Source organism: Janthinobacterium pasteuri (assembly GCF_051380775.1).
GTDB lineage: Bacteria > Pseudomonadota > Gammaproteobacteria > Burkholderiales > Burkholderiaceae_D > Janthinobacterium.
In genome coordinates, this window is the sequence record NZ_JBNYXS010000003.1 from 167,039 (window position 1) to 223,546 (window position 56,508).

Here is a 56,508-nt window from a genome sequence, read left to right on the forward strand (position 1 = left end):
GCACAGTGGTGGCAACTGCGACGCCCCCGGCTGTGGCCGTGGCGCCGGCGGCGGCATTGCAGTCGGCGCAGCGGCCATACAGGGTCAGCTCGTGGCGCTCGACGACAAAACCTTGCGGCGCCATGCGCTTCAAGTCACCCGGGCAATCATGCACGTCGAACACGCGCTGGCACGTGGTGCACTGGAAATGGTGGTGGTGGTGATTGGCGGCCGTGTTCGATTCATAGCGTGGGTTTTCGCCCGGCAAGGTCACCACGTGCACCTTTTCTTCCAGCACCAGCGATTTCAGATTGCGGTAAACGGTGGCGATGCCCAGTTGCGTCACCTGCAAGCTGGCCTGTTCGAGGATTTCCTGCGCCGACAAGGGGCGCTGGGCCGACTCGATGGCGGCTTGAATAGCGGTTTTTTGACGTGTTGTGCGTTCCATAGCCGACAGAATACACCATCCGCCTTCTTCCACCGCCCGGAAAAACTGTCACACAGTAATGATAATGGGTTATCATTATCATCTTTGGGCAGTCCCCCATCCGGCAACAGCCTGCCCAAACCCCGCCAACACCGATAGCCGATAAGGAACGCTTGCCCATGTCCGTCCGTCCTCAACAACCAACTCCCCTCGCGCTGGCCATCATGCTGGCCTTTGCCGCCCCTGCCAGCGCCCTGGCGCAGCAGGCAGCCACCTTGCCTGCCGTCACCGTTTCGGCCAGCGCACTGGCCCTGGGCAGCGACGACATGAGCACGCCAGTTAGCGTACTGGAAGGCGAGGAACTGGTGCGCGCCCGCGAGGCGACCCTCGGTGAAACCCTGGCCGGCCAGCCCGGCATCACGTCCAGCCATTTCGGCGCCGGCGCCAGCCGTCCCATCATCCGCGGCATGGATGGCCCGCGCGTCAAAGTGCTGTCCGACGGCGCCGAAGTGCAGGATGCGTCGACCATCAGCCCCGACCATGCCGTGGCGGCCGAACCGATGCTGTCGGAACAGATTGAAGTCTTGCGCGGCCCGTCCGCGCTGGCCTACGGCGGCGGCGCCGTCGGTGGCGTGGTGAATGTGATCGACAAGAAAATCCCCACGCGCGTGCCGGCAAAAGGCTTTGAAGGCAGCGCGGAAGTGCGCGCCAACTCGGCTGCGCGCGAAAAGGCGGGCGCCTTTGAAGTCACTGGCGGCTCCGGCAACATCGCCTTCCACGCGGAAGGCGTCAAGCGCGACGCGAAAGAATACAAGGTCGGCAGCGGCTGGGAAGGCGGCTCCAACGTGGCCGGCAGCTACAACAAGACGGACACGGGCAGCGTGGGCGTGTCGTGGGTGGGATCTCGCGGTTTCCTGGGCCTGGCCTTCACCAGTCAGCATGCGCAATACGGCTTGCCGGGCCATAACCACGAATTCGAAAGCTGCCACCCGCACGGCGCGCAGCTGCATTGCGGTGGCCACGAAGGCCACGACCATGGGGATGAAGAGGAACATGATCACGAGCATGCACACGAAAGCGTGCCGTACGTGAAACTCAAAAGCGAACGCTGGGACGTGCGCGGCGAATTGCGCGATCCCGTACCCGGCTTCGCCAAGCTGCGCCTGCGCGCTGCGTTCACCGACTACAAGCACGATGAAATCGAAGGTTCGGAAATCGCCACCACGTTCAAGAACAAGGGCCATGACGCGCGCCTGGAAATGGAACACCATCCCGTCTACGGCTGGCGCGGCGTGGTGGGCCTGCAAACGTCGAAGCGCGATTTCTCCGCCCTGGGCGAGGAAGCCTACGTGGCACCGACGGTAACGAAGAAACACGCGGCTTTCCTGGTCGAGGAATACAAGATCGGTCAATGGCGCTTCGAGGCGGGCTTGCGCCACGAATGGCAAGACATCACGGTCGACAGCGCCACCTTGCAAGACCGCAGCGCCAAGGGCACTTCCATCTCGCTGGGCGCCGTGTGGAAATTCGCGCCCCAGTATTCGCTGGGTTCGACCATCTCGCGTACGCACCGTTTGCCCAGCGCCGAGGAACTGTATGCGCACGGCGTGCACATGGCCACGGCCACGTATGAACTGGGCAATCAAAACCTGGGCAAGGAAACGTCGAACAATATCGACTTGACCTTGCGCAAATATGCGGGCGCCACGACGTTCTCGGCCAGCGCCTACCGCAACAAGGTGGACAATTACATCTTTGGCAGCACGCTGGACAGCCACGAAGGCTTCCAGCTGATCCAGTACGCCCAGCGCGACGCCACGTTTACGGGCGTGGAAGGGCAAATCCGCCAGCAATTGAACTCCATGTTCGGCGCCAGCGTGTTCGGCGACTATGTGCGGGCCAAGCTGGCCGACGGCGGCGGCAACTTGCCCCGCATCCCCGCCCAGCGCGTCGGCGTGAAGTTTGACGCCAACTGGCAGGCGTGGAGCGGCGTGGCCGAGTTCTACCGCGTGGGCAAACAGGACAAGGTCGCCGCGTTTGAAACGGCAACCCCCGGCTACAACATGCTGAACCTCTCCGCCAACTACGACACGCGCATCGGCACGACGCCGACCCAGTTCTACGTCAAGGCGAACAACCTGACGAACGAACTGGCGTACAGCCATACTTCATTCATCAAGAACGCGGCGCCTTTGACGGGACGCAACTTGACTGTAGGCATGCGCGTGACGTTCTAGTAGCACCTGACATAAGCTACTGCGCGTCGTGATATACGGCCTGCGATGCTCACTGTGCTATAGCACAGCTGGGCTTCTCGGCCATATCTCACTTCCGCTCGCTACGCTTCTGTCAGGCGCCATTGAGCTTAAAGCTTATCAGCTTGCCTTAATTAGATCGATCCGGTCCGTGCAAAAGCCGTCCACGCCCCAGGCCAGCAACGCGCTGGCCCGTTCCGGGGTGTTGACGGTGTAGCAGAACAGACCGTATCCCGCCTCCTTTACCTCTCGCGCCAGCTCCGGCGTCAGCTGCTGGTGGTCACAATGGATCGCCACCACGCCCAGTTCCTTCGCCTTCTGCGCCCAATCGGATGGTATGGCTTCGACCAGCCAGCCGCGCGCCAGTTCCGGCGCCGCCTGGCGCGCCGCCTGCAGGGCTTCGATGCTGAACGACGAGAGCAGAGGCAATAATTCTCCTGCAGCAATTTCCTGTGCAAAGTGGCCCCGCGTGGCCCGCGCCACCGCCGCGCCCGTGGCCACGTCAAAGCCGGGCGCCGGCTTGATTTCGATATTCATCCAGATGCGCTGCGCCTTGCAATACGCCACCACGGCGTCAAACGTGGGCACGCCTTCGCCGGCGAATTCAGGGCCGAACCAGACGCCCGCCTCCATGGCCCCCAACTGCGCGGCCGTGTAATCATTGATATGGCCGCTGCCAGCGACAGTGCGCCCCAGCTCGGGGTCGTGCACGACGACGGGCACGCCGTCGGCCGCCAGCATGACGTCGAATTCCACGGCGCGGTAGCCGTAGGCCAGGCCGCAGCGCAGGGCAGCCAGGGTATTTTCAGGCGCCAGGGTGCCGCCGCCGCGGTGCGCCAGTGTGCGTGGGTAAGGCCACATGGTGTTCCTTTATCATGAGGAGGTTGTCGGTCAAGACATCTTGCCATCATCGCGTGCCAGCGCCACCATGTAAAGGACGCGATCAGGCGATTGGCGCCACGCCTGCCATGTTTCGTCGCAGCGGCGTTGCGCCCGCATGCAGAGCCGCCCATAATTGCCGCATTGCCAATCAGAACGCCCACCCGAAAGCGGTCCCGCATGCACACGACAAACACCGCCCCCCGCAAGAAGGGCTTCCCCTACCGACGCCTGTTGGGCGATGCGCGCTATGCGCTATTGCTCAATGTCCTGTGCGCCCTGTTCATCACCTACGTGCTGAGCGGCGGACAAAGCTTCTGGCTCAACCTGCTTGCGTCCATGTGCATCGGCAGCATCGCCTTCCTGCTCATCGACGGCATCCGCCTGGCGTGGTGGGGCGAACAGCGGCGTGCCCCAGTGCTCCCCTTCACTGCCCTCATCATCGTCAGCGCCGCCGTGGCGCAAGTAGGCGGCACCATGCTGTTCGGCTGGCTGGCCAATATCGACGTTCCCGCGCCCGTCTCCATGTCGCCACGCAATGTCGGCATGACGGTCTTCACCTTGGCGGCGGCGGGGGCGGCCATCCTGTTTTTTAGCAGCCGCGAAAAAATTGCCCGCCTGCAAATGGAAGCAGCCCAGGAAAAGGCACGCGCCGAATCCGTAGCGCGCCAGGCCATGCAAGCGCAACTGCAACTGCTGCAGGCGCAAATCGAACCGCACATGCTGTTCAATACCCTGGCCAACTTGCAGGGCCTGATCAGCTTTGACCCCGACCGTGCCCAGTTGCTGCTCGATCAATTGATCCAGTATCTGCGCGCCACCCTGAGTTCTTCGCGCGCCGACACGACCACCCTGGGCCAGGAATTTTCCCTGATGCAAGCCTACCTGGGCCTGATGTCCATCCGCATGGGCGCGCGCCTGAGCTTTACGCTGGACTTGCCCGAGGCCTTGCGCCAGATCAAGGTGCCGCCCATGCTGCTGCAGCCGCTGGTGGAAAACGCCATCCAGCACGGCCTGGAGCCGAAGATCAAAGGCGGCCATATCCACGTGCAGGCGTCCACGGACGCTGGCGTCCTCATCCTCACCGTCAGCGACGATGGCCTGGGCCTCGAGCATCCGGGCCAGAGCAAAGGCACGCACCTGGGCGTGGCGAATATCCGCGAACGCCTGCACGGCATGCATGCCGATGCCGCCAGCCTGTCGCTGACCGCCAACCATCCGGCAGGCGCGACTGCCCGCCTGACACTTCCCCTTCCACCCACCATCACGAGCCCCCTCGCATGAGCCAACACACCCTGCGCGCGCCACGCGCCCTGATCGCCGAAGATGAACCCATCCTCGCCGCAGCCCTCGCACACGCCTTGCAGCGGCTGTGGCCGGAGCTCGACATCGTCGCCACCTGCCCCAACGGCGTGGAAGCCTTGCAGCAAGGCCTGGCGCTGCAGCCCGACATACTATTTCTCGACATCAAGATGCCAGGTAAGACGGGCCTGGAAGCGGCCGAGGAGCTGGCAGAACAATGGCCCGACGGTGTGCCTTTCCCCCACATCGTGTTTGTCACGGCCTATGACGAATACGCGCTGGCCGCCTTCGAACATGCGGCCGCCGACTACGTTTTGAAACCCGTCAACGATGCACGCCTGGGCAAGACAGTGGAACGCCTGCAGCAGCGCTTGCGCGACAGCGCGGGCGGCAATGGTACAAGCGGTACGGCAACGACAACGCCAGCGACGGCGGCCACGCTGGCACCGGTGGCGGCGACGGAAACAGCGGCCGCCAGCGACGACAACCTGGCCCGCCTGCTGAGCCAGCTGCAAGCCATGCTGCCGCCCGCCCCACGCCTGCAAATGATACGGGCCGCCGTCGGCAACAGCGTGCGCATGATCGCCCTGGCCGACGTCGTGTATTTCGAAGCGCTGGACAAATACATCAACGTTGTCTGCCAGGACAGCGAAGCACTGATACGCACGAGCCTGAAGGAACTTTTGCCCCAGCTGGACCCGCAACAGTTCTGGCAAATCCACCGGGGCACCATCGTCAACGCCAGCGCCATCGCCACGGCCGTGCGCGACGACGCGGGCAAGCTGTCACTGACCTTGCGCCAGCATCCTGCGCAGCTGCGCGTCAGTCCTTTGTATGCCCATCTGTTCCGCCAGATGTAAGGCGTTCATGAACCAAGGCCTAGTGTAGCTGGTGCTTCAAGTCCGACAATTCATCGTGCACCTTGAGCACGGCGCTCTTCATTTCCGGCGTCACGCTGGACGCGGTGCCGCACGCCCGCTTGGCGCGGTCACCCAAGGACTCCATCTGGTCGACGGCTTGCCGGATGCGCGCATCGTCTTGCGTGTCGATGGCTTGCCGCACGGCGCTCTTTTGCTGGTCCAGCTGCTTGATGCAATCTTTCAAGTCCATGGGCATGCCCAGCAGCTTGCCGCACAGCTGGGCCGCCTGGCCGATCGCGTGTTCGATGGCGCCAAAGCGCCGTGCCACTTCCTTTGCCTGCATCATGATGATCTCCTGTTCGCGTGGTATCCGGATTGGATCGCCAAGCTGGCACAGAGTTCCCCGCTCACGGCCATGGCGTCGAAATTTCCGTGTGGCACTTTTTTGTAAGCAGGTGTGACATTTTAGATAATGATCAACTACCTCAGATACATTGGCCTACCTGAACTACCATGCCATCCATGACCTCGTCGCCCATCCTGCTCCGCCGCGCTCCCGGCCTGCTGCTGATCGTCCTGCTGCACGCGGGGCTGGCATATGTCATCGTGCAGTCACGGCCCCGCCCTGCCACTGACGAGAACCTGCCGCAGGGTCCTGCCATCACCTGGCTGCGCCACACGCTCCCCGCGCCGCCCAAGCCAGTGGCGTTGCCCAGAGCACAAGCAGCCGCCGCGCGCCTGCCACGTCTGCCGAGCTTGCCCATCCTGGCGCCCATCAGCCGTCCCTTGTCCCCTCCCACCGTCGAACCTGCGCCAGCGCCAGCAACGCCAGAAGCGATCACGCTCGTCACGCCACCCAGCGCCGCCGAGATCCTGGCGCAAGCCAAGCGCGACGTGGGCAAGATCGACAGGGATTTGCGCGAGGAATTCCCACAGCGGGGCGGGGAGAAATTCGACGACACAGGCTTCAAGCGCATGCAGCAAGGCTTTGCCGAAGCCTACGCGGCCGTGCCGCCGAAATGGTATGAGGCGTCAAAAATCGAGGAAGTGGGCGCGAATGCGGCCAGGGGCAGCCGTACCTACAAGATCACCAGCGCGCTGGGTAGCTTGTGCGTGACCACGCGCGCGGGCAAGAATGGGGAAACGATGATCGGCAACTGCCCAAAGTAGCCGCCTCAGCCCACCGCTTCACGCGCGCCCAGCGGCTGCAGATGACGCAGGCGCAGGGCGATCAGCACGCCGCCACCCAGGCAAAGGCCCAGCATGATGATGACGCCGGTCCAGCCGTCGAAGCCCCACATCATGCCCGAGGCGGAACCGATCAGGCTTGAACCCAGGTAATAGAACAGCAGGTAGAAGGCCGAGGCCAGGGCCTGCGGCGCGCGTGCCCGGCGGCTGACCCAACTGCTGGCGATCGAATGCGAGGCGAAAAAGCCGAAGGTGGCCAGCGCCATGCCGATGACGATCAGCGGCAGGGAATTGAACAGGGTCAGTAAAATGCCGGACAGCATCAGCGACAGCATGATCCACAGCACGCCCCGGCGCCCCAGGCGGTCCACCAGGCGGCCCGCCCAGACGGAGCTGAAGATGCCGATCAGGTACAAAAAGGCCAGCAAGCCAACCGTACTCTGGCGCAAGCCGAATGGCGCGGCCAGCAGGCGGTAGCCGATGTAGTTATACAGGCTGACAAAACAGCCCATCAGCACGAAAGCCAGGCAGAACAGCCACGGCAAACCCTGGTCGGAAAAATGCTGTTTGATGGCATGCGGCAAGGCGTTCCAACCCCGGGTACTGGGCACGAAGTTTTTCGATGCGGGCAGGCTGCGCCAGAATTCGGCTGCCGCCACCACGCCTGCCACACCCAGCACGCCCAGGGCCCAGCGCCACGAGAGGAAATCGCTGAGCATGGAGGCGATCAAGCGTCCCGACATGCCGCCAAACGCGCTGCCGGCGATGTACAAGCCCATCGAAAGGCCCAGCGACGGCCCCTCGATTTCCTCGCCCAGGTAAGCCATGGCGACGGCCGGCATGCCGCCCAGGGCCACGCCCAGTGCGGCGCGGATGGCCAGCAGTTGCGCATAATCCTGGGCAAACGCGGACAAAATGGACAAAATCGCGGCGGAAAACATCGACGCCACCATCAGCGGCTTGCGGCCGATGCGGTCCGAGACGGCACTGAGCAGTACCAGCGAGATGGCCAGCAAGCCGCTCGACACAGACAAGGACCAGCTGCTTTGCGCGGGCGTCAAATGAAACTGCTGCGACAGAAGGGGAAACAGGGGCTGGATACAGTACAGCAAGCTGAAGGTGGAAAAGCCGCCGAAGAACAGCGCGCGGTTGCTGCGTTTGAATTCAGCCGTCCCTTTGGCGATGGCCGAACGGGGAGCGGGAGCGGCAGGAGCAACTGGGGCAAGCGCCGGGGTGGCGGCGGAGGCAAAAGCGAGCGATGAATCAGACATGGCCGTGTTTCGGAAAGGAAGCGAGTCTCCATGTTAGGATTGCCAACTCATATCGTCCAATATATATTTAAGGCCCAACTCATACTTTATATATATTACTGAATATGGAATTGCGCCACCTGCGTTACTTCGTCGCCGTCGCCGAAGAGCTGCACTTCACGCGCGCGGCCGAACGGCTGCACATCGGCCAGCCACCGCTGAGCCAGCAGATACAGGCGCTGGAAGGGGAACTGGGTGCGCAGTTGTTCGAGCGCAACAAGCGCTCCGTGCGCCTGACGCAGGCGGGCGCGCTCTTCCTCGACGATGCGCGGCGCATCCTGGCCCTGTCGGAACAGGCGGCCGTCACGGCGCGGCGGGCGCAGCGGGGCGAAGCGGGCGAATTGCGCATCGGCTTTACGTTTTCCACGCCATTTACGCCGTATTTCGCCACCGTCATCAACCGCTACCGCCAGCAATTCCCGCATGTCACCCTGACCTTGCACGAAATGGCGACCTTGCATCAGCTTGAAGCGATCTCGGGCAGGACGATGGACCTGGGTTTCGTGCGTCCGCCGGAAACGACCTACCCATCCGATATCAAGCTGACGCCACTGCGGCAAGACCCGCTGTTCCTCGTGCTGCCTGTCGCCCATGCGCTGGCGGCCAAGGATGCCATCGCCATTGCCGACATGGCGGGCGAAGGCTTTGTCATGTACCCCAAGGATGCGGGCACGGGGATTTATCCGCAGATTTTCCGCCTGTGCAAGGCGGCCGGCTTCGTGCCCCAGGTGGCGCAGGAGGCGGGCGAAGCATCGACCATCATCGGCCTGGTGGCGGCCGGCTGCGGCATTTCCGTGCTGCCCGCCTCGTTCGACCGCATCCGCATGGATGGCGTGTGCTACCGCCCCATCGCCGACCCGCAGGCGAGCACCAGCCTGTTATTGGCACAAAGGGAAGAAGAAACGTCGCCGCTGGTGGCGGCGTTCGTGAAACTGGCCGAGGAAGCGGCGCGGGAAGAAAAAGAATAGGCCGGCAAGTGCCGGCCCACGTTGACATATATCAGGAATAATCCGCGTCCAGTTCGGAACCCGCATAATTTTCCAGGTCCTCGAACAGGCTCTTCATGCTGGCCCGCGTGAGGATTTTATGCACAACGGTGCAGCTGCGGCGATACGATTCTATGCGCTCAAGCAACACCGGGTGATGCTGCACGGGCACCTTGGCCACCAGGGCGGCCCAGCCTTCCTCGAAGTCGGGCTTGTTCTTGCGCACGGAACGCACAAAGCGTTCAAACTCCTTCTGCCCCGTGCGCGCAATGATGCGCCCGCCGCCTTCGATGGCGAAGATGATGGCCAAGGCAATCACACCCTCGGCATTCAAGTCGCTGTCGCTGACGGGGCCGTTGTCATGGTGGCGGCGCAGCCAGCTGGCCAGGCGCACCACGGCTTGCACTTCCTTGCGCTGTTGCAATTGCACCGCATACTTTTCATAGCCGGCCCAGTTCTGGTTCGGGTCAGCCTGGCAAATATCGATGAACAGCTCGCGCAGGCGGCGCGCAAGGTAGACGGGGTCCTGGTCGTATTCACCGACCAGGGCGTCTTCCGGCAACTGCGACAGCTCCTTGATCAGGCGAAAGCCCACCTGGAATGCGTGCTCGGCGCCGTGCTCGACGAGGAAATCGAGGGCGGCTTGGTCACCTTCATGCGTGACGGCCTGCTCCAGGCCCAGCGACACGCCGCCCACCGTCAGGTACAGCGCTTTCTGGATGCCGTCGGCCGTACGTTCATTCGTGAACTTCTCGGCCACCATGGCCGTGATGCCCGTCAATTCGTCGGCCAGGTCCAGCGCCGCGTCCTCGCGCGGGTCGTTCGGCAACAGCTTGATGGCGCGCACCAGGCGCGGAAGATTCTCTACAACAATTGCTGGCAGCATTAGACGTTCCCTGCTTTCATTACGAGAAAATACCGGTGCCCAGGCTGCGGCGCGTGCTGGAGCGCGGCGCACTGCGCGTGCTCGGCACTTGCTTGCGCAGGCGGTACAGCAATTCCTTGGTACTGCGCTGCAACATGGTCGGCTCTTCGTCCGGGTCGTCCGAATATTCGGCATCGGCCAGGTCGGCGCTGTGGCGGAAGTCAGGGAACAGTTCGAACAGCGAGCGGTCCCAGCCGTCTTCATTCGCTTGCGCCAGCTCGATGGCCAGCGGCACGATGTCGTTGTCGGACGAGGTCACGCCCGTCACGTACGGTCCCTTGATGACGATCTCACCCGCCACTTCGAGGATTTCCTTCGGCGCCATCGAGAACAAAATGGCGAACGCCGTGGCGCCCCAGTCGGTGGCGGACGCTTCCAGCAGCAGCTCGCGGCGGCGTTCGGCATCATCGGTAGAAAACACCACGCCGTGGATGTGCGCGAACAGCGACTCGGCGATACGTTCCGGATCATCTTCGATCTGGTCATCGCTCCAGGTGGCGGCGATGAAGGCCAGGCTGTCGGCCCAGGCTTTCGGCGGCACCAGCAAGGTGGCGAGCGACATCTTGCCGCCGTCAAAGCCGGCCAGGTGCAGGGCCGTCACTTGCGGCGGGATGGCGCTCAGCACTTCCACCACGGCAAGGTCGCCATACTGGTCGGCCGCGTCGGCAAACGCCTGCTCGGCGTGCCCCAGCGAACCGGACAGCACCAATTCCGTGACCTGCTTGGTCAGCGCGGGCAGGTTGCTTTTTTGTTCATCCTTGTTATCGGCCATGGTCATCTCCATCCTGGTCAAACATCTGGGCGAAATCGTCGGTGGCTTCGTCTTCGTCGTGCTCGTCGTCGCCGTCGTCATTGGCGGCCAGCTGGTCGAGCGACTGGTCGTCGTCGTCCCACAGGCGCGGATTCTTGTGCAAGAAGGCCGTGATGATGGCCTGGCGCGCCAGGTCGGGGAAGCTCTCTTCGATGGCGGCGTACATCTTCGCCGCTTCCGGCGCGGCGCAGGCAGCCATGGAAAACACGCGGGCCGGGTCGCCAAACTCGTAGTCTTCGCTTTCGGCCAGCAAGCCCTTCGGGTCGCTGAAGGTGATGTGGTCGACCAGCGCGAAGGCCAGCATGTTCACGTCTTCGATGCCGCCGCCGCTGGCGTACTCGCTCACCAGCGCATCGACCATGCTTTTGTAGTTCTTGCGGTTCGGCGGGTCGCCGAGGATGCCATCGATCTGGCCTTCCAGTTCGCGCGACTGGTACGCGAATTCAGGGTGTACTCTTCTCATGCTGTGCTTTCCAATGTGATGCGCGGCACTTTTACTTAAAAGCAAAAGCACCATTGTTGTTGTTTTTTCAAATCATTCAGGCTATACCGCGTCTCACAGAACCGTAGCGAGCGGCAGTGAATTGTGGCTAAGAAGCGCAACCGTACTTTAGTACGGTGAGCATCGCAGGCCGCAAGTCACGACGCGCAGTAGGTTATGTGAGGCGCTCTCAGTCGGCAGGTAATACGGTGCCGTGAAGGCGGAACACGCCGCACCACAAGGCATACGCTTCCGCTTCCGGATCGATGATGATGCGGTGGTTCACGCTCTGGTCGTATTCGGCGCGCTTGGCCGGGTCGGCCAGGATTTCATACGCCTTGGTGACGCTTTTGAAGCGCGCCTCGGCGCCGGGGGCCTGGTTGCGGTCGGGGTGGAAGCGCATGGCCAGCGAACGGTAAACCTTCTTGATTTCATCGTCGCTGGCATTGGGTGCGACACCGAGGACGTTATATAAATTTTCCATAAATGGCTCCGGGGTCACGATTTGTTTGCTAATTAAAGGCAGATTATCCTATAGAACGGCGCCCGCGTCGCTTGCATGCTGGGATATGGGGGCAAATACGTGCTTATAAAGCGCTTGCGGTACGGTAAAATGCTTTTTACTGTCACTCTTCCGCATTGATCAATGAGCAACGATAAACCGAATACCGCCGCGCCAGCGCTGGCGCCCAATTTCTTGCGTAACATCATCGAAGCCGACCTGGCTGCCGGCGCCCACGTGCGTCCCGGCCTGCCCCAGGTGATCACGCGTTTCCCGCCGGAGCCGAACGGCTACCTGCACGTGGGCCACGCCAAGTCGATCTGCGTCAACTTCGGCCTGGCGCGCGATTACGCCGGCCAGTGCAACCTGCGCTTCGACGACACCAATCCGGCCAAGGAAGAACAGGAATACGTCGACACCATCATGGACAGCGTGAAATGGCTGGGCTTTGACTGGGAACCGAAGCATGCCGATGGCCAGAGCCACCTGCACTACGCGAGCGATTACTTCGACCAGCTGTATGCGATGGCCGAATACCTGATCACGGCCGGCTTCGCCTATGTGGACAGCCAGAGCGCCGAAGACATGGCCGCCAACCGGGGCAATTTCGGCCAGGCCGGCAAGAATTCGCCGTTCCGCGAGCGTCCGCGCGACGAATCGCTGGCCCTGTTCCGCGCCATGAAGGCGGGCCAGTTCAAGGATGGCGAGCACATCCTGCGCGCGAAGATGAGCGAAGATGCCATGAGTTCGCCGAACATGAACTTGCGCGATCCGGCCATCTACCGCATCCGCCATGCGCATCATCACCGCACGGGCGACGCCTGGTGCATCTACCCGATGTACGATTACACGCACCCGATCTCGGACGCGCTGGAAAACATCACGCATTCGATCTGCACGCTGGAATTCCAGGACCACCGCCCGTTCTACGACTGGCTGCTGGAAACCCTGTCGGCTGGCGGCTTCTTCCAGCAGCCCGTGCCGCGCCAGTTCGAATTCTCGCGCCTGAACCTGACCTATATCGTCACCAGCAAACGCAAGCTGCGCCAGCTGGTGGAAGAAAAAATCGTCGACGGCTGGGACGACCCGCGCATGCCGACCCTGGTGGGCATGCGCCGCCGCGGCTACACGCCGGAAGCGATTCAACTGATGTGCGAACGCACGGGCGTGACCAAATCCGACGGCTGGATCGACTACAGCGTGCTCGAAGGCTGTTTGCGCGAAGACCTGGACCCGAAGGCGCCGCGCACGGTGGCCGTACTGCGTCCGTTGAAATTGATCATCGACAATTTCCCTGAAAACGACAGCGTGGAATGCACGGCGCCCGTGCATCCGCACTTCCCGGAACGGGGCTTGCGCACCTTCCCCATCTCGCGCGAGCTGTGGATCGAGGAAGATGACTTCATGGAAGTGCCAAATAAAGGCTATTTCCGTCTGTATCCACCGATCGACGACAAGCCGGGCAGCAAGGTTCGTCTGCGCTATGGTTATGTGATCGAATGCACGGGCTACGACAAGGATGCGGACGGCAAGGTCATCGCCGTGCATTGCACCTATTTCCCGGACAGCAAGTCGGGCACAGACGGCAGCGCCAACTACAAGGTCAAGGGCAATATGCACTGGGTCAGCGCGCCGACGGCGATTCCCGCCGAAGTGCGCCTGTACGACCGCCTGTTTACCGACCCGCAGCCGGACGCGGGCGGCAAGGACTTCAAGCTGGCCTTGAATCCGCTGGCCAAGGACGTGGTGCAAGCGTGGCTGGAACCGGGCGCGGAACTGGCCCAGCCGGAACAGCGCTTCCAGTTCGAGCGCCACGGCTATTTTGCGGCCGACCGGGTCGACAGCCAGCCCGGCAAGCCCGTCTTCAACCGCATCGTCACACTGAAAGACAGCTGGCAGCCGGCAAAATAAGGCGCCGCACGATCTACAAAAAAACCGCTGCGGCGGTTTTTTTTCGTTTCCAATAGAAATATTGCCTGTTGACTATATTCACGATAGTTTTGTATATTAAGCAGCTATTGAGCAATTTGCAATGTCGTTAGTGCTTGTGCAACTTGGTACAGCCTCCAGCACACAGGCGGCACCGATTCCTCTTCCTGATGCGGATGGCGATGTCTACTACTGCCGGCAAACACCCTTTATCTGCTGAAAAAAGACCGCTCTGGCTGCTCGGTTTCGTGATGTCGTTGGTGGTGGGCCTGCTGTTCTACACGGCCGCCTCGCTGTCGATCGAAAACGATGCTCGTGAGCTGTTCAACAATCTGGCGCGCAATACCCAGAAAAACATCGCATCGCGCCTCAAGTCGTATGCCAACCTGCTGCGCGGCACGGCCAGCCTGTTCCACGCCAACGAACACGTGAGCCGTGAGCAATTCCAGCGCTTCGTGGCCAACATCGCCTTGCAACAGAACTATCCGGGGGTGATGAATCTCAATTACAGCCGCGAACTCGACGAGTCGCAGCGCCCCGCCTTCGAAGCGACCATGCAGCGCGACCATCCGCCAGGGCGCGATGGCTATCCGGCGCTTGCCATCCATCCGCCCGGGCCGCGCCCCCATTATTCCGTGGTGGTATACCTCGAACCAATTGCCAGCGCCCCGGAGAAGTATGGCTATGACATCGCTTCGCGGCCCCTGATTGCCGAAATGCTGGCGCAGTCGCGCGATTCCGGGCACATCAGTAATTCCGGCGTGCCCGTGCCGATGGAAGGCCGGCCGCAGCTGACGAGCATGGCCATGCGCATGCCCGTGTACCGCTTTGGCATGCCCACCGGCACGGTGGGGCAAAGGCGCGCGGCCTACCAGGGTTCCGTCGGCATCGGCTACGACCTGGTGACGATGATGCGCAGCGCACTGGCCGACATGCCGATACGCAATGTCCGCCTGACCCTGTTCGATATCGGCCCGCAAGCGCGCGAACAGCTGGACTTGCCGCACGACATGCGCCCCATCTTCGACAGCACGACGGCGGGCATGCCTGCACCATGGTGGCTGCCCGGCAACTCGGGGCGGTATCTGAGCAGCACGATGCTGATCGACCACAATGGCCGCGCGTGGCAAGCGCTGTTCAGTGTGCGCAAGAGCGACCTGTACACGCGCTTCGGCGCCTTCTTGCCGTGGCTGGCCCTGCTGACCGGTTTTGCCAGCACCATGCTGCTGTACATGCTGTTTCACACCCTGGCGTCGTCGCGCCGGCGCGCCATCGAGCTGGCGACTGGCATGACGGAGGAATTGCGCGCCAGCCAGATCCGCCTGCAGTTGTCGCACCAGAAACTGCGCCGCCTGGCAGCCCACGCCGACCGGATCAAGGAAGAAGAACGCAAGCGCATCGCGCGCGAAATCCACGACGACCTGGGACAGAACCTGCTGGTGCTGCGCATCGATGCCGACATGCTGGCCTCGCGCACGCAGCGCCGTCACCCGCGCCTGAATGCCCGCGCCCGCTCGACCCTGGAGCAGATCGACGCCACGATTAAAAGCGTGCGGCAGATCATCAACGACTTGCGTCCAACCGTGCTGGACCTGGGCGTGAATGCAGCCGTCGAATGGCAAGTGGCGCAATTTCGCCAGCGCACGGGCATCGCCTGCGAAGTGAGCGAAAGCCATCACGATATTTATTTAAGCGACCAGTGCGCCACGGCCCTGTTCCGCATCCTGCAAGAGTCGCTCAGCAATATTTCCCAGCATGCCAATGCCAGCCGCGTTCGAGTCAAGCTGGAAAAGTGCCGCGATACCGTGTCGATGAGCGTCAGCGACAATGGGGTGGGCGCGGCCATCGACGGACGTAACAAGCTGGGATCATTTGGCCTGGTGGGGATCGAGGAGCGCATCAAGTTACTGGGTGGCACTTTCTACATCGAAAGCAGCCCCGGTGCGGGCATGAGCGTGCATGTCAGCGTACCGCTGGGTGCGGACGCCACCGCGTTTCCCTACCTGGAAGACAGCCGGACCAACACCTGACAGGCAGGCCGCACTGAAGCAAGCTCAGCTTGCATATTTTGTAATTAGATGCAATATTGATGTAGAACAACTCAGCACCTGCCCGCCATGGGTCAGGCATTCCTCGACTACTTGCAAGGAGTACACACCCACCACTCTCCCTTGTTCCACTGTATTTCCCACAACGCTCTTTACCAAAGGACCTTCATGGATACGAACGACAGTTTCAAGGCAATTGCCGATTTGAATTTGGACGCGATCAAAGTCAAGCTGATGCACCGGGAGTCAGGCGAAGGATGGAGCCTGGAGAAGGCCAATGCAGTGGAGTTCGAGTACCGGCGCTTCCTGATCCTGATGAAACAGTTTCCGGAAGAAGAAACGGCGCCACTGATGGACGTCGATACCTTCTGGCATTACCACATCCTCGACACCCTGAAATATGCAGCGGACTGTGAACAGGTCTTCGGCTACTTCCTGCATCACTTCCCGTACATCGGCTTGCGCGGCGAAGACGACGAAGCGGCGCACCAGCGCGTGGGCGAGCGCATGAAGCAGCTGTATGAGCAAACGTTCGGGGAAGATTATATCCGCGCAGAAACGGCGTATTCGGGGCGCGCCGTACAGGCGGCGTATTCAGGACGGGCCGTGCAAACAGCGTTTTCCAGTGCTGCAGTACAGGCGACAGCGTATTCAGGACGGGCTGTACAATCAGCGTTTTCCAGTGCAGCGGTACAGGCGACAGCGTATTCGGGCCGGGCTGTACAATCAGCGTTTTCCAGCGCAGCGGTGCAGGCGACAGCGTATTCGGGCCGCGCCACCGGGGCTGCCACCAGCGCATTTTCCAGCGCGCCCGCCACACTGGCTGCTGCAGTGGTCAAGTCGTCCACGACCGGCCTGGAAATGGGGCGTTTCTATGTCGATCGGCCGGTGCTGAACCGTGACCCGCAATAAAACAGCGGAAAACAGATGCGGCTGCCGCACGCGGCAAGCCTGACGTACACAGACGGCACCTCTCAGTTTGCCGTCTGTCAGGCGCTCTTAGGCAGCCATCAACTCGCGCAGTTCACGAATACTGAAATCGCTGATTTCATGCATGCGGATGAGGATCGTGGCGCCGATCGGCAAGGTGTTGTGACGAATCTTGCTGATGACAGGTGGCGCCACTTCCAGCGCGCGCGACAAGGCGGCATCGTTTTTCAGTTGCAGCTTGTCGATGATCGCATCGAGGACGCGATTCGGGTTGTAGGTAGGCAAAGAGGTAATTTGTTTGAGAGACATGATCAAAAATCCGTACTTGTTGTATTAGTGCACAAAGAAACCGAATGTCTCTTCTGCAATAATTCAGGGTAAACACACTAAAAAGCGCCATCACTTATGCGGCCTTTACGCCACAAACAATATAATACACGCTATTGTTGATTTTTGCGTAACTTAAAGCAAAATTGTGATAATTGAAGAGAATTGACGCACTTGGAATGTGCTAGAGGATAACTCAAATCGGAAAAATTTGCTGCAATTCATCAATTTTTACAATGAGGAACACCGCTGTGCATCAGCCAGACAATCGCCATGAGCACGCTCAGGCGAGCCATGTCTGCGGATAAATGCCAGCCGTGCGCGGCTACGCCGGCCGGGATGGCCAGCAAACAGGTGCCGGAAAAGGCGTCCATGCGGCACCAGGCCAGTTGCCGGCGAATTTCATCGGGCGGCGGCGGTGGCTGCAGCGTATGTTCACGGCCGCGCATGTAGGCGCGCACCTGTTCCTTGCTGGGGTGACTCGCAGTTCGCATGGCTCGCTCCTGCTGACGGGAAACAGCATCGTGCTATTTATACAGCCCGCCACAAATAGCCTGGACGCGTGACGACTTTGCTCAGCATATCGCCAGTTCGCCATGCTGCCCTTGCGTTGCATCAAATGGCCAGGCCCCGGCATTGCGCCGAAGCCCGCACTGCTCCATGCTCCAGCGACCTGGCGGCCGATGGCCAGCTCTTCCTGCTCTTATTTCTTTTGCTGGCGCACGCGCTGTTGCTGTTTTTCCTGCGTTTGCTGACGATTCTGCTTGCGCTCGAACAGGGTGACCGCATCTTTCTTGGCTTGCTCGGCGGTACGCATTTCCTCATGCGCATCGTGCGGAACAAAAAATTCGGCATCCTGCGCCGCCACGACCAGCTTGATGGCGGCATCGTCGTCGAGGTCGTACAGTTCCGTCAGGACGGTGGTGACCTCGTCCAGGTATTCTTCGTAAGTGAGGGTGCTCATGCTGTAGTCCTTAGGTGAATGGCGCACCGCCGCAACGGCGCGCTGCGCGCCGGCCCAGCAAAGTGCGCAGATAACCGACCATTTTACCCGATGCTGGGCGCATCGGCGGACAGCGACTGCAAGGCATCGGCCACACGCGCGTAACGCAGATGCACGCCCAGCTCGCGCTTGAGGCGCGTATTATGCAGGCGGCGCGATTCGGACATGAACGACAGCAGCATCGGCGTGACCACTTGCTGCAGTTCGGCACGCGGCAGGCGCGGCGGGTGCGGCAGGCCGAACGTATCGGCCACGGCATCGAAATAGTCCGCCATCTTGAGTTCACTGTCATCGCTGGCGTGATACACGCGTCCCGGCTTGCCCCGCCACAAGGCCCGTTCGATGATGCGCGCCAGGTCATCGGCATGGATATGGTTGGTATACACATCGTCGCCAGCGGCCAGGGCCGGCGTGCCTTCGCGCAGGCGCTTCAGGGGCAGGCGGTCGTGCGCATAAATGCCGGGCACGCGCAGGATGGCCACGCTGGCGCCGCGGCGCGCGCCCCAGCCACGCAAGACCTGTTCCGCATCGACGCGCCTCTTCGCCCGCGCATTCGCCGGGGCCGTCGGCCGCGTTTCATCGATCCAGGCGCCGGCGCAATCGCCATACACGCCGCTGGTACTCACATACACCATGCGTGCATGCTCGGGTAAAATGGCGACCAGATTGCGCGTGCGCAGGTCCAGCAAGCCAGACGACCGGGGCGGCGCCAGGTGCACGATCATCGGCGCCAGTCCCGCCAGCCGTTTCAGGCTGGCGCGGTCGTCGAGGTTGGCCACGATGGGCACGGCACCGGCCGCCCGCAGCTGCGCGCAGCGCGCCGGCTGGCTGGTGACGGCAAAGACGCGAAAGCGCGCACGCAGCAGGGGCAGCAGGCGCATGCCGACGTCGCCACAGCCCAGGATCAGCAGGCGCGGCAAGCCCACCGGTTTGCGCAAAGAGTGCATTAACATATTTTTCATCTCAAGGATTGTATGACTTTTCAAGTTACTGTTCAGCCCAGCGGCCACCAATTCAGCTGCGAAGCGGACGAAACCGTGCTGGCGGCGGCGATACGCGCCGGCGTGGGCTTGCCGTATGGCTGTAAAAATGGCGCCTGCGGTTCCTGCAAGGGCAAAGTGGTTTCCGGCACTGTCCAGCACAAGGCGCACCAGCAGCGCGCCCTGACGCCGGAAGAGGAAGCAGCGGGCTTTTCCCTGTTCTGCTGCGCCACCACGGACGCCGACCTCGTCATCGAAGCGCGCGAAGTGGCGGGCAGCAGCGACTACCCGATCAAGAAAATGCCGTCGCGCGTGACCACAATTGAAAAGGTCGCGCCCGATGTCGTCGTGCTGACCCTGCAATTGCCAGCCAGCGAGCGCCTCAACTACCGCGCCGGACAGTATATCGAAATCATGCTGCGCGACAACAAGCGCCGCAGCTACAGCATGGCCAGCGCGCCCGCCGATGGCGGCCCCGTGCCCCTGCACATTCGCCACCTGCCGGGCGGCCTGTTCACCGACCAGGTCTTTGGCAGCATGAAAGAGCGCGATATTCTGCGCTTCGAAGGCCCGATGGGCACCTTCTTCCTGCGCGAAGATTCCGACAAGCCGGTCGTGCTGCTGGCCTCGGGCACCGGCTTTGCCCCCTTGAAAGCCATCGTCGAACACATGATCAACGAGCAATCCCCGCGCCCGATCACCCTGTACTGGGGCGGCCGCCGCCCACACGACCTGTACATGGACGCATTGTGCCGCCAGTGGGCAGCCGACTTGCCACAGCTCACCTATGTGCCCGTCGTGTCGGACGCCTTGCCGGAAGACGCCTGGAGCGGCCGCACGGGCTTCGTGCACCAGGCCGTCATGGCCGACTTGCCAGATATGTCCGCTTATCAAGTGTATGCCTGCGGCGCGCCCGTAGTGGTCGATGCGGCCCACCGCGATTTCGTGCAATTGTGCCAGTTGCCAGCCGACGAGTTTTACGCCGACGCCTTCACTACGGAAGCCGACCTGGCCAAGTAAGTGTCACCGTCCAGACAGCGGGGCGCGGCTGGCGCGGCGCCCGCTGCGCCACCGCTCCACCCTGCTGTTTCCTGGAATATGCATGTCTCTCGCCATCCTGCGTCACCGCAACTTCGCCTTTTACCTTTCCGCCCGCGTGCTGGGCACGGTGGCCGTGCAGATGCAAAGCGTGGCCATCGGCTGGCAGGTGTACCAGCTTACGGGCAGCCTGTTCGACCTGGGCCTGATCGGGCTGGCACAGTTCGCCCCCTTCCTCGTGCTGATCCTGCCGGCCGGCCACGTCGCCGACCGCTATAACCGCCGCAACATCATCGCCTGGTGCCTGGCGGCGCAGCTCGCTTGCGCACTGGCCCTGCTGGCCTTTACGCTGAGTGGACTCTCCATCGTCTGGCCCGTGTTTGCCGTGCTGGTGCTGTTTGGCAGCGCGCGCGCCTTCATGATGCCAGCCACGCAAGCCGTGCTGGTGAACATGGTGCCCACGCAACACTTCAGCCGCGCCGTCGCGCTCAGCTCATCGAGCTCGCACGTGGCCATCATCCTGGGGCCTACCCTGGGCGGCCTGCTGTATTACTTCGGCCCCAAGGTGGTGTATTTGATCTCGTCCGCGCTGCTGGTGGTGTCCGTCTTGCTGATGCGCGCCACCACGCCGGCGCCGCAAGTGGTGAAACGCGAACCCGTCAGCTGGCATACCCTGCTCGAAGGCTTGCGCTTCGTCTGGTCGAAACCCATCGTGCTGGGCGCCATTTCGCTCGACCTGTTTGCCGTGCTGTTCGGCGGCGCCACGGCCCTGCTGCCGGCGCTTGCGCACGACGTGCTGCATATCGGCCCCAGCGGCCTGGGCCTGCTGCGCACGGCGCCCGGTGCCGGCGCCGCCCTGTGCTCGATCGCGCTGGCCATCTTTCCCATCACGCGCCGCGCGGGTGCCTGGATGTTCGGCGGCGTCGCCGTCTTCGGCCTGGGCACCCTGGTGCTGGGCAGCACCAGCTATTTCCCGCTGGCGCTGGCGGCGCTGTTCCTGATGGGCGCCGGCGACATGGTCAGCGTCTACATCCGCCACCTGCTGGTACAGTTCGAGACGCCTGACGAAATCCGCGGCCGGGTCAGCGCCGTGAATGCCGTCTTCATCGGCGCCTCGAACGAGCTGGGCGAATTTGAATCGGGCCTGACGGCCGGCTGGTTCGGCCTGGTGCGCGCCGTGCTCTTCGGCGGCGCCGCCACCCTGGCCGTGACGGGCATCTGGGCCGTGCTATTCCCCGTGCTGTCGCGCATGGATCGCTTCCCCCACCACGAAAAGGAAGCGGCCGCGAGAACGGCCACCGCGAGCGCAAACTAAGCGCTAAGATGCGCTATCGCTACCGACCAACTCGCACCATGAAAATCACGTTTCCCTTGCGCAGCTTCATCCGCAGCCGCCCCCACCTGAGCATGGCCACGGCCATCGGCGTGGCGGCCGGCCTGCTGCTGCCCTCGTCCTGGCAACAGATGACGCGTTTGCTGGCGGCGTGGAATGTCGCCGTCTGGTTCTACCTGGCGACGATGGCCTGGATGATGATGCGCGCCAACCATCACAAGGTGAAGGTGATGGCGGCACGCCAGGATGAGCGGGCCGCCACGGTCCTGTCGGCCCTGTCTGTCGCATCCGTGATGAGCCTGGTGGCCATCGTCTCGCAACTGTCCTCGATGAAAGACATGGCGCCGGACGAACGCGCACTGCATTACGGCTTGACGATCCTCACCCTGGTCGGCTCATGGTTCCTCGTCGGCACCCTGTTCTGCTTTCATTATGCCCACCTGTATTATCAGGCCGAGCCCGCGCTACGTCCCTTGAAATTTCCCGACGACGAGCAAAACCCCGATTACTGGGATTTTTTGTATTTCGCCTTCACCATCGCCGTGGCCGTGCAAACGTCGGACGTTTGCGTACAGACGCGATCGATGCGGCAGATCGTGCTGGGGCAATCCGTGCTGAGCTTTTTCTTCAACCTGGTCGTACTGGGACTGTCCATCAATATCGCCGCCGGCTTGATCAATGGGTAAGCAGCTGGGCAAAAGAATTCCACGGGGAAACTTGACCTGGCTGAAGGGTTAAGCTCATCTTAATCGTGTGCACCCTCTTAAAATACTGGAAAGAGGAGTAAGATAAGTTCCATGCACAGAGGTCATGTGCATGAGGCAACAACCAGGCCGCAGCACGCCTGAGATGGGTTTTTTTTGAATTGACAGGAGTAAGCATATGCAAATCAATATTCATACCGACAGCACCATCGCCAACACCGCTGGACTGAACGAACATGTGCAATCCGTACTTGAAAGCGCACTCAACCGCTTCCGCGACAACCTGACCCGCATCGAAGTCCACATCAGCGACACGAACGGCCCGAAAGGCGGCGCCGACGATATCCGCTGTGTCATGGAAGCACGCGTTGCTGGCTATCAGCCGATTGCCGTGACCGAACAGAACGCCACCGTGCATCAATCCGTAGCCGGCGCTACCGACAAACTCAAACGCGCCATCGATAGTGCCCTGGGCCGCCTGCAAGACAGCAAGCGCCACGCCACCGGCAAAAATGCCGTGATCGATACGGCCGAAGCGGAAGAAACCGCCGAGTAACTCCCCCACTGCAGCATTCTTCAGAGACCAAGGCAGCCGTTCAAGGCTGCCTTTGCACATCCGGCCGGCCTTTCGCGCGCGGCAACAACAATGCCAAAACCACCAATATTCCCGCTTATTGACGCGACAATGAAATAATTGTCGTATTTCACACAGTAAGTGACATCAAGCAAGCCTTTGCCGTTACAGCAAAGGCCGCTTTACGCTATCATGAAGCGACCGGCCCCCTGCTCGCGCGCGCCGGCTTTTTGAAAGTATGATTGTGGAACAGATCGGCAACTTTGGCGCTTCAGGCTGCAACATCGGCGATTTACAGCTATTTTGCGATGCTGCGGACAGCCAGACGGCCGCCATGCTGGCGCCCTGCCCCGTCATGCGCCTCGAAGCCGGCGAAGCCATTGCCGACAGCAAAGGCACCAGTCTGTACATCGTCCTGCGCGGCTCGCTAGCCGTGGCGGCAGACACCCACACGGGCATGGATGATGGCACCGTCAGCAAGGTCTTGCCCGGCGAAAGCGTGGGCGAACAATCGGTGCTCGATGAAGCAAGCAACCTGGCCGCCATTTCCGCGCTGGAAGAAACCGATTTGCTGGTGATCGACGCGGCCGTCGTCTGGGAATTGATCGAGCAATCGAACGGCCTGGCACGCAACCTGCTGCGCTTGCTGTCGTTCCGCATCCGCGCCGCCAATGCCCTGCTGCGCCGGCGCCAGAAATTGGGCGAATTCTACCGCCAGCTGTCGATGGTCGACAGCCTGACGGGCCTGTACAACCGCGCCTGGCTGACCGATTTACTGCCGAACATGATCATCACCGCTCACGCCAGCAGCTCGCCGCTGTCGCTGGTGATGATAGATCTCGACCATTTCAAGCGCTTCAACGACACGCACGGCCACCAGGCGGGCGACCAGGCGCTGCGCATTGCCGCGCAAGTGCTGGGCGCAGCCCTGCGGCCTACGGATTTTGCCGTGCGCTATGGTGGCGAGGAAATGATGGTGATCTTGCCCGACACCAGCGAACACGTGGCTCTGCGGGTCGCCGAGCGCTTGTGCGAGCGCATGCAGCACGCCGTCATCTTCGCCGACATGCGCAGCGCGCTGCCGCACATCACGGGCTCCTTCGGCGTCGCCATGCTGGCGGCGGATCAGGACGACGAAGCGTTGATCGCGGCGGCCGATGCGGCGCTGTATCGCGCCAAAGCATCGGGCCGTAACCGCGTAAGCACCTGATAAAACGCCCATGGCGTCGTTGCAATGCCTCGTCGTACATTCGTACTGCCTTCGGCACTGCGCCTAGCCCTGGACATTTTCTCAGGCGCTTCCGGCGTAATATTGATCAGGCAGCCTTGCTGTCGGCCGGCTTGGCCGCATCATCCTTCTTGCTGCTGTGTGCGGCGATGAAATCCGCATAGCCCTTCTGCACCAGTTCATACGTCTTGTCGATATTGCCGGCGATATCGCCATTCAGCACTTTCAAGCCACCCAAGATATCGCGCGCTTCCTTGAAGCCTTTCTCCATGCCGCCGCTGATGGTATCCATGAACTTGGTCAGGGCCGTATCGTCGTCCATGCCCGGGTTTTGTTTTTTGAACGCGTCAAAAAAACCCGTCGACAGCGATACGATGCGGCTTGCCGTCGCCTCGGCGCTATTGTCCTGCGAGGCCGCATTCTGGATTGCATCGTCGCCGTACTGGCCCTTCAGCGCTTCATTGATGTTGGTGATGGCCGTCTTGTACAGCAACGCCAGCGGCTCGTTTTCCGAACCGATCGACACATTCAGCGAGGCCTGCATGATGGAGGCGTTCAACTGCAGCTTGCTGCGGTCATTCACGCTCATTTCAGTCCTGGCGCCGTGCTGGACCTTATCGTCCTTGCCGGCAACACCCGTACTGACGGAAGTCACGGAAGGGGAGGAATTGCCGCTTGCGGCGATGGGAATTGACACGATAGACCTCCTTGAACGGGCAATGTATGCCACCATGCGGGAAACGCCATGATGACCATCCTCTCGTGTAGTATCGGCAGGTTTTCAGAAAACTGTAGCCGCGACGCTTTGAGCGGCCCAGATAACCAATTAAGCAACGACCATCAATGACTACCCAGACTTTCCTTTGGCACGACTACGAAACTTTTGGCGTCCAGCCGCGCCGCGACCGCCCGGCCCAGTTCGCCGCCATCCGCACGGATGCCGACCTCAACGAGATCGGCGACCCGATCATGCTGTATTGCCAGCCTGCCAATGATTTCCTGCCCGACCCGCAATCGTGCCTGATCACGGGCATCACACCGCAGCAATGCTTGCAGCTGGGCGTGCCCGAGCACCAGTTCGCCGCCACCATCGAAGCGGCCTTTTCGGAACCGGGCACCATCGGCGTGGGTTACAACACCATCCGTTTCGACGATGAAGTCACGCGTTTCCTGTTCTGGCGCAACCTGATCGACCCGTATGCGCGCGAATGGAAGAACCATTGCGGCCGCTGGGACATCCTCGACGTGGTGCGCATGACGCACGCGCTGCGCCCGGACGGCATTCAATGGCCGAAGCGCGACGATGGCCAGACCAGTTTCAAGCTGGAACACTTGAGCAAAGAAAACGGCCTGGCCCACGAAGCGGCGCACGATGCGCTGTCCGACGTGCGCGCCACCATCGCCCTGGCGCGCCTGATCAAGCAGAAACAGCCGAAACTGTTCGAATTTTGCCTGGCGCTACACAAGAAGGACAGGGTCGCCAGCGAGATGGGCATGCACCTGGCCGCCAGCGAGCGCCAGCCCTTCCTGCACGTGTCCGGCATGTTCCCCGCCGAACGGGGCTGCCTGGGCATCGTCTGGCCGCTGGCCACGCACCCGAGCAACAAGAATGAGATCCTGGTCTGGGATTGCGCCTACGACCCGCGCGAACTGTTCAGCCTGGACGCCGACACCATCCGCACGCGATTATTTACGCGCAAGGAGGCCATGCCGGAAGGCATGACGCGCCTGCCCGTGAAAAGCGTGCACCTGAACAAGTCGCCCATGCTGGTCGGCAATCTGAAAACCCTGTCGCCGGCCATGGCCGCGCAATGGGGCATCGACTTGGATGCCGCGAAAATCAACGCGCAGCTGGCTGCCACGGCGCCGAACATGGAGGCGATCTGGGCCGAAGTGTTCCAGCGCCCGGGCGCGCATGTCGCGCTGGATGTGGATGAGGATTTGTACAACGGTTTCGTCAGCAACGACGACCGCCGCCTGCTCGAATCGCTGCGCCGCGACACGCCGGCCAAGCTGGCCACGGCGCGCCCCTCGTTTGCCGACGAACGCTTGCAGGAATTGCTGTTCCGCTACCGCGCCCGCAATTTCCCGCAAACCCTGAGCGAAGCGGAAAACCTGCGCTGGGAACAGCACCGCGCCGCCCGCCTGTTCGACGGCGACGGCGGCGCCCGCACCATCGAGATGCTGTTTACGGAAATCGACGTGCTGTCGGAATCAGTCGATGAACGGGGAGAAGAGATATTGGGCGAGCTGTACGATTACGCAGAGATGGTGGCACCCATGCGCGACTGAAACCCTAATGCAGAGAGACTGGGGTCCGACCCTGAGGGACTCGGCGTCCCCGTCCGACCCCGGCATTTAAGGTGTTGGGTTGTTATACAGAACGATGCGCATTGATCGCGTCGCGCGTCTCGATCGCCACGCGGCGCGCCGCATCGGCGAAGTCTTCGCCCGCTTGCGGCGTGGCATAGATGATGGCGCGCGAAGAGCTGATCATCATGCCCATGCCGTTCGCCGTCTGGCCCGCGCCGACGGTGGCGGCGATGTCACCGCCCTGGGCGCCGATGCCGGGCACCAGCAGCGGCATGTCGCCCACGATGGCGCGTACTTGCGCCAGTTCTTCAGGGAAGGTGGCGCCGACGACGAGCGCGCACTGGCCGTTCTTGTTCCATTTCTCGGCCACCAGGCGCGCCACGCGCTGGTACAGGGGCACGCCGTCCGTGTCGAGGAATTGCAGGTCCGAGCCGCCCGGATTCGAGGTGCGGCACAGAATGATCACGCCACGGTCTTGCCACGCCAGGTAGGGGTCGAGCGAATCCTCGCCCATGTACGGGTTCACGGTGACGGCATCGGCGCCGTAGCGCTCGAACGCTTCGCGCGCGTATTGCGTGGCCGTGGCGCCGATGTCGCCCCGTTTCGCGTCGAGGATCAGGGGGATATGCGGGTAATTCTCGCGCACGTAGCGGCAGATGTCTTCCAGCTGTTTTTCCGCGCCCAGCGCGCCGAAATACGCGATCTGCGGCTTGAAGGCGCAGGCCAGGTCGGCCGTGGCGTCGATGATGCGCGTGCAAAAGGTGGTGATTCCATCGGGTAAGTCGCGCAATTCGGCCGGCAGTTTCGCCAGGTCGGGGTCCAGTCCCACGCACAGCAGGGAATTATTGGCCGTCCACGCGGCGGATAATTTATTGATGAAATTCACGGCACACCTTCTCTATATTCAGTTGCAAACCCCGTATTGTAACGCGGCGCAGGGTTGCCACGGCGCGCCAAAGCAGCCATGGGCGACGGCCTGCGCTTATTAAACCGACATTGCGGGCCGTTTCAGGTATATTTGCCTCATCCCTTTTACTCTGCACGGAACCTATCATGCAAATCACCAATCGATTCACCAAATGGCTGCGCCTGGCGCTGAGCGTCACCGTCCTGGCCGGCATCCTGACGGGCTGCGGCTACAACGACTTCCAGAGCAAGGACGAAGCCACCAAGGCCGCCTGGGGCGAAGTGGTCAACCAGTACCAGCGCCGCGCCGACCTGATCCCCAACCTGGTCAATACCGTCAAGGGCTATGCCACGCACGAGCGCGAAACGCTGGAAGCGGTGACCAAGGCGCGCGCCGCCGCCACCAGTTTCCAGATCACGCCCGAAGTGCTGAACGACCCGGCCGCCTTCGAGAAATTCCAGCAAGTGCAGGGGCAGCTGTCGTCCGCCCTGTCGCGTTTGATGGTGGTGTCCGAGAAATACCCGGACCTGAAAGCCGACACGAGTTTTCGCGACTTGCAGTCGCAGCTGGAAGGCACGGAAAACCGCATCACCGTGGCGCGCCAGCGTTACATCGTCGCCGTGCAGGATTACAACGTGCATGCGCGCAGCTTCCCGAACAATCTGACGGCCATGGTCTTCGGCTACAAGGTCAAGCCGTCGTTCACGGTGGAAAACGAAAAAGCCATTTCGACCGCGCCAACCGTCAACTTCGGCAAATAAGATGAAAGCCTGGTCTTCTCTGGCGGCGCTGGCGACGGCGCTGCTGCTGTGCACCAGCCTGCCCGCCGGCGCACAGGGCTTGCAAGCCGTGCCGCCCCTGGCCGCGCGCGTGACGGACAACGCCGGCATGCTCGACACCAAGCAGAAAGCGGCGCTGGAGGGCGTGCTGGCCGACTACGAAGCCAAGACGGGCAGCCAGATCGCCGTGCTGCTGGTCAAGAGCACGGAACCGGAAGCCATCGAGCAATACAGTATCCGCGTGACGGATGCCTGGAAGCTGGGCCGCAAGGGCGTCGATGACGGCGTGCTGCTGATGGTGGCGAAAGACAATCCGTCATCCTTGCGCCGCCTGCGCATCGAAGCGGGCCGCGGCGTGCAGGGCGTGTTGACGGATGCGCAATCGAAACGCATCCTGCAAGACGTGATCGCCCCGCATTTCAAGCAAAATGACTATTACGGCGGCCTGGTCGCTGGTATTGGCGCGATTGCCACCCTGCTGAACCAGGAGCAATTCCCCGCTCCCGCACAGCAAAAGGCCCCGGCCACCGTGGATGCGGGCGGCCTGACCTTTTGGCTGCCGCTGCTGTTCTTCGGCTTCCTGGTCGTGCTGACCGTGTTCCGCTCGCGCGGCGGACCGACCCGGCTGCAGCGCGGCAGCAACTGGTCCAGCGGCGCCACGGGCGTCGTGCTGGGCAGCATTTTGAGCCAGGCGCTGAACAACCGTGGTGGTGGCGGCTTTGGCGGTGGCGGTGGTTTTGGCGGTGGCGGTGGCGGCGGTGGTTTCGGTGGCGGCGGCGGCGGTTTTGACGGCGGCGGCGCCTCGGGAGATTGGTAATGACGAAACAACTGACATTTGGACAGCGCTGCGGACGCGCCTTGAAGCATTTGCGCGGCACGCCCGCGACGGCGCGCCAGGCCTTTCCCGAACGCACCCTGAAAGCCATCGAAACGACGATTGCCGACGGTGAAGCGATGCACCAGGCGGAAGTGCGCCTGATCGTCGAGGCGGCCCTGACACCGGGCATGGCTTACCAGGGCGTGAGCAACCGCGAGCGGGCGCGCGAACTGTTCGCCCAGTATGGCGTGTGGGATACGGAAGATAACGTTGGCGTGCTGATCTATATCAACCTGGCCGAACACCAGGTCGATATCGTGGCCGACCGCAATGTGGGCCGGCGCGTCACGCCGGAACAGTGGCAAGCAGTGTGCCGTACCATGACGGGAGGCTTCAAGGAGGGTAATTTCCACGACAGTACGCTCGATGCCTTGCTGCAACTGAATACCTTGTTGCAAAGCCACTTCCCCGCCGACGGTACGCGCGGCAACCAGTTGCCGAACGAACCCATCCTCCTCTGATTCCTGCCCAGGGATTAAAATCTGCCCATTGCCGCGCAGGCTGGCAGGCTGGGCAGCGCGGCCCCTATTACCGCCGAGGAGCACACATGAAACTGATCAATCAAACCGCCATCGTCACGGGCGCCACGCAAGGCATCGGGCTGGCCTGCGCCACGCGCCTGATCGCCGAAGGGGCGCAAGTGATGCTGGTCGACATCAAGGAAGAAGGTGCGCAGGCGGCTGCCGCCCTCGGCCCGCAGGCGCGCTTCTTTTGCGCCGACGTCAGCCAGAAGGCGGACGTGGATGCCATGCTGAAGGAAACGCTGGCCCAGTTCGGCCACATCGATATCCTCATCAACAATGCGGGCGTCACGCACGCAGCCGATTTCCTCGATGTCTGCGAAGACGATTTCGACCGCGTCATGCGCATCAACCTGAAATCGATGTTCCTGTGTGGCCAGGCCGTGGCGCGCGAAATGGTCAAGCGCAACAGCGGCTGCATCATCAACATGTCCAGCGTGAATGCAGAACTGGCGATCCCGAACCAGGTGCCGTATGTGGTGTCAAAAGGTGCGATCAACCAGCTGACCAAGGTCATGGCCTTGAATCTCGCCTCGCATGGCGTGCGCGTGAACGGCATCGGGCCGGGCACCATCCTGACGGAACTGGCCAAGCAAGCGGTGCTGTCGAGCCCGCAGGCGCGCCACACGATCCTGTCGCGCACCCCGTTGGGCCGCTGCGGCGAACCGGAAGAAGTGGCCGGCATCGCCGCCTTCCTGGCCAGCGACGACGCCTCCTACATGACGGGCCAGACCATCTATGTCGATGGCGGACGCATGGCGCTCAACTACACGGTGGCCGTGAAGGAGTGAAAGTGAAACAGCATAGTTATATCAAAAAAGAATAATGCATATTTAAAAAGATCATTAGACACATATCGTGCGACGCAGCATAATGCACCTGTCTCCACTATTCTCCTCCAAGAAAATAGTTTTAAGCCCGCTTTCACCAGCGGGCTTTTTTTTTGCTATCACTGCTGAAACATGGCTATTCTTGCCATATCCCACAATTTCCTCGGTCGTTCTGCCTGCTGCAAAAAAATGTTGCGCCGTGTCATCGGCCCGTCATGTTCGCCCCCTATACTTGCTTCATCTGCTGTACAGGCAACCGATATGCCTGACTACAGACAGGTGTGCTGCGATGGCACACCACTCCCCTTTCATGACTGTGGCGCGCGCCGGCAAGGCGGGCGACATGGTGAGTACCGAGCAACTCTCAACTCTTGGCCCATTTCATTTGGGTTTTTGGCCCGCGTCCCCGCGGGCCTTTTTTTTGCCTGTACGGCAGGCTCTTGTGCGAAAACATGGTGGCCCGCCATGCACATGATATTGTGACTGCCTTTCCATCTGTCCTGACGCATCATGCCTTCACCATTACTCGAACTCTGCTTTGCCGACCGCCACGCACGCCTGCGCTACCGTACCGCACTGCTGTTGTATGTCCTGGTGATCCTGGTCGGCGACATACCCGGCGTGCGCGCGGACGTGGGCCAATATGCCTCGGGCGGCGTACTGCATTCCTTCGGCTATGGCGTGCTGGCCCTGATCCTGTTCAGCGGCACGGGCGGCAGCATGGCGCGCCGGGCGCTGCTGTCGGTACTGATGGTGGCGGCCATGGGCGCGCTGGACGAATTCATCCAGAGTTTCCTGCCTTACCGCCATGGCGCCGTGAGCGACTGGGTGGTCGATATCACGGCCGCAGCGGCGGTCTGCCTGCCACTGTATTTTCTCTGGCCCAAAATGGTCGCCGCTGCCCTTGGCAAGAGCGCGCCGCTGCCCGAAGCCTGACCGGGGGCAATGCCCGCCCGTCAGGCGCGATCCGCTACGTTATCCTGCAATGCCAGCCGCAACTGTCCCTGGCCGCACGCACTGGGCTTGCCCAGACGCCGCATCAGGGCGCGCGTTTCGCGCCGGCTGCCTGCCCCGATGGCGCGTGCCGCGTCGCGCTGCATGTCGAGCAACTGTTCCGAGCGCGCCAGCCGCACCAGTCCATGCAAGGCCTGGGTCAGTACATGGCGTGCACGGGCATCACGTGCAGTGCCGACGACGGCCAGCACCAACGTATCGATCAGTTTTGCGGTAGGGCCAGATGACATTTTTTCTCCCGATTCAACATTGAGGAAACGTGCGTGCGCACGACCTAGTGATTACCAACATCGTTTATACCAAGCACAGCAATGAGACGCTTGATCTGGCTCAATCGACAATGACGGCTGCCGCTACAAAGGCGCAGGCGGTACGGCGGCTCGCGCTAGCAGACGGCTAGGCTCAAGCCAGCGCCAGGGTCAGCGGCCGGCTGCGCCCCTGCACCATGGCCGAAGGCCAGGCCGGGTCGTGCGTCAGGTTGTGCAATTGGCTGCCGTCGAGCAGAAACGTGTCTTCCACCGTGCTGCCGGGCAGGCTGGGGTGGAAGGCCAGCGCCATGCCACGCTTGAGGATGATTTCCGTGTGCGCGCCGGCCGCCACTTCGGGCGCCAGATAGCCATGGATGCCGCCCTGCCGGCTGGTGCGCACCGTGTCGGGCTGGCCTGCATACGCATAGGCGCTGTCGAGCGCGTGATACACCATGCTCAGCGCATGGCCCGTTTCGCAAGCGTCGAGCGCCACCGCTTCCAGCGCCAGCATGGCGGCATCGGCATCATCCATGGCCACCGCCGCGCCATCGGCGCGACGCTGCGCAGGGCCGAAGCGCCGTTGACGGCTCAGGCTGGCGCACAGGCCGAAGCGCCGCGCGCACAAGGCCAGTACGACTTGCGTTCCCAGCACCACCTGGGCCGGCGGCGCGCGCCGATACCGGTGCTGGCGCTCCTCGCCGCTGACCAGCACATGCACGGCCTGCAAGCCCCGCAGCCACAGCGCGCGCACGCACGCGGCAGCCAACTCCTGCTCGCTCCAGTCGGGGCGGGCCTGGCGCAGCGCATCGGCAGCCGCGCCGGCAGCCAGCCGTCCTACCTTGCGATAGCGCTGCTGCTCCGATTCCAGCAGCACCAGCCGCTCTTCGCGCAGGGCCACGGGCAGGCTGCGTTCGTGCAAGCCTGGCCGGTCGGACAAGACCGGCGCACCAGCGGCCGCATGCTGCACGAAATGCTCGCGCAACTCATACAACTGCGGCTGCATCCACGGCGACACTTGCCACGTCCATGGTCCGCGCACTTCTTCCTCGCGCATGCGCATGGCTTCGGCTTCGTCGATCAGGATGTAGGCGGCATCGCGCGTCACCAGCACTTCCGCGCAGCCGCACTCGGCCGTATGGCTATGGCTGTTCGACGCGCCCGCCGTGGCCCACGCAAACCAGTCCACGCCACGCAGGCGCACGGCACCGACACGTTCCTGCTCCAGCCAGCCCCGCATCTGCGCCAGCTTGTGTGCCACTTCCAGTTCCAGCGGCCAGTTCATGACCGCTCCTCGTCCGGATTCAGGCGCGGCACTACCCCGCCTGCCCTGCCTGGCGCCTGCCGGGCCTCCTGTCGTTCATGCATAGCTGCTCCCTTCCTACATACAGACGTAAGACCGGCATGCGCATAAAAAGTTCGGCGCCTGGATTCGTCTCAGGCTTGCAGTCTATGACTTCCTTCTATTTTTGCAAGCAGCTATTTCGCCAGCTCGAACGGCGAACGGGCCCATTTGGCGGGGTTCACAGGCTGCACGTCGCCGTGCGTGATCACGCCCACCCTTTCGTTGCCTTTGCCCATGCCGATGACCAGCACGTGGCCATGATCGTGGAAATCAAATCCCAGGCGCTGCGCCTCTTGCGCCAAGTAGCGCTTGAAACCCGTGTGCTGGGGATTGTCGGCAAACGGCACGGCCGGGTCGGCCACCGTGTTAAAACTGACCATCGTTGCCAGGCTGGCGATCAGCGGTTCCGGATAGGTGGCCAGCGCGTAGCGGGCCGTGTCCTGCGACTGCAGGCTGACGGGCGCGGCGTGAACGGAAAAAGCGGGTAGCAGCAGGCCGATCAGGGTCAGCAAAACAGGTTTCTTGAGCATGGCGGGGCGCATAAAGTGGGGAGGCTCGCTCTAGCATCGCCCGCACCGATTCCCAACCAGCATGAGTTTTTTACCGATCAGTACGCAAATTCCCGATTCGCATTATCATGTGCGCAGCCTGTCTTCCCCGCCACGCTGTCTCGGGTGACCCTGCCAGCGTCAGGGGATAGACAAATCGTCCATTGTGATTTTCCACCACGTCCCGATATCGCTACCATGATTCCATTTTCCATACTCGACCTCGCGCCCATCGCCGAAGGCAGCAACGCCAGCCAGTCGTTCAAGAATACGCTGGACCTGGCGCAGCACGGCGAACGCTGGGGCTACAACCGCTACTGGCTGGCCGAACACCACGGCATGCCCGGCATCGCCAGCGCCGCCACGGCCGTCGTCATCGCCCATGTGGCGGCCGGCACGACGAGCATCCGCGTGGGCGCGGGCGGCGTGATGCTGCCGAACCACTCGCCGCTGGTCATCGCGGAACAGTTCGGCACGCTGGAAGCGCTGCACCCGGGCCGCATCGACCTGGGCCTGGGCCGCGCGCCCGGCTCCGACCAGACGACGGCGCGCGCGCTGCGCCGCGACTTACAGTCCGACGCGGAGCAGTTTCCGCAAGACGTACTGGAATTGATCGACTATATGTCGGACGAACCACGCCAGCGCGTGCTGGCCGTGCCCGGCAAGGGCGCGAAAGTGCCCGTGTGGATACTCGGTTCGAGCCTGTTCGGCGCCCAGCTGGCCGCCCACCTGGGCTTGCCGTACGCGTTCGCCTCGCACTTCGCGCCGCAGATGATGCTGCAAGCCGTGGCCTACTACCGCGAACATTTCAAGCCATCGAAGCAGCTGGCCAAGCCTTACGTGATGCTGGGCTTTAACGTGTTCGCCGCCGACACGGATACGGAAGCGCACCTGCGCGCCACCTCGATGCAGCAAGCCTTCGTCAACCTGCGCACGGGCCGCCCGTCGCGCTTGCAGCCGCCCGTGCCCGGCTATCTGGAACAGCTGGGCCCGCAGGAACGCGCCATGCTCGACTCCGTCCTGTCCTGCACCGCCATCGGCGCACCGGACACGGTGAAGGCGAAGATGGCCGCTTTTATTGCCGAAACAGGTGCCGACGAACTGATGATTACCTCGCAGATCTTCGAACACCAGCACCGGCTGCGCTCGTATGAAATCACGGCGCAGGTGCATGCGGAGCTGGCGCGCGCGCAGTAAGTTTTAACTCTCCCCCGGTATATCCCCCTATACCCTTTTCCCGGCCGTCGGCACCGATCGCCGGGATTTTTTTTTTTTGCCTGCTGTTTTACCCACCGCCCTGCCGCAAAATCGGCCGCGCCCGGCAAGAAATGCGCAGCCCCGCTATCATGCTGATCCAAAAGCATCACTCGAAAGCTGTATCGCATGAAACCTGCAGTCCCCCCTTCCCTCGACGCCAGCACCCTGCTGAGCGCTACCCGCATCCTGCTATTTGCCCTCTCCGCCGGCGTGCTCGTCGCCAGCCTGTACTACGTGCAGCCGCTCACCTCCATGCTGGCCGCCTCGTTTGGCGTGAGCGTGCCGCAAGCGGGTTACCTGGTCACGGCCACGCAGATCGGCTACGTGCTGGGCATCGTGTTTCTGGTGCCCCTCAGCGACGTGCTGAACCGTCGCCAGTTACTGACGTGGATGCTGATCGCCAAGATCGGCGCCCTGCTGCTGGCCGCCACCAGTCAGAACATCATCGTCTTTGCCATTGCCAGCGTCTTGATGGGGATCACGGCCAGCGCCTTGATGGTCGTCACGGCCATGGTGGCCTCGTATGCACCGGATCACAGCCGGGGCCGCATGGTGGGCACCGTCATGACGGGCTTGTTGTTGGGAATCCTGCTGGCGCGTACCGTGTCCGGCACGGTGTCGCAGATCAGCGGTGGCTGGCGCACCGTCTACGTACTGGCCGCCATCGTCGTCGCAGCCCTGCTCGTCATGCTGCGCCGCATCCTGCCGAACGAGGCGCCGCGGGGCAAGCTGCAATATGGAAAATTGATGGCCTCGCTGGCCGACATCATCCGCCAGGAACCGTTGCTGCGCCAGCGCGCCCTGTTCTCGGGCCTGGGCCTGGGCACCTTCAGCGTGTTCTGGACAGGCCTGACCTTCTTGCTCAGCGGCGCGCCGTATCACTACTCGGAAATGCAGATCGGCCTGTTCGGCCTGGCGGGCGCCACGGGTGCCTTTGCCGCCAATACGGCGGGCCGCATGGCTGACCGCGGCTACGCGCGCCAGGCCACGTGGCTGCTGGCCGTCGCCTCCATCGCGGGCTGGGCCCTGATCGGCTTTGGCGCCCATTCGCTGGTGCTACTGCTGATCGGCATCGTACTGCTGGACATGGGCGTGATGGGCTTGCAAGTGACGCACCAGTCCATCATCTACAAACTGGCGCCGCATGCGCGGGCAAGGGTCACTACCGTGTTCATCGCAGGCGGCTTCATCGGCGCCTCGGCCGGCTCGGCGCTGGCCAGTGCCAGCTTTGCCGCCGGCGGCTGGCCCGCGCTATGCATGGTGGGCGGCGCCATGCCGCTGTTGATGCTGCTGGTGTGGAGCAAGTACCGATTCGAGCAGCGAAAGCTGGGGTCAGCCCCCCGGGTGAGTTAGCGCTAATCTTGATGTTGGCGGTATTGAGGGTCTGACCCCGGGTTTATTTTGCGGCCTGCTCACGCGCCTTGCCAAACGCATCGCCCGCCTTCCAGGCCGGCATCTTCGCTGCGTTCGCCACGGCTTGTCCCAGGTTCAGGGTGAATTGCGCCTGCTGCGTCATGCCGGACAAATCCCAGCTGGCGTCGTACTCATCGGTCACTTGATGGTAGCGGGGGCCGTAGGCGGCCGCCTTGGCTTTCGACGCGGCCACGTCCTTGATGTACTCGCGTCCGCCATTGATGGAAAACGCGGGCACGCCTGCCTTGGCAAAGCTGAAATGATCGCTGCGGAAATAACCGCCAGCCAGGTCGGGACGCGCTTGCGCAATGTGCATGCCCATGGATTTCGCCACCGTGGCGGCCATGGCACCCAGTTCCGTGCGCTCGCTGCCTTGCGCACCGATGTCATGCGTGGCGCCGACAAAGTTCAGGCTGTCCAGATTCAACGCGGCCGCCGTCTTGTTCAAAGGCCACAGCGGGTCGGCTGCGTAAGCGGCGCTGCCCAGCAAGCCTTGTTCCTCGGCCGCTACCCACAGGAATATCTGCGTGCGCTTCGCCGGTTTCTTGACGGCTTCCTGCGCCATGGCCAGCAAGCCGGCCGTGCCGGAAGCGTTATCGACGGCGCCGTTGTAAATCGTATCTCCGCTGTCACCTTGCTTGCCCAGGTGGTCCCAGTGGCCGCTGTAGATGACGGCTTCATCCTTCAATGTCGGATCGGTACCCGGCACCATGCCGGCGATATTGAACTGCTCCACCTTGCGCACGATGGACTTCATGTCGCCCGACAACTTGGCGTTCAAGGCGACGGCCTTGAAGTCCTTGCTTTCCGCTTGCGCGCGCAAGGCATCCAAATCCTGCCCGCCCGCAGCAAACAGACGGCGCGCCGCGTCTTCCGCGATCCAGCCCTGCAGCGGCGTGCCGGCAGTGCGGTCTGCCAGTTGGAAGCGCTCGCTGCCGCTCCAGCTGTTTTGCACCACGCTCCAGTCGTACGATGCGGACGGTTTCGTGTGGATCAGCAATACGCCAGCCGCGCCCTGGCGTTTGGCTTCCTCGAATTTGTAGGTCCAGCGGCCGTAATACGTCAGCGCCTTGCCGGCGAAGCGGTTCGGCTCGGTGGCTGTGGGTTGCGGATCGTTGACCATCATGACGACGATCTTGTCTTTGACATCGGCGCCCTTGAAATCGTTCCAGCCCTCTTCCGGCGCCGTGACGCCGTAGCCGACGAACACCAGCGCCGCGTCCAAGGTGTGGGCGGCAACGGAGTCGCCCGTGGCCCAGACCCAGTCCGGGCCGAACGCCAGCGGTACGGCCTTGCCGCCCGCCACGGCTTGCAGGCTGCTGTCTTGTGGCAAGGATTTTACACCGGCGATATGTACGCTCTGGCGATAACTATTTCCCCGCACGGGGCGCAAACCGGCCATCTGCGCCTGGGTTTCCAGATACGCCACCGTCAGGTCGGCGCCGCGCTGGCCCGTGCCGCGACCTTCCAGCAAATCGTTGGACAGGAAGGCCAGGTGGGCGCGCAGCGGCCCTTCCTGCACCATGGGCAAACCGGTCGCGGCGTGGGCGGAAAACGCCAGCGCAGTCAAGGCGAGGGAAGAAAACAGCTTCTGCATAAGATCCTTTGGGTAAGAGGAGACATTCAGTCCGGCGGATGGCCGGGCCGGCGATTGTATGCCATGGGGCAGGCACATCAAAATGCGGACAAAAAAAATCCCCGCAGCAAGGGCGGGGATAGCAGAAAGAAGAGCGTCAGACCAGCAAGGCCGCCGCCAGCGATTCGATCTCTTCGGCCGATTCGTCGAGAATGGTGTGCAGGGTGCTGCCGCCAATCCCAAAATCGATCTTCGCCGCTGCCAGGCGTCGCTCGGCGCTTTCCGGCGGGTGCAGGGGCGAGCCCACAGGCGACAGATCGTTGGCCAGCACCAGGGTCGCGCCCAGGGTGCGGGGCGGGAACGGGCTGCCACCGTGCCACATGCCTTCCACGGCCTGCAAGACCATGTCGGGTACTTGCAGCTGGCGCAACACGCCGCGGCCGATCAGTTTTTCGCCGTATTCGATCCAGTCTTCCGTGTTGTCGTCGAGCAAGCCCGGATATTCCTCGGCGCGCGACAGCAGATAAAAGCCGCCCACTTCATGCACGATGGCGGCGAACATGGCCGTTTCCACGTCCACATGCGTGACCTTTTTGGCGATGACCTGGCTCAACGCAGCCACGTGGGCCGTGTGCTCCCACAGCTTGGCGGACTTGGCGCGCAATTGCGGGTCCGTGATCTGGCTGCCCAGCTGGCGCACGATGACGGATGCCACCATCGATTTCAAGGTGGCAAAGCCCAGGCGCGAGACGGCCGCGCGCACATTGGCGATTTCATTGCCGGAACGGTTATAGGCGGCCGAATTGGCCAATGCCACGACCCGCGCCGACAGCAGCGGCTCGGCCATGACCATGCGGGCGGCCGCTTCGATATGGCAATCGGGGTCGTCCAGCGCTTCCTGCAGCTTCAAGGTGGCCTTGACGTTGGCGGGGAACGTCAGCTCGCCCTTGCTCGCTTGCAGCGCGATAATCTTGAATACTTCGAGTCTGTCCATGGGTCGATCTCCGGTACGGGCCTATTCAGGCTCTGCAGTGTGGGTGGGCCGGGAATGCGCTCCCGGCCCGGCTCCCGTTTCCGGCAATATTACAGCATGTTTACAACCACTCCTATTACTTTCCGGAAACTTTCCCTGCCACGCCTTCGACAAAATAATCCATCTTCGTCAGCGCCGCATCGTCCAGCACGCCTTTGTCCAGGCGCACCTTGCCATCGTTATCCTTGATCGGCGCACTGAAAGGATTGAGCTTGCCAGCAACCAAGTCTTTCTCGCGCGCCAATACAAACTGCTTCACATCGGCGGGCACGGCAGCGTTGATGCCTTCCAGCTTGACCATGCCATCCTTGATGCCGCCCCAGGTGCTGCTGGACTTCCATGTACCGTCCAGCACGGCTTGCGCCTGCTTCGTGTAGTACTCGCCCCAATGGTGGGTGACGGCGGCCAGCTGCGCCTTCGGCCCGTACTTTTTCATGTCCGAGTGGTAGGCGATTGCATACTTGCCTTTCTCTTCCGCGGCCTGCACCACGGCGGTCGAGTCCGTGTGGTGGGTGACCACGTCGGCACCCTGGCCGATCAGGGTGATGGCCGCGTCGCGTTCCTTGCCCGGGTCGAACCAGCTATTCACCCACACCACTTTCACTTCCGCCTTGGGGTCGACGCTGCGCATGCCGCGCGTGAAGGCGTTAACTCCCTGCAACACTTCCGGGATGGGAAAGGCCGCCACATAACCGGCCACATGGGTCTTGCTCATCTTGCCGGCCAACACGCCCGCCAGGTAGCGGCCCTCGTAGAAACGCGCATTCGTATTGGCCACGTTGACGGCCGTCTTGTAGCCAGTCAGGTGGATGAACTTCACATTAGGAAATTGCTTCGCCACTTTCAAGGTGGGATTCATGTAGCCGAACGAGGTCGTGATGACCAGCTTGCTGCCCGTTTGCGCCAGGTCACGGATCACGCGCTCCGCATCGGCGCTTTCCGGCACATTTTCCACAAACCGGGTGCTGATCTTGTTGCCCAGCGCCTTTTCCATTTCCTTGCGCGCCTGGTCATGCTGGGTGGTCCAGCCCGCGTCGCCAATGGGGCTGATGTAAACAAAACCGACATTCAGCGGCGCAGTGGCCGGTGCGGCGGCCATGGCAGGCATCAGAATGGCACTGCAAACGGCGACGCACAATAGTTTCTTGGACATGGTTTTCCTTGTGGTGAGTGATTAATTTCCGGGATTGAAATTTTTCCCCAACGAAGCGGGCATGTTGAGCTTGATGTAATTGGCATTGCTGGAGATCAGCACCAGCACGACGATGGCCGCCACGTACGGCAGCATCGACAGCAGTTGCGAGGCGATGGGCACGCCCAGCGCCTGCGCATGGAACGTCAATATCGTGATACCGCCAAACAGGTAGGCACCGCCCACCACGCGCGCCGGGCGCCAGGTGGCAAAGGTGGTCAGCGCCAGCGCGATCCATCCGCGTCCCGCCACCATGCCCTCGACCCACAGCGGCGTGTAGACGAGCGACAAGAAGGCACCGGCCAGGCCGCAGCAGGCGCCGCCGAACAGCACGGCCGCCAGGCGGATGCGGCGCACGGGGTAGCCGAGCGCATGCGCGGACGCTGGCGACTCGCCCACGGCGCGCAACACCAGTCCCGCCCGCGTGCGGTACAAAAACCAGGCGATGGCCACGCACAGCAATAGCGACAGATACACCATCGGATGCTGGCGGAACAGGGCCGGCCCCAGCACGGGAATGTCTTCCAGGAAGGGAATGCCGAACCTGCCGTTGTGCAAGCTGTTGCCCACATAGTTCAGGCCGATATACGTGGATGCGCCCGCGCCAAATAGCGACAGGGCCAGGCCCGTCGCGTACTGGTTCGTGCCCAGCCACACGGTCAGCCAGGCAAAGAAGCCGGACAAGACCATGCTGGCCCCCGCTCCCGCCAGAAAGCCCAGGGTGGGGCTGCCCGTGTTGAGGGCCACGGCAAAGCCCGTGATGGCCGACACCAGCATCATGCCTTCCGCGCCCAGGTTGACCACGCCCGCCTTTTCATTGACCAGCAACCCCAGCGCGGCGAGCATCAGCGGCGTGCCCGCATTGATGCTGGCGGCGATCAATGGTGCTATCGTCAGGGCCAGGTTATCCATGTTTTCTCCAGCGCAGTTTGTATTGGATCAGCACATCGCAGGCGAGCAAGGCGAACAGCAAGATGCCCTGGAACACGCCCGTAATCGCGCTGGGCAAGCCCAGGCGCGATTGCGCCAGTTCGCCGCCAATATAAAACAGGGCCATGACGAAGCTGGAGAAGATCACGCCCACCGGATGCAGCCGCCCCACGAAGGCGACGATGATGGCGGCAAAGCCGTAGCCGGGCGACACGGTGGGCGTGAGCTGCCCCATCGGCCCCAGCACTTCGCACGCGCCCGCCAGGCCCGACAGGGCGCCGCAAATCAGCAGGGACGACCATAAAGTCTTGCGCGAAGAAAAACCCGCATACCGGGCGGCGGCAGGCGCCATGCCGCCCACGCGCAGGCGGAAGCCGGAAATGCTACGGGACAGGTACAGCCAGCCACCCAGGGAAGCCAGCAAGGCGAAGATGATGCCCACGTGCAAGCGCGTATCGCTGATCACCATAGGTAACAGCAAGCCGTCCGACAGCAGTTTCGATTGAGGGAAGTTAAACCCTTCCGGGTCGCGCAGCACGCCGTAGACGAGATAGCTGAGCAGCAATTGGGCGATGTAGACCAGCATCAGCGAGACGAGGATTTCGCTGGCGTTGTAGCGGTCGCGCAGCCATGCCACCAAGCCTGCCCACACCATGCCGCCCGCCATGCCGGCCAGCAGGGAAACGCCGATGATGGCCGTACTTCCCACGCCATCGTCCAGGTACAGGGCGGCCGCGCCGCCGCAGATGGCGCCCAGGGTCAGCTGTCCTTCCGCGCCGATGTTATAGATGTTGGCGCGAAAGCAGATGGCCAGGCCGACGGCGATCAAGAGCAGCGGCGCCACCTTGATGCCCAGCTCGGACCAGCCGTGCGCATCGCGCAAAGGTTCCACGAAGAAGACGGCCAGGCCCGCCAGCGGATCGTGTCCCAGCGCAATAAACAACAGCGCGCCGCACAGCACGGTAAGCAGCACGGCCAGCACGGGCGACAGCCACGACATCAACCTTGACGGTGCGGGACGTGCTTCCAGGCGCAAGGCAAACTTAGCCATGGACAGCCTCCTGCGGCCACAGCCCGCTCATCCATTGCCCCACCTGCGCCACGCTGGCATCAGCCACGTCCAGGGACGGCGAAATCTTTCCTTTCGCCATCACCAGCAAGCGATCGCTGATGTCGAACAATTCATCGAGTTCCTCCGACACGACCAGCAGGGCGCAGCCCGCGTCGCGCAGCGCCAGCAATTCCGCGCGGATTTGCGCGGCCGCGCCCACGTCCACGCCCCAGGTCGGCTGCGCCACCACCAGCACGGTGGGCTCGCGCATGACTTCGCGTCCGACTATGTATTTCTGCAAGTTGCCACCCGACAGGCTGCCCGCCAGCGCTTGCGGCCCGCCCGCCTTCACCTGGAAGCGGGCGATGATGGCCGCCGCCCGCTGCGCGATGACCTTGTGGCGCACGAAGCCGTGGCGGATGGTGGCGGGTGTCTGCAAGCTGAGCAAGACGTTGTCGGCCAGCCCCATGTCGGGCACGGCGCCCCGCCCCAGCCGCTCCTCGGGCACAAAGCCGAAGCCCAGGGCCCGCCGACGTCCCGGCGGCAAGCGTCCCGCCGGCGTGCCGTTCAGCACGATGCTGGCGGGAGCAGCGCGCATGTCCTCGCCAGACAGCGCGGCCAGCAATTCCTGCTGGCCATTGCCGGACACGCCAGCGATGCCGACGATCTCGCCCGCGCGCACGTCGAAATTGAGATCCGTCAATTGCGTGGCGAACGGATGGCTCTTCGGCAAATGCAGATTGCGCACGCTCAACATGGCGGCACCGGGCGTGCGCGCCACGCGCGTGACGGCGGGCGGCTCGGCGCCGATCATCATGCGCGACAGGCTGGCCGCAGACTCTTGCGATGGGTCGCACACGCCCGCATTCTTGCCGGCGCGCACCACCGTGCAGGTATGGCACAGGGCGCGGATCTCGTCGAGCTTGTGGCTGATGTACAGGATGCTGCAGCCTTCGGCCGCCAGCTGGCGCAAGGTGCCAAACAGTTTCTCCACGGCGCCCGGTGTCAGCACGGACGTCGGTTCGTCGAGGATCAACAGTTGCGGCTTGGCCAGCAAGGCGCGCACGATTTCCACGCGCTGGCATTCGCCCACCGACAAGGTGTGCACGTGGCGCTGCGGTTCCAGGTCCAGGCCGTACTGGCGCGCCGTCGCTTCGATGCGCTGCGCCAGTTCCCTCATGTTGGTGCCGGCGGGCAAACCAAGGGCGATGTTTTCTGTCACGGTGAGCGTATCGAACAGGGAAAAATGCTGGAACACCATGGCGATGCCCAGCGCGCGCGCGGCCGACGGGTTGGCGATATCGACCTCGCGGCCATTCCACAGGATGCGGCCACCATCGGGTTGCACGGCACCGTAAATGATTTTCATCAAGGTCGATTTGCCGGCACCGTTTTCGCCGAGCACGGCGTGAATCTGTCCTGGCGCCACGGTCAAGTGGATGCCGTCATTGGCCACCACGGACGGATAGCGCTTGCTGATGTCGTGTAATTCCAGGCGTGCCGTCATTGTTTTTTTCGTGCCTCGCTGCATGGTCGCCGACATAGTCGCCGGTGGGAAAAATCAAGCTGGTGTCTCTATCGTATCGGCATCCGCAGCACTTGGGGGGCGGGCGTGGCGGCACGCATTTCTATTTCCGCAAAAAAACAACACCTGTATACAATTTTGAAAAAAATTATCAGCTTTACAGCAGCCGCCTTACCCCGCAAGGGCCAGAAGGTGCGATGATTATATGCAGAAAATGATAGTAACTATGCAGAAAATACATATCGTCCGGTGCGGCGATGCTCGCATCATGGATTGAACGGCGCGCAATATATCCCATCGCAGCGCTTCATGCGGGCTACGCCCCCTGCCATCCCGAATATCCGTTTTTCAACACCGCCATCAGGAGCCGAAAGTGCCAAAAACCATACCGTGTCTGTTGCTCTGCCTCACTACTACCCTCGGCGTGGGAGCGACCGCCCAGGCTGCCGAATGGAGCGACACCTCGCTCAGCTGGCGCGCCGGCAATGATTACCGCGAGCCCTTCAATCCCGATGACATCAAGAAAAACATCTTTGCCATCACGCACGCCAGCGGCTACAAATACGGCAGCAACTTCGTCAACCTGGATTTCCTGCTGTCCGACAGCAAGGACCCTGGCGCGCTGGGCAAGACTTCCGGCGCGCAAGAGGCGTATCTGGTGTACCGCAACACCATCGACATCGGCAAGGTGCGCGGCAGCGACATCAAGTTCGGCCCCGTGCGCGGCGTCGGGGTCACCCTGGGCTTTGACGTCAACACGAAAAATGACGTCGGCTACAACTCGCGCAAGCGCATGCTGGTGGCCGGCCCCACGCTGATGTGGGACGTGCCTGGCTTCTTCAACACCAGCCTGCTGTTGCTGCGTGAAAGCAACGCCCCAAGCGGCGCCTTCCCGCCTATCTCCCAAGTAACGGGCCGCTACACGTATAAAACGCACGCCATGCTGGCGGGCGCCTGGGCCATTCCCCTGTCGCCGCTATTCTCGTTCGAAGGTTTCTTTAACCTCATCGATTCCAAAGGCAAGGATGAAGTGGGACGCGACACGGCGGTGGAAACGAATATCGACATGCAAGTGATGTACGACGTGGGTGCAGCCCTGGGCAGCGCCAAGAACACCTTCCGCGTGGGCCTGGAATACCAGTACTGGAAGAATAAGTTCGGCAACTCGCCCGCCACCACGGGCAATGTGGGCCAGACGGCGAAGACGCCGATGATACGCGCGGAGTACCATTTCTAAGAATCATTGTCACGCATCAACACCCACGCTCGCGCCTGATGCCAGCATGAAGCTTTCCTGCTGGCGGAGAGCGCGACCGTGGAACAACTATTGCCGTATTACGAGCGCGAGCTGGGCTTGTTCCGCCAGTACACGCGCGAGTTTTCCAGCCGCTACCCGAAAGCGGCCGGACGCCTGCTGATCGCCGGCGACACGTGCGAAGACCCGCATGTCGAGCGCCTGATCCAGTCCGTCGCCCTGCTCACGGCCAGGGTCGCCAAGCGCCTCGACGACGCCTATCCGTAATTCACCCATTCCCTGCTCGACACCCTGTACCCGCACTACCTGCGACCATTTCCCTCATGCTCCATCGTGCGCATCGCCGCCGATGAAGCGCCGGACGGTGGCCAGCTGGCCCAGCTTGCGCATGTCCCGCGCGGCACGGTGCTGCGTTCGCAACCGGTGCAAGGCGTAGCTTGCAAATTCACCAGCGCGTATGATGTGACTCTGGCGCCGCTGGCCATTTCTCGCCTGCATTTTTCAGCGATCATCGACGCGCCGCCCGGCTTGCGCCTGCCCGACGGCGCCAGCGCCCTGCTCAGCATTCAATTCACCAGCAACAGCGCTCAGTACTATCTGGATCAACCGGGGTTTTCCAGCCTGCGCCTGTTTGCCGATGGCGAGCCGTCCGTGCGCGCGGCCCTGCTCGACGCCCTGTTCCTGCGCGGCGCGGGCGCGTATGTGGCACTGGACGAACACAGCCCGTGGCTGGCTGTCGATGGCACGCCGCTGGCGCCGGCCGGCTATGCGCAAGACGACGCGCTGATCCCCATTTCCGCCCGTTCGCACCCGGCCTTGCGCCTGCTGACCGAGTATTTCGCCTTTCCGGAAAAATTCCATTTCATCGATATCGCCTGGTCCAGGCTGGCGGCCCTGTTGCCGAAGCAATGCCGCCAGTTCACCTTGCACCTGCCGCTTCAGGGCGTGCGCAGCGACAGCCACGAGGCGCGGCTATTGTCCGGCGTCAGCCGCGACAACCTCTTGCTGGGATGCACGCCTGTCGTCAACCTGTTTGCCAAGTCCGGCGTGCCGATCCGCCTCACGCATACGGAACCCGACTACGCCCTGGTGGCCGATGCCACGCATGCGTTTGCCTACGACATCCACAGCATCGATGCCGTCACCGTGCTGCGCAAGGATGAGGCCGGCGAGCGCCTGAGCACTTTCTTGCCGCTGTATGCCTCTCTGCAAGGCGCGCAGAGCGAGCAGGGCCAATATTGGCTGGCGCGCCGCGACGAAGCCGTGGCGGCCATCAGCCCCGGCCATGAAATGCGCCTGAGCCTGATTGACCCGCAGTTTTCACCGGGCAGCGCGGCCTGTGCCACCGTCTCGACGCAGCTAGTGTGCAGCAACCGCGACTTGCCCACGCAGTTGCATTACGGCTTGCCCGGCGGCGACCTGCTGGCCGAAGACGTGCCCGACGGCATCCCCGCGCGCTTCCTGCGCAAGCCCACGCCCAGCATGCGCTTTCTGGCGGACACGCACTGGCGCCTGATTGCGCACCTGTCGCTCAATTACGCCAGCCTGACGCAAGCGGGCCTGGGCGAATTCCAGAAAATGCTCAGCCTGTACGACCTGCCCCGTTCGCCCTCCACGCAGCGCCTGATCCAGGGCATCGTCACGCTGGAACACGGCAGCACGCGCGCGTGGATGCCGACCGCGCCGTTTCCCACCCTGATGCCCGGCATCGCCATCCGCCTGGGTATCGACGAACAAGCCTTCGTAGGCAGCAGCATCTATATTTTCGCCCAGGTGCTGCAGCGCTACTTCGCCCTGAACAGCCAGCTCAACTGCTTTAGCCAACTGACGCTGCTGTCCCAGCGCAGCGGCGAGGAACTCATCCGATGCCCAGAACGCAGCGCCGACGCCACGCCAGCGTAATCCAGCAATTGCTCGACGCGCCGCAGCGCTTCGAGTGCTTCCAGGCGCTGCGCCTGCTGCTGGCGTGGCTGGCCGAACACGGCATCGATGAGCACACGGCGCTGGCAAAGATCATGCGCTTCGACAACAGCGTCTCGCTGCGCTTTCCCGCCAGCCAGATCGAGGCGCTGGCGACAAACGGCATCGCCGATGCCGATGCCCTGCTGCAGGCGCTGCTGTCGGGTCATTTACAACATATCCACCTCACGCCCGCCTTCATTGGCCTGCTGGGCTGCCACGGCAGCTTGCCCAGCCACTATTCGGAGCGCATCGCCGCGCACCAGCATGGCGAGCGCGACACCAGCGCACGCGCCTTTCTCGATCTGTGTTCCAGCCGCGCCGTTACCCTGTTTTACCAGGCCTGGCAAAAATACCGCATCGAGCAGGCCGGTCACGGCGGGGATTTCCTGTCGCGCCTGCTGGCCCTGGCCGCATGCCAACCGGGCCAGGTCCAGGACCAGGCGGCTATCGGCCTGTACAGCGGCTTGCTTCAGCAGCGCAACATCTCGTCCATCGTCATGGCGCGCATTCTCGGCGAGCACTTTGGCGTGCCCTGCCACATCACCGAAGCGACGGGCGCCATGGACGCACTGGCGCCGCGCGAACAAACGGCGCTGGGCATGGCCAATGCGGTGCTGGGCCAGCGCGCCACCATCGGCGAGCGCTGCCGCCGCCCCGACCTGGCCGTGCGCCTGCGCCTCGGTCCGCTCACGGCGCAGCAACACGCCAGCTTTTTGCCGCGCGCCCCTGCCAGCCAGGCGCTGCGGCACATGCTGATGCTGTTCGGCCAGCCGCTCGTGCGCTACGAGATCGTGCTGGTGCTGCGCGCCAGCGAGGTAAGGGGACTGGCATTGACGAGCGCGCCACAAGGCGGACTCGGCTGCAATAGTTTCCTCGGCGCTACAGCATCACCGCGCCACCGCGACGACATGCATTACGAAATGCAATTGATGCCCTCACTGAAAGATTGAACCTTGCGGCCGCGCAAAACGCCTGTGTTCGCTATTGCTACAGTCGATCAACGATTCCTACCGTGAAGCGATGCGCGATGAGCCAGTTCCCCGATACGACGGCGGCATGGATGGCATTAACGGGCGATATGCAGGGCCAGCGCCTGCTGCGCCTGCACTTTCCGCATGGCGACGGCCCTGCCCACATTCAGTTCCTGGCCAACAGCCTGGCCGCCAGCGAAAGCCTGTCGCGCGACTTTTCCTATGTGGTGGAAGTATTGTCCGACGACGCCGCCATCGCACTCAACAAAGTGATGGGCAAGATGGTGACCGTCGAACTGGTGCGCGAAGACGGTACCTTGCGCTACTTCAACGGCTATGTATTCGAGTTCCGCTTCCTGCGCACGGACGGCGGCTTCGCCTTTTATGAAATGGTGCTGGAGCCGTGGCTGTCGCACTTGCACTTGCGGCAAAACAATGTCGCCTTCCACGGCTTGACGGTGGCGGCGCTGACGGACAAAGTCTTCGATGACTACCTGATGCGCGACTACAAGCTGGCCGCCAGCGGCCTGGACCCTGCCATCACCTACACCTGCCAACACAACGAAAGCGATCACAACCTGCTGCACCGCCACTGGGAGCAACTAGGCTGGCACTACCGCTACGAACACCGCCACGACGGCCACACCTTGTGGCTGGGCGACGACAGCAGCACCGGCAAGCCCATCGATGGTGTTTCGAGCGCCATGCCCTTCCAGCACCAGGCCGGTTCCCTGGAAGACGATGGCGTGCATCAATGGAGCACGGTGCGGCGCATGGCCCCGGCCCAGATGACGGTGGCCAGCTTCAATTTCAAGAACCCGCGCAGCGCCCGCGCCAGCGGCGACTCGCTGAACAAACAAGGCGCCGTGCCCGCGCTGGAAGTGTATGAAAACACGGGCAGCTACGGTTTCAAAAACATCGACGATGGCGAAGCGCTGGCCCGGCGCCGCATGGAAGAGCGCGACGCGCAGGGCCAGCTGTTCGAAGCGCAGGGCAACGACCGCACGGCGCAGCCGGGACGCTGGTTCACCCTGGGCGGGCATTTCGACAGCGCAGCTGGCGAATACCTGATCCTCTCCGTGCACCACTACGCCAGCAATAACTATCAGCAAGGGCACGGCGCCACTTCGCACTACAGCAACACATTTACCTGCATCCCCCGCGCCACTCCCTGGCGCCCCGGCCGCAACTTCCACAGCCGCGAACCGAAGATCTACGGCGTGCAGACAGCCACCGTGGTCGGGCCGCCCGGCGAGGAAATCCATACGGACGGTTATGGTCGGGTGAAGGTGCAATTCCACTGGGACCGCCTGGGCACCTTCGACGACAAAAGCTCGCCGTGGATAAGAGTGATATCGACCTGGGCCGGGCCGAATTTCGGCCACATCAGCCTGCCCCGGGTGGGCATGGAAGTGGCCGTGCAATTTCTCGACGGTAACGTCGCCATGCCCATCATCATCGGCTGCGTCTACAACGCGCGCAATATGCCGCCATGGGAGCTACCGGCCAACAAGACGCAAAGCGGCATGCTGAGCCGCTCCTCAAAAAAAGGTTCCGCCGCGCACGCCAATGCCCTGCGCTTCGAGGACCGCAAGGATGCGGAAGAGCTATGGCTGCATGCGGAAAAAGACCAGCGCATCGAAGTCGAGCATGACGAATCGCACTGGGTCGGCAATGACCGGCGCAAAACCGTCGACCGCGATGAAACCGTGCACGTCAAGCGCGACCGCACGGAAACGGTGGACCACGATGAAGACATCACCGTGCACAACAACCGCCGTGAGCGCGTCGACCATGACGAACACATCGACATCGGCGACAGCCGCCGCGAACACGTGGGCGGCAACGAGCTGGTGCAGATCGACGGCCACCGTTCGGAACGGGTGACCCTGGCCAAGGACGAAACGATCGGCCTGGCCAAGGTGCTGACCATCGGCGCGGCCTACCAGACCACCGTCATCGGCGCCATGAATACCACCGTGGTGCTGGCGCAGGCCGAGCAGATCGGCCTGGCGAAAAGCGTCATCGTCGGCGCCGACAGCACGCTCACGGCCACCGATTCGCACACGATGACGGTAGGCACGTCCAGCATCACCATCACGCCGGGACGCATCGAACTCGTTGCCGATGAAATCATCATTCGCGGCAGATCGAAGGTGCAGATCCATGGCGACGACATCGACAACAATCCGGGCTGACGATGAACGACGCCGGCACCGCCCATTTCAACATCCCCAACCTGCTGTTCGACAACCGCACGCCGCACGCGGCCAGCCAGTTCGACATGGTCGACCAGTTTGGCGCAGCCTTCCACGTCGTGGTGGCGCGCATGGGCTACACCATGGGGCCGTGCGGCGCCGATGGCCTGACCAGCCTGCTGCCCATGGCGCGGCCATCGCCGCTGGCCACGGAAGACCGGCACCTGGGTGGCGACACGCAGGCGGGCAGTGTACAGGAGAGCGACTTCGCGCCGTACAAGCCGCGCTGCGATGTGATCGTCAATGGCGTGGCGCACGCGCCGCGCGGGCAGGCGATGCCGCAATTTCTCGTCAACCTGAAGCTACGGTCGGAAAAGAAGACCCTGATCGACAAGACCTTGCAGGTGTGCGGCGAGCGCGCTTTCCGCAAGAAAGCCATCCTCACGCGCCTGGCGCAGGGCTGCGCCCGCGTCGCCACGGCGGGGTTGCTGCGGCCGAACCCGTGGCACTTGTCGGCGCCAGAAGCGTTCCTGCAATTGCCGCTGCACTATGCCTATGCGTATGGCGGCCAATGCCGCATCGAGGCCGATGGCTGCAACGCGGCGACGCACGATTCCTGCCAGGCCAACCCGCTGGGACGGGGCTTTGCGCGCCACAGGTACCTGGATGCGAAACACATCAATGAGGTGCCCGCGCCTCGCATTACGCATGCATCGCTGCCGTGCACGGCCACCCAGTTCTGGCACGGTGCGGGCGGCAAGGAGCTACCCGCGCCGGCGGGGCTGGCCGTTATCGGCCGTGGCTGGCTGCCGCGCCGCACGTTGGCAGGCAGCATCGTGGTCAAGGACAAATGGGATGCCGAGGAAGTCCCCGCCCTGCCGGAAGACTTCGACTTTGCCTACTGGAACAGCACGCCGCCCGACCAGCAATGTCCGTACCTGGCGGGACGGGAACAATTCACGCTGACCAATCTGTGCCGCCACGACCATCCTTCGGCCCGCATCGACCCGCGCGGCAACACGGTGCTGCGCTTCGCCTTGCCCGAACAAGTAATGTGCCTGCTGCTGGCGGACAAGAACGACCAGTTGCTCGTCTGGCGCCTGGCCATCGATACGGTGCTGGTCGATCCTGAGGCGGCCAGCGTGGAACTGGTCTGGCGCGCCATCGTGCCGGCCGATGCGGGCCAGGTCGCCTCGCGCCTGCTGCACCTGATGGAGCCGGCGCAGATCGCGCGCATCGAACTGCTGGAACAGGCGCAGAAAGCACTAAGCGAAGCCGCCGAGCAAGGCAAAAAACCATGACGAATGAAACCGTCACCAAGGCCTCGCGCTTCTATTGCGTCAGCCTCAGCCCCGACATTTGCAAGACCCCCGTCGGCTCCAGCACGCCTCCTATTCCCTACAGTATCATCGGTGAATTCTCGGAGGCACAGAACGCTTCGCCCAACGTCAAGTCGCACAGCGAACCCGTCATCCTGCACCAGCGCAGCATCATTCCCACCGTCAAGGGCGACGCGGCCGGCAAGGCGGGCGGAATCAAGAGCGGCACCGTCGGCAAACAGGTCGACACCAAGGTCGCCAGCGCCATCCACCGCGCCAACGGTGCCAACCTGGTGCAGATGGGGCGCGAAGTGTGGATGAATTCGCGCAATACCGTGGGCAAGATTTATGAGCGGGGCGCGGAGGCGGCCAAGCCCGTGCTCAAGGACCTGAAGGCGGCGATACGGGAAGCGGCACAAGACTACAAGGATCATGGTTCGAAGAGCATGCATGATTCAGCGGAGGAGATGCTCGATAGTGGCGGAGATCTTTTGCTTGGTAGCGCCGTAACGGGAGGCACTGGCGCTCTACTGACACTCACTGTAGCTGGCGCACCGGTCGGCGGTGCAATGGTGGCGACTGCAGCTGTTGGAGGAGCGACTGGCACAGTCATGACCGCATCAGGTTCTGTGACAAAGGTCGGTGCAAACATACTTGACCATGCTGCAGAATTTGCTTTAACGGGAAAAACGCCGGATGTCGGTCGCGCCGCGTTTGATACTGGCATCAATGTAATTGAGGATGTGGCTCAATCATTCATCTTTCGAAAATTCCCAGGTTTGGGAAAACTTGTCGGCAAAAAACTGGCCCCTCATCTCAAGGAAATGAGGGACAAGCTGCCAGCTAAAAAACCACCCAAGCCGCCCCCAAACCTCGACAAACCTCCCCCAAAAAACGGCGGCGACGACGGCAAGAGCCGTGGCAAGAAAGAGCCGAAATCGGAACCGCCTTCCGACTGCTGCCCCAAGGATAGCGGCCCCGCCAAAAAGCCCGTCAAGGGACGCAAACCCGTGCATTTCGGCACGGGGCAGGAAATCCTGTACCAGACCGATTTCGCGCTCGAACGCAGCGTCCCCATCGCCTGGACGCGCTGCTACCGCTCCGGCGCCGAATGCGAAGACGAGGGTTTGCTGGGCGCGCGCTGGTCCACGCCCTACACCACCAGCCTGTCGCTATGCGATGCCGGCATCGTGTTGCACGATGATAGCGGCCGCGCCCTGCGCCTGCCCCACCTGGAAGCGGGCCAACAGCACAACAGCCGCAAGGAAGGTTTTACGCTGACTCGCGACGGCGCCGAGACTTTTACCGTGCTATGGCGCGACGGCAGCGTCGACCGCTACGCGCGCGCTGAAGGCGGCTGGCTGCCGCATGGCTACGACGGCGTCAACGCCATGCTGGCCCCATCCGCTCCCGTCGCCACGCAGCGCTTTGCGCTTGTGCGTAGCGAAGGGCGGGATGGACGCGGCATCCACATAGACCGATACATGGATGCCAAACCGGGCGCAGTGCTGCTGCGCCTGCGCAGCGACGATGGCAGCGTGCTCGAAGCCATGCGTGGAGCTGAGGAAACGGCCATCCACATCGGCAGCATCGACGAGGTATTGCCCGACGGCAGCCGACTCTGCCATGTCCGCTACGCCTATGCCAGCGAAACGGAGGATGCACAACCGCTCTTCGCGCCCCACCACAATCTGGTCAGCCAGTCGAATGCCCTGGGCGACACGCGCCGCTACAGCTATCGTCACCACCTGCTCACGTCGTGCAGCAGCTACACGGGTTTTACGTACGAACTCGAATGGATCAGCCTGGACGCGCTGCGCGCCCGCTGGAGCGGCTCCCCATTGAGCGAGCAGGAACTGGCCGAACGTTTCCCCGTCACCCTGGCCAACAGCTACCAGGCGCGCGCCATCGCCACCCGGGCATGCGATGGCAGCGAGCACATGCGCATCGATTACGTGGACAACGACACCAGCCGCGTCACGGAAAACGGCGGCGTCCTCGAATACACATTCGACGCCAACTGGATGGTCACCGAAGTGTGCCGCGTGAATGGCGACAAGGCCGCCTCGCTGGGCCGGCGCGAGTGGGACAGCGACGGCATGCTGCTGGCCGATATCGATGCCAACGGCGCCGCCACCTGCTATGCCTACGATGCAGCCGGCAACCTGACCCGCAGCACCGATGCCAAGGGGCACAGCAGCAACATCGAATACGATGGCCAGAACCAGCCCGTCGCCTTCACGGATGCGCTGGGCAACACCGCACGCCGCGAATACGATGCGGCAGGCCGCCCCGTCAGCATCACCGATGCCTTGGGCCACGTCACGCGCTACCGCTACGACCAGCGCGGCCAGTTGGTGGAACTGATCGACGCCAGGGGCGGCAGCAAGCATTTTCAGTACAGCCACCAGGGCTGGCTGACCAGCTACACGGATTGTTCCGGCCACAGCAGCGAATACAGCTACGACAAGCAGGGAAGATTGACGGCCGCACGCGATGCCATGGGCCACGTCAGCAGCTATGAGTACGACGGCCTCGGCCGCCTGACCGGGGTCATCACACCAGACAAAACACGGGAACACTACGCCTACGATGCAGACGGCAATCTGATCTTGCACGTGGATGGCGCCGGCCAGCAGACGCGCTACCGCTACAACGGCCAGGGCTTGCCCGTGGAGCGCACGGACGCCATCGGCCAGACGGTGCAGTATCGCTACGATAGCGCGCTGCAACTGACGGAATTGATCAACGCCAAGGGCGAAAGCTACGAACTCGCGTATCACGCGGAAGGCTGGCTGGCGTCGGAAACGGGCTTCGACGGCAAGCGCACGCAATACAGCTATGACCAGGCCGGCAACCTGACCGCCACCGAGTGCGGCAGCCAGCGCACGCAGCTGCTGCGCGACGCGCTCGGTTTGCTGCAAGTCAAGACCACGTCGGACGGCGTGGTGCGCTACGCCTACGATGCACTGGGCCGTTTGACGGCCGTATCCGCACCGCAAGCCGAACAGCGTTTCTTCCACGATGTGCTGGGCCAGCTGATCGAAGAACGCAGCGCATATTTTCTGCAATCCCTGCCCGACGCCGACAGGCTGCCCAACGCCCCGCGCGCGCCGGATGCCAGCTTTGTCATGACGCACGCGTATGATGAGCTGGGCAACCGCATCCAGACGGTCTTGCCGAACGGCCGCCGCATCGACACCTTGCGCTACGGCTCCGGCCACTGGCATGGCGTGCTGTGGCAAGGCAAGGCCGTGGTCGACGTGGAACGCGACAAGCTGCACCGCGAAAAACAGCGGCAACTGGGCAGCAGCGGCTTGCTGGCCACGCGCCAGTACGACCCGCAATCGAGACTCACCCAACTGACCCTGGCGCGTAGCGCCGACGCGCCTTCGCCCTTGCGCGAGCGCCGCTTTCATTATGACGCATCAGGCAATCTGGCAACCATCGCCCAGACCGGACTGACGGCCACCGGACCACTGGGAAACCTCCATTACACCTACGACCCGGTAGGCCAATTGCTGTCCTCCGTACAACCCGGCCTGGTGGAACGGTTCGCCTTCGACCCCGCCGGCAATATGGTCGACGCCGCCCCTGCCCCCGGCACCCAGCTACCCGCCATCACCGGCAACCTGCTGCGCACATTCGGCGACTTCAGCTACGACTACGACGAACAAGGCAATACCACGCGCAAGCGTTTCCAGCCACCCGGCAGGGAGTCAACCTGGAGTGACCTGGAACTGGAATACGACGCAGAGAACCGCATCAGCCACACCTGCAAGACCGAACGCCAGACAAGCTATCGCGCCGAATACTTCTATGACGCCTTCAGCCGCAGGATCGCCAAGCGGGTCGATGTGAAGCAATGGGGCAATCAGCAAAATATCGCCAACGATCTTCCCGCACAAACCAGTAATAGCACGACACTGTTTGTTTGGGATGGCGATACGCTCGCGCAGGAACTTGGGCAGGACGAGACGGTCACATATTTGTATGAGCCGGAGAGTTTTGTGCCGCTGGCGAGGATAGCGTCGAAAACCGGCAATGACATTGCCTCGAAAGGTATATACCTGCCACATGTGGATGCATGGGATCTTCCAAGTGAAGGATTAAACGCCAAGCTGCAAGATGCGGCAATCCGAGAGCGAATTGTCGCAGCAGAACTACCGCTATCGGCGCGGCAAGACATTCAGTCGGCGGAAAATGCCGCAACTACACAAGACTGGATCGGTCACTACAACTGCGATCATCTTGGTACGCCGCAGGAAGTCACTGATGTATTCGGGAGTGTGATATGGAGTGCATGCTACGCGAGTTGGGGTAGACCAGTTCTTATTGATGGATCTGCGTATGAACAACTTTTGCGTTTTCAAGGTCAGTATGAAGATATAGAAACTGGTCTCTTTTACAATCGTTATCGTTATTACGACCCTGATACCTCACGTTATATTACTCAAGATCCTGCAGGCATAGATGGAGGAATCAACTTATACACATACACCCCTAATCCGACAACATGGATTGATCCCCTTGGATTACGGAAGAAATGTGATACCTGTTGTGTTGATGGACGTTTCTCGAGTTCTGACGGCGCAGCCAGCGCAGCACTAAATCGCTATAACAAAAAGTCAATTCGTGACAACCTCGAATATGGAGGTTTAATCTATAAAGGAAAAAATGGAAAATATGACTTTACCAAAGCAAAAAGAGGAACTCTAGCAGGGGTTAATCCATGGAGCGGCAAAAAAATTCCGAAAAATTGTGAAGAAACGGGCTATTGGCATACTCTTGGAAATTACTCAACAGAAGACGGGACTGCCACATCCATTAAAAATGATTATTTTAATAGCAACAATTTTTCAGACTCTGACATTAATGCAGCAAATAAGAAAGGAATATTGAAGACGGAATATCGAGGATATCTAGGAACGCCAAGCGGCGCATTCAAGGGGTACAATTCAAAAATGGCCATATTTATTATATATGAAAAAAACAATTCTTATATTAATTATTTTTTCCACACACACATCACTAGCACAAAATATTGAGTCCACCAAAGAAATTAAAGGAGAAAAAATTATGGAAAAAGTCCGAAAATTTGATGACGAAATTTCTGGGAAATATTTTAGATATACAACAATTGCCTATATTGATTTTGAAAAAAAACAAAAAAATATTGAGGATTTTAAAATATTAATTAGGGACGACAATCAACAAGTCGAAATAATTTTTATGCCCAATCTTGCCCCAGGAGAAAACCAAAGTTTAGGAGGAGAAACATCCTTAGGATACGCAGTAACATATTTTATTTCAAAAAAAGACTACATCATTATCAGATCATATCGTCATAGATAGCCAAATTTTAAAAATTAAATAAATATCACTTGCATAACGAGTGTTTAAGCCATCAATAAATTGAAAAATATTAATATAACACAACGTGTACAT

The 56,508-nt window shown here is 62.0% G+C and carries 50 protein-coding genes and 1 pseudogene (1 of these 51 running past the window's edge); 28 read left to right on the plus strand and 23 right to left on the minus strand.

Annotated elements, in window-relative coordinates:
• Window positions 1-427, minus strand: the 5' portion of a protein-coding gene (locus ACQ4WN_RS05060) for a Fur family transcriptional regulator (protein WP_436550533.1). 32 nt of this gene lie to the left of the window's left edge; the window shows 427 of its 459 coding nt (coding positions 1-427); the start codon lies at window positions 425-427; its stop codon lies beyond the left edge, outside the window.
• Window positions 428-585: 158 nt separating this feature from the next.
• Here ACQ4WN_RS05060 and ACQ4WN_RS05065 point away from each other — a divergent pair, with 158 nt between their 5' ends.
• Window positions 586-2,643 (plus strand): TonB-dependent receptor domain-containing protein, encoded by a 2,058-nt coding sequence (locus ACQ4WN_RS05065; protein ID WP_436550534.1) that lies wholly within the window; start codon window positions 586-588, stop codon window positions 2,641-2,643.
• A 138-nt stretch (window positions 2,644-2,781) separates the two neighbouring features.
• On the opposite strand, the gene ugpQ is transcribed toward ACQ4WN_RS05065, so the two are convergent.
• Entirely contained in the window at window positions 2,782-3,522 is a 741-nt protein-coding gene (gene ugpQ, locus ACQ4WN_RS05070; protein WP_436550535.1) for a glycerophosphodiester phosphodiesterase, read from the minus strand.
• Between the two features lie 198 nt (window positions 3,523-3,720).
• On the opposite strand from ugpQ, the gene ACQ4WN_RS05075 reads away from it, so the two are divergent.
• Window positions 3,721-4,824 carry a sensor histidine kinase gene (locus ACQ4WN_RS05075; protein ID WP_436550536.1) on the plus strand — a complete coding sequence of 368 codons (1,104 nt, stop codon included), beginning with the start codon at window positions 3,721-3,723 and terminating at the stop codon, window positions 4,822-4,824.
• Entirely contained in the window at window positions 4,821-5,702 is an 882-nt protein-coding gene (locus ACQ4WN_RS05080) for a LytR/AlgR family response regulator transcription factor (protein ID WP_436550537.1), read from the plus strand. The genes ACQ4WN_RS05075 and ACQ4WN_RS05080 overlap by 4 nt, the downstream gene beginning before the upstream one ends.
• A gap of 19 nt (window positions 5,703-5,721) precedes the next feature.
• Here ACQ4WN_RS05080 and ACQ4WN_RS05085 read toward each other — a convergent pair whose 3' ends face one another.
• The gene (locus ACQ4WN_RS05085) at window positions 5,722-6,048 is read right to left on the minus strand and encodes a hypothetical protein (RefSeq protein WP_436550538.1); all 327 of its coding nucleotides are present in this window, start codon (window positions 6,046-6,048) and stop codon (window positions 5,722-5,724) included.
• A gap of 167 nt (window positions 6,049-6,215) precedes the next feature.
• On the opposite strand from ACQ4WN_RS05085, the gene ACQ4WN_RS05090 reads away from it, so the two are divergent.
• On the plus strand, window positions 6,216-6,872 hold the full coding sequence (locus ACQ4WN_RS05090; protein WP_436550539.1) for a hypothetical protein: 657 nt from the start codon (window positions 6,216-6,218) through the stop codon (window positions 6,870-6,872).
• A 5-nt stretch (window positions 6,873-6,877) separates the two neighbouring features.
• Here the strand turns inward: ACQ4WN_RS05090 and ACQ4WN_RS05095 are convergent, their stop codons facing one another.
• Complete coding sequence (locus ACQ4WN_RS05095) at window positions 6,878-8,161, minus strand: MFS transporter (RefSeq protein ID WP_436550540.1); 1,284 nt, start codon at window positions 8,159-8,161, stop codon at window positions 6,878-6,880.
• Between the two features lie 104 nt (window positions 8,162-8,265).
• Between ACQ4WN_RS05095 and ACQ4WN_RS05100 the strand changes: the two genes are divergently transcribed.
• Entirely contained in the window at window positions 8,266-9,168 is a 903-nt protein-coding gene (locus ACQ4WN_RS05100; protein ID WP_436550541.1) for a LysR substrate-binding domain-containing protein, read from the plus strand.
• Window positions 9,169-9,199: 31 nt separating this feature from the next.
• Here the strand turns inward: ACQ4WN_RS05100 and ACQ4WN_RS05105 are convergent, their stop codons facing one another.
• The 4 genes from ACQ4WN_RS05105 to ACQ4WN_RS05120 all read right to left on the minus strand — a co-directional run bounded on the left by ACQ4WN_RS05105 (window position 9,200) and on the right by ACQ4WN_RS05120 (window position 11,887).
• Window positions 9,200-10,072 carry a hypothetical protein gene (locus ACQ4WN_RS05105; protein ID WP_436550542.1) on the minus strand — a complete coding sequence of 291 codons (873 nt, stop codon included), beginning with the start codon at window positions 10,070-10,072 and terminating at the stop codon, window positions 9,200-9,202.
• A gap of 19 nt (window positions 10,073-10,091) precedes the next feature.
• Window positions 10,092-10,883, minus strand: a complete 792-nt coding sequence (locus ACQ4WN_RS05110; RefSeq protein ID WP_436550543.1) for a hypothetical protein — start codon at window positions 10,881-10,883, stop codon at window positions 10,092-10,094.
• Entirely contained in the window at window positions 10,873-11,385 is a 513-nt protein-coding gene (locus ACQ4WN_RS05115; RefSeq protein ID WP_071079095.1) for a hypothetical protein, read from the minus strand. Before ACQ4WN_RS05115 ends, ACQ4WN_RS05110 begins: the two co-directional genes overlap by 11 nt.
• A gap of 208 nt (window positions 11,386-11,593) precedes the next feature.
• Window positions 11,594-11,887, minus strand: a complete 294-nt coding sequence (locus ACQ4WN_RS05120) for a DnaJ domain-containing protein (RefSeq protein WP_010395442.1) — start codon at window positions 11,885-11,887, stop codon at window positions 11,594-11,596.
• 162 nt (window positions 11,888-12,049) lie between these two features.
• On the opposite strand from ACQ4WN_RS05120, the gene ACQ4WN_RS05125 reads away from it, so the two are divergent.
• From ACQ4WN_RS05125 to ACQ4WN_RS05135, 3 genes are all read left to right on the plus strand, one after another.
• Entirely contained in the window at window positions 12,050-13,816 is a 1,767-nt protein-coding gene (locus ACQ4WN_RS05125; protein WP_436550544.1) for a glutamine--tRNA ligase/YqeY domain fusion protein, read from the plus strand.
• 200 nt (window positions 13,817-14,016) lie between these two features.
• A complete protein-coding gene (locus tag ACQ4WN_RS05130) occupies window positions 14,017-15,864 on the plus strand; it encodes a sensor histidine kinase (protein WP_436550545.1) in 1,848 nt (615 codons plus the stop codon).
• Between the two features lie 186 nt (window positions 15,865-16,050).
• Window positions 16,051-16,794, plus strand: coding sequence for a glycine-rich domain-containing protein (locus ACQ4WN_RS05135; protein ID WP_436550546.1), 744 nt, complete (start codon window positions 16,051-16,053; stop codon window positions 16,792-16,794).
• An 87-nt stretch (window positions 16,795-16,881) separates the two neighbouring features.
• On the opposite strand, the gene ACQ4WN_RS05140 is transcribed toward ACQ4WN_RS05135, so the two are convergent.
• The 4 genes from ACQ4WN_RS05140 to ACQ4WN_RS05155 all read right to left on the minus strand — a co-directional run bounded on the left by ACQ4WN_RS05140 (window position 16,882) and on the right by ACQ4WN_RS05155 (window position 19,104).
• Window positions 16,882-17,121 (minus strand): hypothetical protein, encoded by a 240-nt coding sequence (locus ACQ4WN_RS05140; RefSeq protein WP_029496207.1) that lies wholly within the window; start codon window positions 17,119-17,121, stop codon window positions 16,882-16,884.
• Between the two features lie 242 nt (window positions 17,122-17,363).
• The gene (locus ACQ4WN_RS05145; protein WP_436550547.1) at window positions 17,364-17,633 is read right to left on the minus strand and encodes a hypothetical protein; all 270 of its coding nucleotides are present in this window, start codon (window positions 17,631-17,633) and stop codon (window positions 17,364-17,366) included.
• Window positions 17,634-17,842: 209 nt separating this feature from the next.
• On the minus strand, window positions 17,843-18,103 hold the full coding sequence (locus tag ACQ4WN_RS05150) for a hypothetical protein (protein WP_070257479.1): 261 nt from the start codon (window positions 18,101-18,103) through the stop codon (window positions 17,843-17,845).
• 83 nt (window positions 18,104-18,186) lie between these two features.
• Window positions 18,187-19,104, minus strand: coding sequence for an SDR family oxidoreductase (locus ACQ4WN_RS05155; RefSeq protein WP_436550548.1), 918 nt, complete (start codon window positions 19,102-19,104; stop codon window positions 18,187-18,189).
• A gap of 12 nt (window positions 19,105-19,116) precedes the next feature.
• Here ACQ4WN_RS05155 and ACQ4WN_RS05160 point away from each other — a divergent pair, with 12 nt between their 5' ends.
• The 5 genes from ACQ4WN_RS05160 to ACQ4WN_RS05180 all read left to right on the plus strand — a co-directional run bounded on the left by ACQ4WN_RS05160 (window position 19,117) and on the right by ACQ4WN_RS05180 (window position 23,981).
• Window positions 19,117-20,142 carry a CDP-6-deoxy-delta-3,4-glucoseen reductase gene (locus ACQ4WN_RS05160; protein ID WP_436550549.1) on the plus strand — a complete coding sequence of 342 codons (1,026 nt, stop codon included), beginning with the start codon at window positions 19,117-19,119 and terminating at the stop codon, window positions 20,140-20,142.
• A gap of 82 nt (window positions 20,143-20,224) precedes the next feature.
• On the plus strand, window positions 20,225-21,475 hold the full coding sequence (locus ACQ4WN_RS05165; protein ID WP_436550550.1) for an MFS transporter: 1,251 nt from the start codon (window positions 20,225-20,227) through the stop codon (window positions 21,473-21,475).
• A gap of 38 nt (window positions 21,476-21,513) precedes the next feature.
• Window positions 21,514-22,179 carry a DUF1345 domain-containing protein gene (locus ACQ4WN_RS05170; RefSeq protein ID WP_436550551.1) on the plus strand — a complete coding sequence of 222 codons (666 nt, stop codon included), beginning with the start codon at window positions 21,514-21,516 and terminating at the stop codon, window positions 22,177-22,179.
• A gap of 196 nt (window positions 22,180-22,375) precedes the next feature.
• A complete protein-coding gene (locus ACQ4WN_RS05175) occupies window positions 22,376-22,753 on the plus strand; it encodes an HPF/RaiA family ribosome-associated protein (protein ID WP_034781728.1) in 378 nt (125 codons plus the stop codon).
• A gap of 262 nt (window positions 22,754-23,015) precedes the next feature.
• Window positions 23,016-23,981 carry a GGDEF domain-containing protein gene (locus tag ACQ4WN_RS05180; RefSeq protein WP_436550643.1) on the plus strand — a complete coding sequence of 322 codons (966 nt, stop codon included), beginning with the start codon at window positions 23,016-23,018 and terminating at the stop codon, window positions 23,979-23,981.
• Window positions 23,982-24,087: 106 nt separating this feature from the next.
• Here the strand turns inward: ACQ4WN_RS05180 and ACQ4WN_RS05185 are convergent, their stop codons facing one another.
• Window positions 24,088-24,696 carry a DUF5610 domain-containing protein gene (locus ACQ4WN_RS05185; RefSeq protein ID WP_436550552.1) on the minus strand — a complete coding sequence of 203 codons (609 nt, stop codon included), beginning with the start codon at window positions 24,694-24,696 and terminating at the stop codon, window positions 24,088-24,090.
• 146 nt (window positions 24,697-24,842) lie between these two features.
• On the opposite strand from ACQ4WN_RS05185, the gene sbcB reads away from it, so the two are divergent.
• Window positions 24,843-26,291, plus strand: coding sequence for an exodeoxyribonuclease I (gene sbcB, locus ACQ4WN_RS05190; protein WP_436550553.1), 1,449 nt, complete (start codon window positions 24,843-24,845; stop codon window positions 26,289-26,291).
• 82 nt (window positions 26,292-26,373) lie between these two features.
• Here sbcB and pyrF read toward each other — a convergent pair whose 3' ends face one another.
• Complete coding sequence (gene pyrF, locus ACQ4WN_RS05195; RefSeq protein ID WP_436550554.1) at window positions 26,374-27,198, minus strand: orotidine-5'-phosphate decarboxylase; 825 nt, start codon at window positions 27,196-27,198, stop codon at window positions 26,374-26,376.
• Window positions 27,199-27,365: 167 nt separating this feature from the next.
• On the opposite strand from pyrF, the gene ACQ4WN_RS05200 reads away from it, so the two are divergent.
• The 5 genes from ACQ4WN_RS05200 to ACQ4WN_RS05220 all read left to right on the plus strand — a co-directional run bounded on the left by ACQ4WN_RS05200 (window position 27,366) and on the right by ACQ4WN_RS05220 (window position 31,162).
• On the plus strand, window positions 27,366-27,980 hold the full coding sequence (locus tag ACQ4WN_RS05200; protein ID WP_436550555.1) for a LemA family protein: 615 nt from the start codon (window positions 27,366-27,368) through the stop codon (window positions 27,978-27,980).
• A gap of 1 nt (window position 27,981) precedes the next feature.
• Window positions 27,982-28,815, plus strand: coding sequence for a TPM domain-containing protein (locus ACQ4WN_RS05205; RefSeq protein ID WP_436550556.1), 834 nt, complete (start codon window positions 27,982-27,984; stop codon window positions 28,813-28,815).
• Window positions 28,815-29,336, plus strand: a complete 522-nt coding sequence (locus ACQ4WN_RS05210; RefSeq protein ID WP_436550557.1) for a TPM domain-containing protein — start codon at window positions 28,815-28,817, stop codon at window positions 29,334-29,336. The genes ACQ4WN_RS05205 and ACQ4WN_RS05210 overlap by 1 nt, the downstream gene beginning before the upstream one ends.
• Window positions 29,337-29,422: 86 nt before the next feature.
• Complete coding sequence (locus ACQ4WN_RS05215) at window positions 29,423-30,187, plus strand: SDR family NAD(P)-dependent oxidoreductase (RefSeq protein ID WP_436550558.1); 765 nt, start codon at window positions 29,423-29,425, stop codon at window positions 30,185-30,187.
• 549 nt (window positions 30,188-30,736) lie between these two features.
• Window positions 30,737-31,162 carry a VanZ family protein gene (locus ACQ4WN_RS05220; RefSeq protein ID WP_436550559.1) on the plus strand — a complete coding sequence of 142 codons (426 nt, stop codon included), beginning with the start codon at window positions 30,737-30,739 and terminating at the stop codon, window positions 31,160-31,162.
• A gap of 20 nt (window positions 31,163-31,182) precedes the next feature.
• On the opposite strand, the gene ACQ4WN_RS05225 is transcribed toward ACQ4WN_RS05220, so the two are convergent.
• From ACQ4WN_RS05225 to ACQ4WN_RS05235, 3 genes are all read right to left on the minus strand, one after another.
• Window positions 31,183-31,470 (minus strand): hypothetical protein, encoded by a 288-nt coding sequence (locus ACQ4WN_RS05225; protein WP_436550560.1) that lies wholly within the window; start codon window positions 31,468-31,470, stop codon window positions 31,183-31,185.
• Between the two features lie 172 nt (window positions 31,471-31,642).
• Complete coding sequence (locus ACQ4WN_RS05230; RefSeq protein ID WP_436550561.1) at window positions 31,643-32,770, minus strand: M24 family metallopeptidase; 1,128 nt, start codon at window positions 32,768-32,770, stop codon at window positions 31,643-31,645.
• 194 nt (window positions 32,771-32,964) lie between these two features.
• On the minus strand, window positions 32,965-33,360 hold the full coding sequence (locus ACQ4WN_RS05235; protein ID WP_436550562.1) for a hypothetical protein: 396 nt from the start codon (window positions 33,358-33,360) through the stop codon (window positions 32,965-32,967).
• Between the two features lie 216 nt (window positions 33,361-33,576).
• Here ACQ4WN_RS05235 and ACQ4WN_RS05240 point away from each other — a divergent pair, with 216 nt between their 5' ends.
• Both ACQ4WN_RS05240 and ACQ4WN_RS05245 read left to right on the plus strand, forming a co-directional pair.
• On the plus strand, window positions 33,577-34,575 hold the full coding sequence (locus tag ACQ4WN_RS05240; RefSeq protein ID WP_436550563.1) for an LLM class flavin-dependent oxidoreductase: 999 nt from the start codon (window positions 33,577-33,579) through the stop codon (window positions 34,573-34,575).
• A 186-nt stretch (window positions 34,576-34,761) separates the two neighbouring features.
• Window positions 34,762-35,988, plus strand: coding sequence for an MFS transporter (locus ACQ4WN_RS05245; protein ID WP_436550564.1), 1,227 nt, complete (start codon window positions 34,762-34,764; stop codon window positions 35,986-35,988).
• Window positions 35,989-36,031: 43 nt separating this feature from the next.
• On the opposite strand, the gene ACQ4WN_RS05250 is transcribed toward ACQ4WN_RS05245, so the two are convergent.
• From ACQ4WN_RS05250 to ACQ4WN_RS05275, 6 genes are all read right to left on the minus strand, one after another.
• A complete protein-coding gene (locus ACQ4WN_RS05250) occupies window positions 36,032-37,645 on the minus strand; it encodes a M28 family peptidase (RefSeq protein WP_436550565.1) in 1,614 nt (537 codons plus the stop codon).
• A gap of 136 nt (window positions 37,646-37,781) precedes the next feature.
• Window positions 37,782-38,618, minus strand: a complete 837-nt coding sequence (locus ACQ4WN_RS05255) for an HDOD domain-containing protein (protein ID WP_436550566.1) — start codon at window positions 38,616-38,618, stop codon at window positions 37,782-37,784.
• 115 nt (window positions 38,619-38,733) lie between these two features.
• Window positions 38,734-39,810: a BMP family ABC transporter substrate-binding protein gene (locus ACQ4WN_RS05260; RefSeq protein ID WP_436550567.1), complete on the minus strand. Its 1,077-nt coding sequence runs from the start codon at window positions 39,808-39,810 to the stop codon at window positions 38,734-38,736.
• A 21-nt stretch (window positions 39,811-39,831) separates the two neighbouring features.
• Complete coding sequence (locus tag ACQ4WN_RS05265; protein WP_436550568.1) at window positions 39,832-40,761, minus strand: ABC transporter permease; 930 nt, start codon at window positions 40,759-40,761, stop codon at window positions 39,832-39,834.
• On the minus strand, window positions 40,754-41,830 hold the full coding sequence (locus ACQ4WN_RS05270; protein ID WP_436550569.1) for an ABC transporter permease: 1,077 nt from the start codon (window positions 41,828-41,830) through the stop codon (window positions 40,754-40,756). Before ACQ4WN_RS05270 ends, ACQ4WN_RS05265 begins: the two co-directional genes overlap by 8 nt.
• Window positions 41,823-43,337 (minus strand): ABC transporter ATP-binding protein, encoded by a 1,515-nt coding sequence (locus ACQ4WN_RS05275; protein ID WP_436550570.1) that lies wholly within the window; start codon window positions 43,335-43,337, stop codon window positions 41,823-41,825. The genes ACQ4WN_RS05270 and ACQ4WN_RS05275 overlap by 8 nt, the downstream gene beginning before the upstream one ends.
• Window positions 43,338-43,779: 442 nt before the next feature.
• Here ACQ4WN_RS05275 and ACQ4WN_RS05280 point away from each other — a divergent pair, with 442 nt between their 5' ends.
• From ACQ4WN_RS05280 to ACQ4WN_RS05310, 7 genes and pseudogenes are all read left to right on the plus strand, one after another.
• Window positions 43,780-44,592: an outer envelope protein gene (locus ACQ4WN_RS05280; RefSeq protein ID WP_436550644.1), complete on the plus strand. Its 813-nt coding sequence runs from the start codon at window positions 43,780-43,782 to the stop codon at window positions 44,590-44,592.
• A gap of 78 nt (window positions 44,593-44,670) precedes the next feature.
• Window positions 44,671-46,512 (plus strand): annotated as a pseudogene (gene tssF / locus ACQ4WN_RS05285) (type VI secretion system baseplate subunit TssF).
• Entirely contained in the window at window positions 46,476-47,522 is a 1,047-nt protein-coding gene (gene tssG, locus ACQ4WN_RS05290) for a type VI secretion system baseplate subunit TssG (protein ID WP_436550571.1), read from the plus strand. The pseudogene tssF and the gene tssG overlap by 37 nt, the downstream one beginning before the upstream one ends.
• Before the next feature lie 77 nt (window positions 47,523-47,599).
• Window positions 47,600-49,741: a type VI secretion system Vgr family protein gene (locus ACQ4WN_RS05295; RefSeq protein ID WP_436550572.1), complete on the plus strand. Its 2,142-nt coding sequence runs from the start codon at window positions 47,600-47,602 to the stop codon at window positions 49,739-49,741.
• A gap of 2 nt (window positions 49,742-49,743) precedes the next feature.
• Window positions 49,744-51,042, plus strand: a complete 1,299-nt coding sequence (locus tag ACQ4WN_RS05300; RefSeq protein WP_436550573.1) for a DUF2169 family type VI secretion system accessory protein — start codon at window positions 49,744-49,746, stop codon at window positions 51,040-51,042.
• Window positions 51,039-56,108, plus strand: a complete 5,070-nt coding sequence (locus ACQ4WN_RS05305) for a PAAR-like domain-containing protein (protein WP_436550574.1) — start codon at window positions 51,039-51,041, stop codon at window positions 56,106-56,108. Before ACQ4WN_RS05300 ends, ACQ4WN_RS05305 begins: the two co-directional genes overlap by 4 nt.
• Window positions 56,109-56,139: 31 nt before the next feature.
• Window positions 56,140-56,415: a hypothetical protein gene (locus ACQ4WN_RS05310; protein ID WP_436550575.1), complete on the plus strand. Its 276-nt coding sequence runs from the start codon at window positions 56,140-56,142 to the stop codon at window positions 56,413-56,415.
• Window positions 56,416-56,508: the final 93 nt, after the last annotated feature.

Excerpts from the sequence above, each read along its gene's own strand:
- ACQ4WN_RS05075 (WP_436550536.1), top strand. The coding sequence starts at position 3,721 with ATGCACACGACAAACACCGCCCCCCGCAAGAAGGGCTTCCCCTACCGA.
- ACQ4WN_RS05210 (WP_436550557.1), top strand. The coding sequence starts at position 28,815 with ATGACGAAACAACTGACATTTGGACAGCGCTGCGGACGCGCCTTGAAG.
- ACQ4WN_RS05275 (WP_436550570.1), bottom strand. The coding sequence starts at position 43,337 with ATGACGGCACGCCTGGAATTACACGACATCAGCAAGCGCTATCCGTCC.
- ACQ4WN_RS05145 (WP_436550547.1), bottom strand. The coding sequence starts at position 17,633 with ATGCGAACTGCGAGTCACCCCAGCAAGGAACAGGTGCGCGCCTACATG.
- ACQ4WN_RS05140 (WP_029496207.1), bottom strand. The coding sequence starts at position 17,121 with ATGTCTCTCAAACAAATTACCTCTTTGCCTACCTACAACCCGAATCGC.
- ACQ4WN_RS05310 (WP_436550575.1), top strand. The coding sequence starts at position 56,140 with ATGGAAAAAGTCCGAAAATTTGATGACGAAATTTCTGGGAAATATTTT.
- ACQ4WN_RS05135 (WP_436550546.1), top strand. The coding sequence starts at position 16,051 with ATGGATACGAACGACAGTTTCAAGGCAATTGCCGATTTGAATTTGGAC.
- ACQ4WN_RS05110 (WP_436550543.1), bottom strand. The coding sequence starts at position 10,883 with ATGGCCGATAACAAGGATGAACAAAAAAGCAACCTGCCCGCGCTGACC.
- ACQ4WN_RS05200 (WP_436550555.1), top strand. The coding sequence starts at position 27,366 with ATGCAAATCACCAATCGATTCACCAAATGGCTGCGCCTGGCGCTGAGC.
- ACQ4WN_RS05095 (WP_436550540.1), bottom strand. The coding sequence starts at position 8,161 with ATGTCTGATTCATCGCTCGCTTTTGCCTCCGCCGCCACCCCGGCGCTT.
- ACQ4WN_RS05265 (WP_436550568.1), bottom strand. The coding sequence starts at position 40,761 with ATGGATAACCTGGCCCTGACGATAGCACCATTGATCGCCGCCAGCATC.
- ACQ4WN_RS05150 (WP_070257479.1), bottom strand. The coding sequence starts at position 18,103 with ATGAGCACCCTCACTTACGAAGAATACCTGGACGAGGTCACCACCGTC.
- ugpQ (WP_436550535.1), bottom strand. The coding sequence starts at position 3,522 with ATGTGGCCTTACCCACGCACACTGGCGCACCGCGGCGGCGGCACCCTG.
- ACQ4WN_RS05205 (WP_436550556.1), top strand. The coding sequence starts at position 27,982 with ATGAAAGCCTGGTCTTCTCTGGCGGCGCTGGCGACGGCGCTGCTGCTG.
- ACQ4WN_RS05160 (WP_436550549.1), top strand. The coding sequence starts at position 19,117 with ATGACTTTTCAAGTTACTGTTCAGCCCAGCGGCCACCAATTCAGCTGC.
- ACQ4WN_RS05225 (WP_436550560.1), bottom strand. The coding sequence starts at position 31,470 with ATGTCATCTGGCCCTACCGCAAAACTGATCGATACGTTGGTGCTGGCC.
- ACQ4WN_RS05240 (WP_436550563.1), top strand. The coding sequence starts at position 33,577 with ATGATTCCATTTTCCATACTCGACCTCGCGCCCATCGCCGAAGGCAGC.
- ACQ4WN_RS05220 (WP_436550559.1), top strand. The coding sequence starts at position 30,737 with ATGCCTTCACCATTACTCGAACTCTGCTTTGCCGACCGCCACGCACGC.
- ACQ4WN_RS05300 (WP_436550573.1), top strand. The coding sequence starts at position 49,744 with ATGAACGACGCCGGCACCGCCCATTTCAACATCCCCAACCTGCTGTTC.
- ACQ4WN_RS05230 (WP_436550561.1), bottom strand. The coding sequence starts at position 32,770 with ATGAACTGGCCGCTGGAACTGGAAGTGGCACACAAGCTGGCGCAGATG.
- ACQ4WN_RS05255 (WP_436550566.1), bottom strand. The coding sequence starts at position 38,618 with ATGGACAGACTCGAAGTATTCAAGATTATCGCGCTGCAAGCGAGCAAG.
- ACQ4WN_RS05130 (WP_436550545.1), top strand. The coding sequence starts at position 14,017 with ATGTCTACTACTGCCGGCAAACACCCTTTATCTGCTGAAAAAAGACCG.
- ACQ4WN_RS05245 (WP_436550564.1), top strand. The coding sequence starts at position 34,762 with ATGAAACCTGCAGTCCCCCCTTCCCTCGACGCCAGCACCCTGCTGAGC.
- ACQ4WN_RS05085 (WP_436550538.1), bottom strand. The coding sequence starts at position 6,048 with ATGATGCAGGCAAAGGAAGTGGCACGGCGCTTTGGCGCCATCGAACAC.
- tssG (WP_436550571.1), top strand. The coding sequence starts at position 46,476 with ATGCCCAGAACGCAGCGCCGACGCCACGCCAGCGTAATCCAGCAATTG.
- ACQ4WN_RS05295 (WP_436550572.1), top strand. The coding sequence starts at position 47,600 with ATGAGCCAGTTCCCCGATACGACGGCGGCATGGATGGCATTAACGGGC.
- ACQ4WN_RS05270 (WP_436550569.1), bottom strand. The coding sequence starts at position 41,830 with ATGGCTAAGTTTGCCTTGCGCCTGGAAGCACGTCCCGCACCGTCAAGG.
- ACQ4WN_RS05100 (WP_436550541.1), top strand. The coding sequence starts at position 8,266 with ATGGAATTGCGCCACCTGCGTTACTTCGTCGCCGTCGCCGAAGAGCTG.
- ACQ4WN_RS05155 (WP_436550548.1), bottom strand. The coding sequence starts at position 19,104 with ATGAAAAATATGTTAATGCACTCTTTGCGCAAACCGGTGGGCTTGCCG.
- ACQ4WN_RS05175 (WP_034781728.1), top strand. The coding sequence starts at position 22,376 with ATGCAAATCAATATTCATACCGACAGCACCATCGCCAACACCGCTGGA.
- ACQ4WN_RS05235 (WP_436550562.1), bottom strand. The coding sequence starts at position 33,360 with ATGCTCAAGAAACCTGTTTTGCTGACCCTGATCGGCCTGCTGCTACCC.
- ACQ4WN_RS05170 (WP_436550551.1), top strand. The coding sequence starts at position 21,514 with ATGAAAATCACGTTTCCCTTGCGCAGCTTCATCCGCAGCCGCCCCCAC.
- sbcB (WP_436550553.1), top strand. The coding sequence starts at position 24,843 with ATGACTACCCAGACTTTCCTTTGGCACGACTACGAAACTTTTGGCGTC.
- ACQ4WN_RS05065 (WP_436550534.1), top strand. The coding sequence starts at position 586 with ATGTCCGTCCGTCCTCAACAACCAACTCCCCTCGCGCTGGCCATCATG.
- ACQ4WN_RS05125 (WP_436550544.1), top strand. The coding sequence starts at position 12,050 with ATGAGCAACGATAAACCGAATACCGCCGCGCCAGCGCTGGCGCCCAAT.
- ACQ4WN_RS05305 (WP_436550574.1), top strand. The coding sequence starts at position 51,039 with ATGACGAATGAAACCGTCACCAAGGCCTCGCGCTTCTATTGCGTCAGC.
- ACQ4WN_RS05105 (WP_436550542.1), bottom strand. The coding sequence starts at position 10,072 with ATGCTGCCAGCAATTGTTGTAGAGAATCTTCCGCGCCTGGTGCGCGCC.
- ACQ4WN_RS05260 (WP_436550567.1), bottom strand. The coding sequence starts at position 39,810 with ATGTCCAAGAAACTATTGTGCGTCGCCGTTTGCAGTGCCATTCTGATG.
- ACQ4WN_RS05215 (WP_436550558.1), top strand. The coding sequence starts at position 29,423 with ATGAAACTGATCAATCAAACCGCCATCGTCACGGGCGCCACGCAAGGC.
- ACQ4WN_RS05250 (WP_436550565.1), bottom strand. The coding sequence starts at position 37,645 with ATGCAGAAGCTGTTTTCTTCCCTCGCCTTGACTGCGCTGGCGTTTTCC.
- ACQ4WN_RS05090 (WP_436550539.1), top strand. The coding sequence starts at position 6,216 with ATGCCATCCATGACCTCGTCGCCCATCCTGCTCCGCCGCGCTCCCGGC.
- ACQ4WN_RS05115 (WP_071079095.1), bottom strand. The coding sequence starts at position 11,385 with ATGAGAAGAGTACACCCTGAATTCGCGTACCAGTCGCGCGAACTGGAA.
- ACQ4WN_RS05080 (WP_436550537.1), top strand. The coding sequence starts at position 4,821 with ATGAGCCAACACACCCTGCGCGCGCCACGCGCCCTGATCGCCGAAGAT.
- ACQ4WN_RS05120 (WP_010395442.1), bottom strand. The coding sequence starts at position 11,887 with ATGGAAAATTTATATAACGTCCTCGGTGTCGCACCCAATGCCAGCGAC.
- ACQ4WN_RS05165 (WP_436550550.1), top strand. The coding sequence starts at position 20,225 with ATGTCTCTCGCCATCCTGCGTCACCGCAACTTCGCCTTTTACCTTTCC.